Origin of the sequence: Alcanivorax sp. (genome assembly GCF_002726155.1) — a bacterium.
Lineage (GTDB): Bacteria > Pseudomonadota > Gammaproteobacteria > Pseudomonadales > Alcanivoracaceae > Alcanivorax.
Map to the genome: position 1 here is coordinate 57,672 of NZ_PBSH01000032.1, position 51,607 is coordinate 109,278.

The window sequence follows — 51,607 nt, forward strand, 5'->3', positions numbered from 1 at the left end:
TTGTTGGCTTCGCCCCAACCTTTGTCCCGATCCAGAAAAATACGGTCGCCCTGCATCACCCAGCCGTTGGAGCCAGGGGCGCAGGTGGTGTAGGTGCCGTTGGTGATGGTGGTGGTGTTCTGGTTCAGAAAGATATAATCGGCGTTGCCGCGGGCGCCGTTGTCGAACATGGAGTAACGCACGCCTTGCAGGCTGCCTTCCTTGCGCCGCGTCTGCCCGCTCATGTTGTCGGCAATAAACGTGGCTCTGTCGCTTTCCAGTCGCATGCCACTTTCCAGCTCGAACTTGCCGGTGGCTTGATCGAGCTCGGCAATGTCAGTGGTGATGCGGCGGCCGGGCTGTTCAATCAGCACATCGCCATCCAGCTTGATCAGGCCGTCCTGGGTCAGGGTGGAGTGATCCGCGGTCACCACCGTATCACTGCCATCCACGGGCATGCCGACACGGGGGTTATAGTAAATGCCGCCGCACCACTCGGGTATCGGCCGCTGTTGCACGGCAGGGAACGTGGCCATCTCTTCGCGGTCAACCCAGTTCAGGTCGTTTTCCGCAAGGCTGGTCCCTGAGGCAAGCAGCAGGGCAGGAATCAATAATCGAGGTATGGGCAGTGGCATCAGCTGCTCAGAACAGGTAAAAAGGCCGCTTTAATGGCGGGCGACTTTCCGTCCACCAAAAGCGGCAGTGTAATCGAACAAGGAAGGCAATGCAGCCTGATAAAAGTAAATCTGAAGCAAGCCCGGACCCGAGAAAGCACGCCCTTGACCAGTGGGTAAGCGCTTACCTTGGTGAGCCAGTGGTTGGTGAACCTGCGTCAGCGGACGCCAGCTTCCGCCGCTATTTCCGTTATTTCCACGGTGATACCAGCCTGGTGGCCATGGATGCCCCACCGGAACAGGAAGATTGCCGCCCCTTCGTGGATATTGCTGAGCGCCTGAAACAGGCGGGTCTGCATGTGCCTGCCATTGTGCATCAGGATTTGCGGCAGGGGTTCTTGTTGCTCAGCGACATGGGCACACAAACCTGGCTGACCGCATTGAACGAAGCCAATGCCAATGATTGGTATAGCGCCGCCATTGATGCTCTGATCACTCAGCAATTGCATACCGATACCGCGGGCTTGCCGCAGTACGACGAAGCCTTGCTGCAGCGGGAGCTGGAGCTGTTCCCTCAATGGTACTTGTTCCGTCATCGCGAAAAGGTGGTGACCGGGGAGCTGCGTCAACGGCTGGATCGCGTGTTTGATGTGCTGATTCGTTCTGCCCTGGCGCAGCCGCAGGTGTTTGTGCATCGTGATTACATGCCGCGCAACCTGATGGTGTCCGACCCGAACCCGGGGGTGATTGATTTTCAGGATGCGGTGGCCGGGCCGATCACCTATGACGTGATCAGCCTGTTCAAAGATGCGTTTCTAAGCTGGCCGGAAGAGCGGGTGCTCCGTTGGCTGCGCGAGTATTTCGACAAGGCAACGGCGGCGGGTTTGCCGCTGCCGGCGTCCTTTGAGGATTTTCTGCGCGACTGCGATTTGATGGGTGCCCAGCGCCACATCAAGGTCATCGGTATTTTTGCCCGTATCTGTCATCGCGATGGCAAGCCCAAGTATCTGGGCGATGTGCCCCGGTTCTTTGCGTACCTGCGCACGGTCATCGCCCGTCGCCCGGAGCTGGCGGACCTGCAATGGGTGCTGGACCAGATCGAGGATAACGAGTGAAGGCGATGATCTTGGCCGCCGGTTACGGCAAACGGATGCGGCCACTCACCGACCACACACCCAAACCGTTGCTGCAGGCCGGTGGTAAAGCATTAATCGAATACCACATCGAGGCCCTGCGCGATGCTGGTATCGAATCATTGGTCATCAACACCGGCTGGCTGGGCGAGACGCTGGCGGCGACCTTGGGCGATGGCGCTCGCTATGGCATTCCCATCGTTTATTCCCATGAAGGCACACCGCTGGAAACCGCCGGGGGCATCAAGCGGGCCCTGCCATTGCTGGGCGATCAGCCTTTCGCGCTGGTCAACGGCGATATCTGGACCGATTTTGACTTGTCCCGGTTGCTGGGTGATTGCCCTGACCCGGTGCATCTGGTGCTGGCGGATAATCCTACGCACCACCCGCAAGGGGATTTTCATCTGACAGAGGCCGGTCGGTTGCGCGATAATGCCGAGCCCAGGCTCACCTATGCCGGTATTGGTCGCTTTGATCCAGCCGTGTTCGTCAATCTGCCCGACGGCGAAGCCAAGCTGGCGCCGCTATTGCGGGCGGCCATGGCGGATGACGCCGCTAGCGGTGAACACCACCGTGGCCAATGGTGGGATATTGGCACCCCGGAACGCCTGGACGAACTGGATCGGTTACTCAAGAGCGCCTGATCCAGCGCCGAAAATGGTTTTGTAGGAGCGTCGGTGGCGGCGCGATTACATAGTGACGAGTTGCGAGTAACGAGTTTCGAAAGGCAAAACATTCGCCTTTGGACTTGGGTTTTCGCAACTCGAAACTCGTCACTCGCAACTGCCTTTACACTGAGGAATACTCATGCCCAAGCAGGATTACCTGATCGCCCCCTCTATCCTCGCCGCCAACTTTGCCCGTCTTGGCGAAGAGTGCGACAACGTACTGGCCGCCGGGGCGGACGTGATCCACTTCGACGTGATGGACAATCATTACGTGCCCAACCTGACCATCGGCCCCATGGTCTGCAAGGCCCTGCGCGATCACGGCATCACCGCCCCCATCGACGTGCACCTGATGGTCAGCCCGGTGGATGAACTGATCAGCATGTTCGCTGAAGCCGGCGCCAGCTACATCACCTTCCACCCGGAAGCCAGCCAGCACGTGGACCGCTCCCTGCAGTTGATCAAGAGCTACGGCTGCAAGGCCGGCCTGGTCCTCAACCCGGCCACTCGCCCGGACTGCCTGGAATACGTGATGGACAAGCTGGACATGATCCTGCTGATGAGCGTGAACCCGGGCTACGGCGGTCAGAAGTTTATCCCCTCCACCCTGGACAAGACCCGCGCCGTGCGCCAGCTGATCGACGCCAGCGGCTACGATATCCGCCTGGAAGTGGATGGCGGCGTCTCCGAGAAGAACATCCGCGAAGTCGCCGCCGCCGGCGCCGACACCTTCGTGGCCGGCTCCGCCATCTTCGGCAAAGACGACTACGCCGCCGTTATCCAGCAAATGCGCGACGAGCTGGCTAAAGCCTAACAGCGAACCCATTGTAGGAGCGCCACTTGAGGCGCGAACCTGAGCTAAAGCGAAGGATCGGTTGAATGCCCTCGCCAAGGCTCGGGTTCGCGCCTCAAGTGGCGCTCCTACATCAAGATGGTTCTTATGGAACCTTCCCGCCGCCCGGCTGCCTGACTCCTTAAGTCAGCCATCACTATCACGCCATGCCCCGCTATACCGCCATTCCTGTCCGGATTCCCTCCCTACTTCTGGTCTTAACCAGCTTGGCAGCCTGCAGCCTGGTGCCCGCCGAGCGGCAATCCCCTCAACCTGACATTACCGAAGTACCGCTGGAACTTCCGCCCCAGCAATCCCTGATCCTAGACAGCCTGCTCGCCCAGAAAGAAGACTGGCAGGGCGTGCCTTATCAATACGGCGGCCTCAGCCCCAAAGGTGTGGATTGCTCCGGCTTTGTCTACCTCACCTTCCTCTCGCAGCTGAACATGAAAGTCCCCCGTACCACCTCCGCCCTGATGCAGGAAGGCGAACCCGTGGCCCGCAACGAACTGGAAGTCGGCGACCTGGTGTTCTTCAAAACCGGACCGGGCAATCGCCACGTGGGAATTTACATGGGTGGGGATGAATTTATGCATGCATCGGTGAGTAGCGGTGTCATGCAATCGTCGCTCAACAACCCCTATTGGAGACAGCGCTACTGGAAGGCCAGGCGGCTGGTGAATCGGTAGCGCACGTTCGGTCTTACTCTTAAGAAATTTCCCGGATCCCCCGCGTCTCCCGAAATCACAGCACCAAGGCGAAACCCGCTAGAAAAGCGGGCGATCTTTGTCTCCAAGAAAACTCCAGCCCCGGCCTCTTCGTTAATCGAATCCCAGCCCGTTTTCATCTACGCGTAAGTTTGATATGTAGGATATGGCTTACATGAATTTGTAAGTGGTTGAGTTAGGGTTGGTTTTTGAGCGGGGCGGGGTTCACATTAGGGATGCAATCGGCAAGACTTGATCTAAGTCTTTCATTGTCGAGTTGTTAGTCGGGGATACGTTTTAAAAGGAAGGATTATGAAGTTGGTTATAAAAACAGTCATCACCGCGTTATCAATGTCATTTTTTTTGGGGTGCACTATCGCCACGCCGGTTGTGTCCAGCGGAAAATATGAGGGGATGGCTAATGATGACCCTGCCATGAGCAAAATCTACGTATATAGAGATCAGGCGTTTGCTGGTGGGACTAATCAATATGATGTGATGGTAAATGGTGTCCTGTCCGGGTCATTGCCTAACGGTTCATTCTTCGAAACTGAGGTTGAGCCCGGCGATACCAAAGTTGAGCCAAGAACATTGACCTCCTTTGGGTTTGGTAAAGGTGTTTCCAGCATGACCGACCCCGGAGGGATTTACTGTTTCAAGCTAACGTTGAATTTCTGTCTTCAGTGTAAAAGTGCTGACATAGATAAAATTGACACTGAACAATGCGAAAGCGAGATACAGAATCTTAAGAAAGTTGAGTTGAAGTGAATAAAAGGGTTGAGGGGCTAAATAGCTTAAGGTCTTACGTTGTGTGTCAAGGTGCACGATGCAAGACCTGACCCCAATCCTCACAATCCTCGCTCAAAGGCATATTCCTGCCGAATCCACCCTTCATACCGGTCGTGCAGGTTTGGGGTCGGGTCTTGCATCGTGCACTTGAGCTCAAGACTCAATACCTTCCTTCAGTACTTGATCCGAAAAAAAGGATATAAATAATGCGTGTCTGCATAGTGTTGGTATTTAAATGATAAAAGGTTTTCCTGTAGGGCTATTGGTGATAGCTGTTGGGATGATTTCCCAGATGGGTTTCTTGTTGAATGCCGATGTCATTGAGGGGCAGTATTTAACTCTAATTGGCATCGTTTTTGGCTTATCTGCAGGTTTGTTATTTATTGTTTATCGAAGATGGCGACTCTTTAGGAAAATACATGTTTTCCATAATTCAAATAAGTTGCCTTGGTACAAGAAACCGCCTAACCACTACATGGTATTCGCTTTATGCATATTGGGAGGAATGGTCTCAGTAACGTTAATCAACAATATGTCCGATACCGGGGATCAAAGAGTTGAGATTTATAATGTCACCGGAATAGGCGAGCAGAGGGTGCGCTATGAGGTTTTCAAGTATTTACGGCTAAGCAATGGGTTAAAGACGATCACATATCGGCCCGGGGATAACCAAAATTTCACTCTTGGTGAAGAGGTTGAGGTTACGATCGAAAAAGGGCTGCTTGGCTTTTCACAGGTTCTTGATGCTAAGCCAACAAGACGACAATGGTAAAAGTGAGGGTAAGATCGCCCATTTCCCAAAGCGTGTAACAATCAGCCCTCTGAAAGCTTCCCCAAAGCCTGACTAAGATTATCCCGCGCTGACGCTTCCAGCCGCTCGCTCAGCTCGGATGTATGATAAATTGCATCCTGCTCCAGAAAACTCCGCAACACCGCACTCCGCCCTTTCCGAAACGCTTCCTCCGGCACAAAGTTATATTCCAGCCGAATCCACTCTTCATACCGGTCGTACAATTCCGAATCCGCCCCAAGGATACTCAGGTCGATATCCTGCAGCAGTGCCATGTCGCCATCTGTCGGTGGGTGCGGGTGGATGGTGGCGAGAATGAGAGTGTGTACTCGATCGCGCTGTGCGTCAGTCAGGGAGCTGTCGGCAAACTGCTGGGTAAACCAGTCGGCGCTGCGGGCTTCATTATCGCTGGCACGGGGATCGTAGATGATATCGTGAGCCCACAGGGCCAGTTCCAGGCAGATCGGGTCTTCGACGATGTGGTGGTATTGGTCTAGCCAGTTCAGGCAGGCGGCCACGTGATCCAGGGTGTGATAGTGGCGATGGGGCTCGCTGTAGTGGGAGGCGAGTTGTTGCCAGGTGACATCTGGCTCGGGCAGAAGCGGGGCGGCAGTGGTGTGCCATCGCTGTTGCAGTACGGATACGGTGGTCATCCAGTTTTCTCAAATCGTCTGGTGAGGGGATCTACTGTATCAGGAGGGTGAGTTGTCAGCCTGCCTAGATTGGTGCCGTCTGAATCTCAGTATTCTTCTAGCGTCTCAGCATGGCGATTCCCCGTAGAGTGAGTCGAGGAACGGAATAATCTGAAGGCGTAGAGCAAAAAACCTGTCTGAGCGGAGCGAGTCTTTTTGCGTCCTTCAGATTATGAGTACCGGAGTGTGCCTGCGGAGCAGGCCGAACGGTCCGGGGCGCGGGGGAGTCCAGAGGGGTGTCGCGCAGCACCCCTTTGGGCCTGTCCGGCGAGGACACGCACTTTTATAGGAGCGATGACGTGGCAGGTTAGTCGTGAATCATCCGGGTGGATGCCACCTTCACTTCTAGCACTGCCGAAATGGATGCTGTTGTTGCCGATGGCATTTTCCTCGCTGTCGCTCGGTTCGCGGCTCAAGCGCCGCTCCTACGGGGGTAGGTCGCTACCCCGCTTGCTCCAGCGGCGTCCCCTCTTCATCCACAAAGCGCACATCCCGCACGGTGAGCACTGTCCCCTGCTGGTTTTGAACCACTACCGGTGCCAACGGCTCGCCACTCTGGCCGTCCACCAGTTGCATGGCGTCTTTTTCGCCGTTCCAGCGTTCGCTCCACTGACGCAGGGCGGTGACCACGGTAAACAGATCCCGGCCCTTGTCGGTGAGGCGGTATTCGTAGCGCTTGCCGTGCTCGCCCACGTCCACACGCACCATCACGCCGTTATCCACCAGCCGCGACAGGCGGTTGCAGAGGATGTTCTTGGCGATGCCCAGGCTGTGCTGGAAATCCACAAAGCGGCGGGTGCCCAGCATGGCCTGCTTGACCACCAGCAGGGACCACCAGTCACCGACCTCATTGAGGGCGCAGGCCACCGAGCAGCCCATGTCGTCGAAGCGTTTACGTGTCATGGCGGCAGTATAGATCAGAATGGTTGCATTAAGAAACTAAATAAGGTTTTATTACGCAACCAAATTGAATTGATCGCCCGTGAGGGCAGATGCGCTGATTCTGTTGGTTATTGAGCGAGTGCTGCTGAAAGGGCCATTGCGAGGGTGGTTGCCATTGCTGGCCCCTTTTTTGTTACCCCGAATGCTCAAGCCGAGCCTGTATCTGGCTCGGCCTGGAGAGTGAATAGATAAGACTGATTAGGAGAGCCTCATGAGTAGTTCCCTGGATAGCCTGCTGCGTCCTTTTGAACACAAATCCCTGAAAATGCGTAACCGGGTGGCCATGGCGCCCATGACCCGTACGTTTTCTCCGGGGTATGTGCCCAACGATCAGGTGGTGGGGTATTACCAGCGCCGTGCTGAGGGTGAGGTGGGCCTGATCATCACCGAAGGCACCTTTGTCGGCCACAAGGCCGCCAACGGTTACGAGCGGGTGCCGGCCATTTATGGCGATGAAGCTATGGCGGGCTGGAAGAAGGTGGTGGATGCGGTGCACGCTGCTGGCGGCCAGATCATCCCACAGTTGTGGCATGTGGGCTCGGTGCGCAAACCCGGCATTGGTCCGGACAAGGACGTGCCTGCCTATTCGCCTTCTGGCCTGTTCAAGCCCGGCAAGGAAAACGGCGAGGCCATGAGCAAAGCGGATATCCAGGATGTGGTGCGTGCTTTTGCCGAGTCCGCCAAGGCCGCTAAAGAGGTAGGTTTTGATGGCGTGGAGATTCACGGTGCCCACGGTTACCTGCTCGATCAGTTCTTCTGGGAAGGCACCAACCAGCGTGATGACGAATACGGTGGCTCCATCGAGAACCGTGCCCGCATTGGCATCGAGATCGTGAAAGCGGTGCGCGAAGCCGTGGGCGAAGACTTTGCCATCGTGCTGCGCTTCTCACAGTGGAAGCAGCAGGATTACGAGGCCAAGCTGGCCCAGAACCCGGAAGAGCTGGAACGTTTCCTGATGCCCTTCGTGGACGCGGGTGTGGATGTGTTTCATGCTTCCACCCGCCGTTTCTGGCTGCCGGAATTCGAAGGCTCTGACCTGAACCTGGCGGGCTGGACCAAGAAGATTACCGGCAAACCGGTGATTTCCGTGGGCAGCGTGGGCCTGGACGGGGACTTCCTCAACAGCCCGGACGGCATGGGCGGCACCGCCAACCCGGCAGGGCTGGATGAGCTGGAGCGCCGCATGGACAGCGACGAGTTCGACATGATCGCCGTGGGCCGTGCGCTGCTGCAGGACCCGAACTGGCTGGTGAAGATGCGCGAAGGCAAGGAAGACGAGATCGCGCCGTTTACCAAGGCGGCGTTGGGGAATCTGAGCTGACAGCTGCTAGCGACTGGCTGCGAGTAAAAGAACGCGATCCGGGGTTTGCCGGGTCGGATAGGAAAGAGGCCGCGTCCACTGGTTGGGTGCGGCCTTTTCGTTGGCGGAGGGGGCTGTGGAAGCGGTGGTTACACCGCGAAAAAACACCGCGCCACGGCTATCGCGGTCGGACGACCGCTCCCACAGTGGGAGGTGTGGTTTGGCTTTTCTACGGAGCCGCTGTAGGAGTGCCTCTCGAGGCGCGAACCGAGCGACAGCGAGGAAGGGGCCATCAAATACATCACGACTATCTATCTGTGGCACCATCATCGAATGCGGAGGTGGCTTGATCGTCCTTCGGACGATTCCGCGTTTGCACGCGGTTCGCGCCTCGAGAGGCACTCCTACAGCGGCTTTGTAGATGGCGGGGCGAACATTAAGAGGCCGCGCTCGGAATCCGGGCGCGGCCTCTTTGGTTTCAGTTGAACGACGGCGTCAGTCCGCGTTTCAACTTTGAACTTTAAACTTTCAACTCTCTTCGCCCTGATCTTCCAGCGACTGGTTGATGGCCAGCGCCAGCAGGGTGCAGATCACGCCGGACAGCAGATATACCGTGACTGACATAAGCCCGAACTTGGCGGACAGACCCAGGGCGACCAGCGGCGCGAAGGCGGCGCCGAACAGCCAGGCGAAGTCAGAGGTGAGGGCGGCGCCGGTGTAGCGGAAGCGCGGCGCGAAGTTGGCCGTCACCGTGCCGGAGGCCTGGCCATAGGACACTCCGAGCAGGGCAAAGCCGAGCAGGATGAAGGTGTCCTGCATGACCGGGCTGCCGCCCATCAGCAGAGGGGTGAGCAGGCTGAAGACGCCGATCATGGCGGCCAGGGCGCCCACGGTGGTGCGCTTGCCGATGCGGGCGGCGATCCAGCCGGAGCCGATGGTGGCCATGATGCCCACGAAGCCCCCCAGCACCTGTACGGTCAGCACTTCGGCGGTGGTCTGGCTGCCCTGGAAGGCGATCCAGGAGAGCGGGAAGATGGTCACCACATGGAACAGCGCATAGCTGGCCAGGGCGGCGAAGGAACCAATGAAAATATTGTGGCCTTCTTCGCGCACCATCTCGCTGGTGCGGATGGGTTCCAGCTCACTTTCCTGCATGGCTTCGGTGTATTCCTCACCGAGCACCAGGCGCAGGCGCGCAAACAGGGCAACCACGTTGATGGCGAACGCCACGAAGAACGGGTAACGCCAGCCCCAGCCCTGGAAGTCTGCGGCGCTCAGGCTGTTGTAGAGGTACAGGAACAGGGCGCTGGCAATCACAAAGCCCAGGGGCGCGCCCAGCTGGCCGATCATGGTGTACCAGCTGCGGCTTTCCTTGGGGGCGTTCAGGGCCAGCAATGAAGGCAGGCCATCCCAGGAGCCACCAAAGGCGATTCCCTGCATGACCCGGAACAGGGCCAGCAGAGCGATGGCGTGGCCGCCAAGTTTTTCATAGCCGGGCAGGAAGGCGATGCCTGCGGTGGCGGTGCCCAGCAGGAACAAGGCGGCGGTGAGCTTGATGCTGCGGCCCCACTGGCGCTGAATCCACATGAACAGGGCGGTGCCAAAGGGCCGCGCTACAAACGCCAGAGCAAACAGCATGAAAGAATAGAGCATGCCCTGCAGCTGGCCGGTAAAGGGGAAAAACAGCTGCGGGAAGATCAGTACGGAGGCGATGCCGTAGACAAAGAAGTCGAAATACTCGGAGGTACGCCCGATGACCACGCCTACGGCGATCTCGTTGGGGGCCACGGAAGCGTGGCTTTTTTCGTTTGGCATGGAAGCCGGATAGGTCTGAGACATGTTGTGCGCTCTTCACCAGAGTTGTTGTTTGTGCCTTGATGTCCATCAAGTATGGTTAGGACTTTAAGCCTATGGGACAAAATGTCCAATACCGGCTGCCCATGCCCTTGGATAGAGTCCCGTGTACTCAAAAGCCAACCAGAAGATTCGCCAATGCAATTATTCAAATACTTGCGTGGAGCGTCGTTGACGTTGCTTGTTGCCGCCCTGCTGTCGGGCTGTGACGCAGTCGTGATGTCCCCCTCTGGTGACGTGGCCGTGCAACAGCGGGATTTGCTCGTCTGGGCAACCGTACTCATGTTGCTGGTCATTGTGCCGGTGATCGTGCTGACGTTTTGGTTTGCCTGGCATTACCGGGAAACCAACACCGAGGCCAACTACAAGCCCGACTGGACCCATTCCACCGTGCTGGAACTGGTGATCTGGTCTGTTCCGCTGATGATTATCATCGCGCTGGGGGCCATGACCTGGGTAAGTACCCACAAGCTGGATCCATACCGTCCGCTGGACCGTATTGATGCGCAGACCCCGGTACCGGTAGGCCTGGAGCCGCTCACCGTGGAAGTGGTGGCGCTGGACTGGAAGTGGCTGTTTATCTACCCGGAGCAGGGGATCGCCACCGTCAATGAGCTGGCGGCGCCGGTGAATCACCCGATTCGCTTCAAGATCACCGCCTCTACCATGATGAATTCCTTCTTCATTCCGGCCATGGCCGGGCAGATCTATGCCATGGCGGGTATGGAAACCAAGCTGCATGGGGTGATCAACGAGCCGGGTGTCTACAAGGGCTTTTCTGCCAACTACAGTGGCGCCGGTTACTCGCAGATGAAATTCGATTTCCACGGACTTAGCGAAGAAGACTTCGCCAGCTGGGTTGAGGAAGTGAAGGCCAGCGACGGGAACCTGAGCCGTGACGAATACCTGCAACTGGCAGAGCCGAGCATTGATGACCCGGTGAGCTATTACGGCCAGGTAGACCCGACGCTTTACTACGGCATTTTCAATCGCTGCGTGGAACCGGGCCAGGTCTGTATGGAAGACATGATGTACCACGGCGGCATGGACAAGCACGCCGGTCATCACGGCGATGCCAAGGCTGAGCATGCCGATCATCAAGATCATGCCGGCCATCAGTCTCATGGAGGCCACCATGAATAATCCTCTCCTGATCGCAAACGCAGTAGGTGCCGCCCATGTTTGAGAACCTGGACCTGACCAAGCTGATCTTTGGTCGCCTTACCTGGGACGCGATTCCCTTCCATGATCCGATCATCCTCGGCACCTTTGCCGTGGTGGCGCTGGGTGGCATTGCGCTGCTTGCCGCGCTGACCCGCTACAAGCTGTGGGGCTATCTGTGGAACGAGTGGTTCACCACAATCGACCACAAGAAAATCGGCATCATGTACATCATTCTTGGCCTGGTGATGCTGCTGCGTGGCTTCGCCGATGCCATCATGATGCGCCTGCATCAGGCCATGGCCTTTGGCGACGCCACCGGCTACCTGCCGCCGCATCACTACGACCAGATCTTCACCGCCCATGGCGTGATCATGATCTTCTTCGTGGCCATGCCGCTGGTGACGGGGATCATGAACTACCTGATTCCGTTGCAGATCGGTACCCGCGATGTGGCCTTCCCGTTCCTGAACAATTTCAGTTTCTGGATGACCACCGGCGGCGCCGTGTTGATGATGGTGTCCCTGTTTATTGGTGAGTTCGCCAAGACCGGCTGGCTGGCCTACCCGCCTTTATCGGGGATATTGCAAAGTCCCGGTGTCGGGGTGGATTACTACATCTGGGCGTTGCAGATCGCCGGGGTGGGGACGCTGTTGTCGGGGGTTAACCTGTTGGTGACCATCGTCAAGATGCGCGCACCGGGCATGAGCCTGATGAAGATGCCGGTGTTCACTTGGACCTCTCTGTGCACCAACATTCTCATTGTGGCGGCATTCCCGGTACTGACGGCGGTGCTGGCCATGCTGTCCATGGACCGTTACCTGGATACGGCTTTCTTCACCAACGATCTGGGCGGTAACGCCATGATGTACGTGAACCTGATCTGGATCTGGGGCCACCCCGAGGTGTACATCCTGATCCTGCCGGTGTTCGGTATCTTCTCCGAGATCGTGGCCACCTATAGCCGCAAGCCGCTGTTTGGCTACACCTCTATGGTTTACGCCACCGTGGTGATTACCGTGTTGTCCTACCTGGTATGGCTGCACCATTTCTTCACCATGGGATCGGGGGCCAGCGTGAACTCGTTCTTCGGGATCACCACCATGATTATCTCGATCCCCACGGGGGCGAAGATCTTCAACTGGTTGTTTACCATGTTCCGGGGCCGCATCAAGTTCGATGTGCCCATGCTGTGGACCATGGGCTTCATGGTCACCTTCGTGATCGGTGGTATGACCGGTGTGTTGCTGGCGGTGCCGCCGGTGGACTTCGTGCTGCATAACAGCCTGTTCCTGATTGCGCATTTCCATAACGTGATCATCGGCGGCGTGCTGTTCGGTCTGTTCGCCGGTATTACCTACTGGTTCCCGAAGGCCACCGGTTACAAGCTGGATGAGTTCTGGGGCAAGATGTCCTTCTGGTTCTGGCTGATCGGTTTCTACTTCGCGTTCATGCCTCTGTACGTGCTGGGCCTGATGGGCGTGACCCGTCGCGTCAGCCACTTCGAGGATCAGTCCCTGCAGATCTGGTTCCAGATTGCTGCCTTTGGTGCGGTACTGATTGCGGTGGGCATTGCCGCCTTCATCATTCAGCTGGTGGTGAGCTTCATGCGCCGCGAGTCCTTGAAGGATGAAACCGGTGATCCGTGGGATGGCCGTACCCTGGAGTGGTCCACATCCTCTCCGCCGCCGCCGTACAACTTTGCCTTCACGCCACGCGTCCACGAGCTGGATGCCTGGTGGCAGATGAAGCAGCACGGTTTCCAGCGCCCTGAATCCGGCTTTATTCCGATTCACATGCCCAAGGGTACCTGGGCGGGCATCGTGCTCTCCGGTATCAGTGTGGTGATTGGTTTTGCTCTGATCTGGCACATGTGGTTGCTGGCGGGTGTGTCCTTTGTGGCGCTGATCGGCACAGCTATCTATCACACCTTCAATTACGACCGTGATTACTACATTCCGGCGGAAGAAGTAGAACGGATTGAAGCAGAACGTACACGGGTGCTTGCCAATGTCTGAAAATACCATGACTGCTGACGCGAACAGCACGCAGGACGGCCAGCTGGAGTTTCTGGTGAAGGGGGATCATCACCCCCAGAACGGGACCCTGCTGGGTTTCTGGATTTACCTGATGAGCGACTGTCTGATCTTCGCTTGTCTGTTTGCCACTTACGGGGTGCTTGGCCGCAGTTATGCGGGCGGGCCCACCGGCATGGAATTGTTCGATCTGAGCTTGATCGCCATCAACACCTCGTTGCTGTTGGTGTCGTCCATCACCTATGGCTTCGCCATGCTGCAGATGCAGGCCAACAAGGTGAAAGGGACCATGTTCTGGCTGGCCGTTACCGGCTTGCTTGGGCTGGGCTTTTTGAGCCTGGAACTGTATGAATTCCATCATTTGATTCATGTGGGCGCGGGCCCGCAGACCAGTGGCTTCTGGACGGCCTTCTTCGCTCTGGTGGGTACCCACGGTCTGCACGTGTTCTTCGGTATCGTGTGGCTGGTGACCTTGTTGTTCCAGTTGAAAAAGCACGGCCTGATCCCGGAAAACAAGCGCCGGGTATTCTGCCTTTCCATGTTCTGGCACTTCCTGGACGTGGTTTGGGTTGGCGTGTTCACTTACGTTTATCTGATGGGAGTGCTGCCATGAGCGAGCATACACACGATCATGATCATCACGATGCGGACATTCCCCACGTTTCCCTGAAGGAATACCTGACGGGGTTCGTGCTGGCGGTGATCCTGACGGTGATTCCGTTCTGGTTGGTGATGGGCGATGTATTCGAAAGCTCTACCACCACGGTGATGGTGATCCTGGGCTTTGCGCTGGTACAGATTGTGGTGCACATGGTGTTCTTCCTGCACATGAACTTCCATTCGGAAGGGGGCTGGAACATGCTGGCGCTGATTTTCACGCTGATTCTGGTATTCATCACACTCGCGGGTTCCCTGTGGGTGATGCATAACCTGAACGTGAACATGATGCCGGGGATGATGGATTAAGAAGCGCAGTACGCTTCACGCAACATGCAACACGCATAAGGAGATCGGCGTTGCCGGTCTCCTCCCTTCCTTCCTCCACGTTTGAAGAGGCATGACCATGGCTCGTCGACGTATTCTCTCTGTCCTGTTCTTGCTGTTGACTGCGGTGGCCTTTGCCGGCTTTGTGGCGTTGGGTGTCTGGCAGGTGAAGCGGCTGGCCTGGAAGGAGGATCTGATTGCTCGCGTGGACGCTCGGGTGCACGCCCAGGCGGTGGCGGCGCCGCCGCAACCTGACTGGCCCTCTGTCAGTGAAGACAGTCATGAGTACCTCCATGTCAGTGTGAGCGGCCAGTATCGGCCCGAGGCCGTTGCGCTGGTTTCAGCGGCGACGCAAGCGGGGCAGGGCTATTGGGTGATGGCGCCGTTGCAGCGTGCCGACGGCAGCTGGGTCTATGTGAACCAGGGGTTTGTGCCCCAGGAGAAACGGGGTGCGGCCCAGTCGGGCGAATATACGCCGACAGAGCCAGTCACCGTCACCGGGCTGCTGCGCCTGAGCCATCCCGGTGGCGGTGTGTTCCGGGACAATGTGCCAGCGGAAAACCGCTGGTATTCCCGTGATGTGCAAGCCATGGCTGAGCGCCAGGGGCTGTCGCCGGTGGCGCCGTATTTCGTGGATGTGCAGGCCACAGTCAGTGAACTGCCGGTGGGCGGGCTTACCGTCATCCAGTTCCGCAATAACCACCTCGTCTATGCCATCACCTGGTTCGCCCTTGCCTTTGGCATGTTGTTGGCGGCCTGGCTGGTACTGCGGGATTCACGCCGAACGCGTTAGTGTAGGTCGCCGCTGATTGTGTGACTTATGTCGAGTGCATTTTTTCACCAATCAAGGCGCTTTTCTGCAGGCATAGTGGGTCTACGTCAAAGAAAAGCAACACTGAGTGGCGGAAAAAGGCGCCGTCATAAGTTGCATTATTAGTGGCGACCTACACTAAACTGGGGTTATGGAAACCATGTCGTCGTCCTCACCCTCCAAGGGCTCCTTGTCTGGGTCGCTGTTTTCTGCGCTGCGCCGCAGCAGCGATGACCTGACTGGCCGCAAGAACCTGCAGCTACTGATTCAGCTGCGCTGGATTGCCATGTTCGGCCAGTTCGCCACCATTCTGGTGGTCAACTACGGTTTTGGTATCAAGCTGCCTGTGTCACAAATGCTGGTGGTGTTGTTTGGCCTGCTGTTGCTCAACGCAGTCAGCGTGCTGCGCCTGAGACTGCCGAAGCCGATTGGTAATACCGAGCTGTTCCTGTCCCTGCTGATCGATGTGGCCACACTCACCATGCTGTTGGCGCTCAGTGGCGGTGCCTCCAATCCGTTCGTGTTCCTGTATCTGTTGCAGGTGATTCTGGGGGCGGTGTTGCTGGAGGTCTGGTCTACCTGGGTCATTCTGATTACCACCACCCTGTGTTTTGGCTGGCTGGCCTGGTACGGCCATCCGCTACCCATGCCACTGGATCACTCCGAGGGGCTGTTCAGTCTCTACATCGAAGGGATGATGATCTGCTTTGTGCTCAATGGTGGTTTGCTGGTGATCTTTATCAATCGCATTACCCGCAACCGCCGGCAACGCGATGAGCACCTGGCGGAGTTGCGCCAGCGGGCGGCGGAAGAAGAGCACATTGTGCGCATGGGGCTGCTGGCCTCCGGCGCAGCCCATGAGCTGGGTACGCCGCTGGCGACCCTGTCGGTGATTCTGGGGGACTGGAAACACATGGAACCGTTCAAGACCGACGGGGACATGGCTCAGGAAATTGCGGAAATGCAGACACAGGTATTGCGTTGCAAGTCCATTGTCAGCGGTATTCTGTTATCGGCGGGCGAGGCTCGCGGGGAATCGTCGGAGGAAACCTCGGTACGCGAGTTCCTCGATGATCTGGTCGACGAGTGGCGTGAAACCCGGCCGGTGAAGGGCTTTGTCTATAGCAATGATTTTGGTGAGGATCTGAGCATCGTGTCGGACTCTGCACTCAGGCAGAGTATTCACAACGTATTGGATAATGCCTTGGAGGCCTCTCCCCATTGGGTGAGCCTGGAAGTGCACCGCGAAGAAGAAACCTTGTTGGTGTCCGTGACAGATCGAGGGCCGGGTTTTCCGCAGTCGATGCTCGATAATCTGGGGCGGCCTTACCAGTCCAGCAAGGGGCGGCCGGGCAGCGGTCTTGGATTGTTTCTGGTGATGAATGTACTGCGTACATTAGGTGGCAACCTGAGGGCGAGTAACTCGCCAGAGGGGGGCGCCCTGGTGACCCTGTCTCTGCCGCTGTCCGTGGTCGCGCTGGAGCAGGAAAAAGGAGGAGCCAACGGTGTCTGATGAACAGAAGTCTGAAAGGCTGCTACTGATTGTCGAAGATGATGAAGCCTTTGCCCGTACCCTGACCCGTTCGTTTGAACGGCGTGGTTATCGGGTGATTCATGCGGATAGTCTGGAATCGATGCAGGTTCTGCTGGAAAGCCATGAGCCCGGTTTTGCCGTGGTCGATCTGAAGCTCAAGGGGGATTCGTCCGGGCTGGCCTGTGTGCAGACCCTACATGAGCACGATGAAGACATGCTGATCGTGGTGCTGACCGGTTACGCCAGCATCGCCACTGCCGTGGAAGCGGTGAAGTTGGGGGCGTGTCATTACCTGGCCAAACCATCCAACACCGATGACATAGAAGATGCCTTCAACCGCGCGGAAGGTAATACTGACGTGTCTCTTACCGCCCGGGCCACCGATTTGAAAACCCTGGAGTGGGAACGCATCCACGAAACCCTGGCAGAAACCGGGTTTAATATCTCCGAAACCGCCCGGCGCCTGGGGATGCACCGCCGCACCCTGGCCCGCAAGCTGGAAAAGCAGCGGGTGAAGTAGCCCTTCCCGTAGGAGCGTCGCTGGCGGCGCGATCCCATAAGGTCGTTAGCGCGCCGCCAGCGACGCTCCTACAAGAACAGGGTGGTCTGTCGAAAAGCGGCTATGACATTCGACTAGTCAGGGAAAGCTAATTTCATTCTAAGGAGAGATGCCATGTCCAAGATTCGTCTGAACCCCTATCTGAATTTTCCGGGCACCTGCCGTGAGGCGTTCGCGTTCTACGCCGACTGCCTGGGCGCGGATATCGTATTCCAGCTGACCATGGGCGAGTCGCCCATGGCGGACGAGGTGCCAAAGGAATCCCATCACCATATCTGTCATGTTTGTCTGCAGGGTGATGGGATTGTGCTGATGGGGTCTGATTGCCCGCCAGAGTATTTTGAAAAAGCCCAGGGGACCACGCTGAGTGTGCAGGCTGATAGTGTGAAAGAGGCGGAAACCCTGTTTGCGGCGCTGGCGGAAGGGGGCGAAATTAAAATGCCCATGGAAGAAACGCCCTGGGCGGAACGCTTTGGGATGTGTAACGACCGCTTCGGCATTCCCTGGATGGTGAATTTTGATGGCAGCAAGGCCGCTTACGAAACTTGAGGCCAGGCCTTGCCTGTCAGTGCAATTCTTCCGGCGGCGGCGTGTAACGGTGGGGCGGTAATTCTACCCGTTGGGTGATGCCGCCCTGCACCACGGTGCGCCCTTCGTAACGCTCTCCACCGGTGACGGTGAATTCAAACCGGTAAATGCGGGTAATGCGGCGTTTGCCGTGGTGGTCTTTGCTCAGGGTCAGCTTTTCCAGGCCCACACTCTCATCCAGAAATTCCAGTTGTTCTCGCTCGCAAAAGCGCCGGGTAGCCACCAGCGCCCGCTCGCGAATGCCGTGGGAACGCCAGAACAGGGCGCCGATGACGATCAGCACCGTGACCAGCAAGATATCGGAAAGATCCAGATTCACCGACGGGCTCCCGGCAAGCCGCCAAACAGGGCGAGCCACTGTGCCTCTGTCAGCCCGTTGAGGGTGTCAATGTTGCGTTCGGGAATCTGCTCCGGATTCGGGTAACTGGCCAGGCCCTTGTCCAGGCTGGCTTCGCGCAGGATATGCAGAATCGGGTAGGGCGCCCGGTTGGTGTAGTTTTCCCGGTCGTCCACGGCGGTGTCGGCAAACTGGTACGCGGGATGGAAGCTGGCGATCTGGTAGGTGCCTTCCCAGCCCTGTTGCTCCAGCAGACCATCGGCCAAGTCCAGCACATCGTTGTAATCGAGGAAGTCTTCCAGTTGATCGGTAATGATCAGCAGGGTGGTGTCGATTTCGTCTGCCGGGGTGCGATCCATGCGGTCGAGTTCTTCGTGCAGGTCACCCAGCAGGGTTTCCACATTACGGCTGTCGCTGACGGTGAGCCGTACCTGGCCGGCGTTGAAGGGTTTGCGGGCAAACGGGCAAAGGTTCAGGCCGATGACCACGTCTTCGAGCCATTGGTGAGTCTGCTGGATAGGGTCCGTCATTTCCTTGTCGTTCATTCGAGCCAGGTTTCCTGGATTAAGGTTGCGCAGGGCGAGGCCGGCGTGAGCCGAATTTTGCCCTACAGGGTTTCAGTCACATGGGTGTCAATGTGATCGCCTACGCGAATTACGCCACTGGAGAGGATTTCACAGCGCAGGCCGCCCCGGCCCAGCAGGGCCTTGATGACCTGCGGCGGGGTCAGATCGCCGGCCAGCAGGAGCCCTACCACGGAGCAAGGCTCACACAGCTCTATGCCGCGCAGGCGGATGTTGCCGAGCAAAAACTCCCGGCCTTCCAGGGCGTTGAGATCGACGCCTTCGGTCAGCACGTTACGGCGCAGGGTGTGCGGCTCGACCTGCTGCTTGTGCTCGCGGTTATAGGTGGCGATGGCCTCGGATTCGATCAGGGTAATTTGTTCTTCCGGTTTGGCGTTGCGGCGGTAATGGCGGTCGCCAACGATGCCGCAGCCGGCGCGCAGCTGCACGGCTGGTTGGCTTTCCACCGGGCCGCGAGACTGGCTGGCGGTGTAGAGGGCGAGGATTTTCATGGAGCTCCCGGATGGATGCCTAATGCCTGGGGCCAAAGTGCGAGTACATCAAAGAGGCCAGTCTAGCAGTTTCCTCCGGGTTTTCAGCGTCTGGCGTCTGGCGTTTTCATTAGCTAGAATTACCGCAACGACGATGATTGAGAAAGGACGTCCCTTGGACTGTGCCCTGATCGACAATCCGCTTTTCCTCCCCGCACCCGCCAGCTGGCGATGGTGATGCTCCCCCTGTGTCTGCACTGACACGTCTTTTTGTTCGTTTTCCTCTACAATTATTGCTCTTGATCGCGGTCCGCCCGAGAGTCGGGCCGTAGCGAAATGCTAAGGACAATCATGTCACCACAAGAATTGGATCAATTTGCCCGGCAGGGCTATACCCGTGTGCCGGTGGTTCGCGAGGTGCTGGCGGATCTGGATACCCCGTTGTCGGCCTATCGCAAACTGGCGTCAGGCCCTTACACCTACCTGTTTGAATCGGTGCAGGGTGGCGAGCGCTGGGGGCGTTATTCGATTATCGGCCTGCCAGCCACGGAGGTGGTGCGGATTACCGGGCAGCATGTGCAGGTGGATGGCCCCGACGGGCGTCAGCAGCAGGACGTGGCTGACCCCATTGCCTGGGTCGAGACGTATCGGCAAGCCTATCGCAGCCCGGACCTGCCCAATTTGCCCCGTTTCAACGGTGGCCTGGTGGGGTACTTCGGTTATGACAGCGTGCGTTTTTTCGAGCCACGCCTGGGCCCGGCGCCCGGGGAGGACGTGCTGGGTGTGCCCGATATCCTGCTGATGCGGTCCGAGGAAGTGGTGGTCTTCGATAACCTGCGCGGTGCGCTTTTCCTGGTGGTGCATGTGGACCCGAAGGAAGAGGGGGTGTTGATGCGTGCCGAGCAGCGCCTCGATGCGTTGGAGGCCCAGCTGCGTTCCCCGCTGCCGGAGCCGGAGCACACGGTGTACGGCGAACCGGTGGACGAGAACGATTTCCACAATGAATTTCCGGAAGCGGCGTTCAAGGCCGGTGTGGAAACCATTCGCGAGTACATTCTGGCGGGCGACGTGATGCAGGTTGTGCCCTCCCAGCGCATGAGCTGCCCGTTCCAGGCGCCGGCGCTGGATCTGTACCGCGCCCTGCGTTACCTGAATCCGTCCCCTTATATGTTTTATCTGGATCTGGACGATTTCCATATTGCCGGGTCGTCGCCGGAAATTCTGGCCCGCGCTGAGCAAGGGCGCATCACCGTGCGGCCCTTGGCCGGCACGCGCAAACGCGGTGCCAATGAGGCAGAAGACCAGGCACTGGAGAAAGACTTGTTGGCGGACCCCAAGGAAATCGCCGAGCACCTGATGCTGATCGATCTGGGGCGCAACGACATCGGTCGGGTCTCCAAGGCGGGCAAGGTGGACGTTTCCGACAAAATGGTAGTGGAGCGCTACTCCCACGTGATGCATATCGTATCCAACGTGGAAGGCGAGCTGCGTGAAGAGCTGGGGCCGCTGGATGTGCTGCGGGCGACCTTCCCGGCTGGCACCCTGAGCGGAGCCTCCAAGATTCGCGCCATGGAAATCATTGACGAGCTGGAGCCTACCAAGCGCGGCGTCTATGGTGGCGCGGTTGGCTATATTGGCTTCAACGGTGACATGGATACGGCGATCGCCATCCGTACCGCCGTGATCAAGGACCAGCGTCTGTACGTGCAGGCCGGGGCCGGCATCGTTGCCGATTCTGTGCCGCAATCCGAATGGGACGAGACCATGAACAAGGCCCGGGCCGTGTTCCGGGCGGTGAACATGGCATTGGGTGGTCTCAACCTGGCAGACGGAGGGCAGCGATAATGCGCGTGCTGATGATCGATAATTACGACAGCTTTACCTACAACCTGGTGCAGTATCTGCAGGAGCTGGGGGCCGAGGTGCTGGTGCATCGCAACGACCAGATTGGCCTGGAAGAGATTGAAGCCTTGAACCCGGATCGCCTGATGATCTCTCCCGGCCCTTGTACGCCCAATGAGGCGGGTATCTCCATCGCTGCTATCAAGCACTTTGCCGGCAAACTGCCAATTCTGGGCGTGTGTCTGGGGCACCAGAGCATTGGCCAAGCGTTTGGTGGCCAGGTGGTGCGGGCCCGGCAGGTGATGCACGGTAAAACCTCGCCGATATACCACAGCGGCAAAGGCGTGTTTCGGCATTTGCCATCGCCCTATACCGCCACCCGCTACCACTCGCTGGTCGTCGAAAAAGACAGTTTGCCGGACTGCCTGGAAATGACCGCGTGGACCTTGAAAGACGATGGCAGTGTGGATGAGGTTATGGGGATGCGTCACAAGACCCTGCCCATTGAAGGGGTTCAGTATCATCCTGAATCCATACTGAGTGAGCACGGTCATGCCCTGCTTGAGAATTTTTTGAAGCACGATGAGCAGGGGGATGCGGCATGAATATTCAGGAAGCGCTGGCCAAGGTGGTCGATCAGATTGACCTGAGCATTGAGGAAATGCGCGATGTGATGAGCCAGGTGATGACCGGTGGTGCCACGGATGCACAAATAGGTGCGCTGATGATGGGTCTGCGGATGAAAAGTGAATCCCTGGACGAAATCACCGGCGCGGCCATGGTGATGCGTGAGCTGGTCACCGGGGTGAGTGTGGAAAACCGCCAGTATCTGGTCGATATCGTTGGTACCGGTGGTGATGGCGCGAACTTGTTTAATGTCTCCACGGCCAGCAGTTTTGTGGCCGCTGCCGCCGGTGCGCACGTGGCCAAACATGGCGGGCGCTCGGTCAGCTCCCAGAGTGGCTCGGCGGACCTGTTGGAAGCGGCAGGTATTGCACTGGACCTGAACCCGGCGCAGATTGGCAAGTGTGTCGATAGCGTAGGCGTGGGGTTCATGTTTGCGCCGAATCACCATAAGGCCATGAAATACGCCGTAGGGCCGCGCAAGGAGCTGGGTATGCGCACCCTGTTCAATATTCTTGGCCCGATGACCAACCCGGCCGGCGTGCAGCGCCTGGTCATGGGGGTGTTCTCGGAAAAGCTTTGTCGCCCCCTGGCGGAAGTGATGGGGCGCCTGGGTGGAGAGCACATCATGGTGGTGCACAGCAAGGATGGTCTGGATGAGATCAGCCTGGCGGCGCGCACCCATGTGGCGGAATTCAAGGACGGTGAAGTCCAGGAGTACGACCTGACACCGGAAGATCTGGGGCTGGAATCCGATTCTCTGGTGGGCCTGGATGTGACCGACCCGGCGGCGTCCCTGGCGCTGATCAAGGACGCGTTCAGCAAGCGCACCACGGAAGCGGCCAACAAGGCGGCGGACATGATCGCCCTTAACGCTGGCGCAGCCATTTATGTCAGCGGTGTTACCCGGACTCACAAAGAGGGGGTACGCATGGCCGAAGACCTGATCCACAATGGAGAGGCGGCAGAGCGTATGCGCGAGCTGGCTCAGTTCAGCACCGCCCTCAAGGTTGGCGACGAATCAGCATAAGGAGCGAGGTTATGAGCACAGGCACTATTCTCGACAAGATTATCGCCCGCAAGCAGGAAGAGATTGCCATCGGCAAGAACAATTACACCTTGGGCGATTTGCAATCCATGGCAGAAAACCAGCGCAAGGCGCGGGGGTTTATTGCCAGCCTGTTCGACCGGGTGAGAGATCACCAGCCGGCGGTAATTGCCGAAATCAAGAAGGCGTCACCCAGTAAAGGTGTGATCCGCGATGATTTCGACCCGGTGTCGATTGCCCGTAGTTACGAAGCTAACGGCGCAGCCTGCCTGTCGGTGCTCACCGACAAGGATTTTTTCCAGGGCGATGAGCATTATTTGCGTGCTGCCCGCAACGCGGTGGATCTGCCGGTGTTACGCAAGGATTTCATGATCGATCCGTGGCAAGTTTTCGAGTCCCGGGCCATGGGGGCGGATGCGGTGCTGCTGATCGCTGCGGCGCTGTCTGATGCCCAGATGAATGAGCTGTATCATGCTGCCCAGCGGGCCGGCTGTGATGTGCTGGTGGAGGTTCATACCGAAGAAGAGCTGCACCGGGCGGTAGCCTTGAACGCCGAGCTGATCGGTATCAATAACCGTAACCTGCACACGTTTGAAACCAGCCTGGACACCACGCTGACGCTGGCACAACAAGTGCCGGGTGATCGCATGGTGGTGACTGAAAGTGGTATCCACAGCAGCGCTGACGTGCAATTGATGCGCAAGAGCGGCATCCACAGTTTTCTGGTCGGCGAAGCCTTCATGCGCGCTGAAGACCCGGGTGCTGAACTCAAGAAGTTGTTCTTCTGAGCGCAAAGGTTGCGTGCTTTTGTCGGTCGGCTTAGCCGCGCAGCGGCGTAAGCCGGCAAGTCGCTTTGGGTGAGAGGATTGGGTTGTCGGATTACGCCTTTCAGGCTCTCTGTGCCCTTGGGTGAATTCGACCTACATCCGACCCTGAAATACAAAGAGGCCGCGCCCAATCGATTGGGCGCGGCCTCTTTGCTTTAATGAACCAGTGATCTCGTCCGTGACGCTGTCAATTGTCCACTATCAACTGTCAATTTTTACCGCGTCCCGTACACCACCATGGTCTTGCCTTTTACGGAGACCAGACCCTGTTCCTCCAGGTTCTTGAGTACCCGGCCCACCATTTCCCGGGAGCAGCCGACAATGCGGCCGATTTCCTGGCGGGTGACCTTGATCTGCATGCCGTCCGGGTGCGTCATGGCATCGGGCTGCTTGCACAGGTCCAGCAGGGTGCCTGCAACACGGCCAGTCACATCCAGGAATGCCAGGTCCCCCACCTTGCGGGTGGTGGCACGCAGGCGGCCAGCGATCTGGGCGGACACCGTGAACAGGATGTCGGCGTCTTCGCGGGCCAGCTGCCGGAATTTGGCATAGCTCACCTCCGCGACTTCGCATTCGCTCTTGGCTTTCACCCAGGCGGAACGCGAGGGGTCGTTTTCAAACAGCCCCATTTCACCGAAGAAATCCCCTTCATTGAGATACGCCATGATCATTTCGCGACCATCGTCGTCCTCGATCATGACCGTCACAGAGCCTTTCAGGATGTAATACAGCGCATCCGATTCATCGCCGGCATAGATAATGGTGCTTTTCGCCGGGTATTTACGGCGGTGGCAATGGGCCAGGAAGTGGTCCAGATTTGGAATAATTTTGTTGCCGTCAGTCATGGGCGCTCAGTCTTGAAGCCAGAAAAATGTCTTAGCCAATAAGCGTATGGATATTGCCTGTTTTTATGAGTTATGCCAAGGGAACTGGCTCTCACTCTCGATTTTCACAGGGCAGGCGGTAGCTAAACCCGGATTAAGTAACGGGTTTTCGGCCAGATACGCCGATTTTCCGGGTTGGTGATATATCGGTAAATTATTCCCATCGACCTACCCTGAAAGGGGTGGCGCAGCCCCCGTGCTATGGTACTCTGCGCCCCCTTCCGGGGTGGGCGCAATCAGGCGTTCGGCCTGCGTTTGAGATGGGGTGACAGACCAGGAGATCACCATGAAAGCAGTGGTTAAGTGGCAGGGCGAAGCCTGCTATGAAGCGGAAACCGAAAGCGGCCACAAGGTGCTGATGGATGGCCCGCCGGATCACGGTGGCCAGAACCGTGGGCCGCGCCCCATGGAAACCCTGCTACTGGGCGTGGGCGGCTGTTCCTCCTTTGATGTGATCCATATTCTCAAGAAATCCCGACAGGACGTGACTGATTGCCGCTGCGAGCTGACTGCCGAGCGGGCCGATGAAGTGCCGGCGGTGTTCAGCAAGATCCACCTGCACTTTATTGTCAGCGGCAACAGCCTCAAGGAAGCCCATGTGAAACGGGCGGTTGAGTTGTCGGCAGAGAAATACTGCTCTGCCAGCATTATGCTGACACGCGGTGGTGTCGAGATCACCCATAGTTATACCATTGAAGGCTGAGGTGCCCGGTGGGTGCCTCAGTAACGCAATATGCCGGCCTGGCCGGTGATTCGCGGCGTCCTTCGGGATGTTGCAAACAAGGTAGCCGCACGGGGTGCGGTGGTGTGTTTGTCTTAACGTGGCGATGAAACGCCCATGGGGTACGGCTGTGGTGAAAGATCCCAATCCCAAGATTACGGTTCATGGTTTCAACAACCTGACCAAATCCTTGAGCTTCAATATTTTCGATATTGCTTACGCGAAGACCGAGCAGCATCGTCAGGAATATATCGAATATATTGACGAGCTGTATAACGCGGAGCGTCTCACTGAGATTCTCACCAACGTGACCAAAATCATTGGTGCCAACATTTTGAATGTGGCCCGCCAGGATTACGATCCGCAGGGTGCCAGTGTGACCATGCTGATCGCCGAGCATGAAACCCCGCCGGATGGGTCTGACTGGGACGAAGAAGCGCCGGGCCCGTTGCCGGAGACGGTGGTGGCTCACCTGGACAAGAGTCATGTGACGGTGCATACCTATCCGGAATCCCATCCAGATAACGGTATTTCCACGTTTCGAGTGGATGTGGATGTCTCCACCTGTGGTGTGATTTCCCCGCTACGTGCGTTGAATTACCTGATCCACAGTTTCGATTCCGATATCGTTACCGTGGACTATCGGGTGCGTGGCATGACCCGGGATCTGGATGGCACCAAGCACTTTATTGATCACGACATCAATTCCATCCAGAACTTCCTGACCGAAGATACCCAGAACGCCTATCAGATGATCGACGTGAATGTGTATCAGGAAAATATCTTCCACACCAAGATGCTGCTGAAGGACTTCGATATCGATAACTATCTGTTTGGTGCGGGTAGTGATGAGTTCGAGCAGGAAGAACTGGATCAGATCGAAGAGCGTTTGCGCACAGAGATGCTGGAGATTTTCTACAGCCGCAACCTAGGTTAAACCCGCAGCACGCTTCACGCTGCATGCGACACGCAAAACAAAAAGGCCGCACCTTGGGTGCGGCCTTTTTGTTGTTGGCTGCGAAGCCGCTGTAGGAGCACCACTCGAGGTGCGAACCGAGCGACAGCGAGGCAACAACCCTTTCAGGATTCGACAGATTTTTCTATCTGGAATGCCTGATCGTCCTTCGGCCGATTTCACGCTACGCGTGGTTCGCACCTCAAGATGTGCTCCTACAGGTGAAATTCTTGAAGCGTTGGTTAGATCCGGTAGGTGGTAAAGGTCATCACCTTGCTCATCAGCGTCATGGCGTGGCGTACGGGCAGAGGCAGGTCGGCGCCGCCGGCGTCTTTGGCGGTGACGGCGTGTTTGAGCTCGTCGGTTTTCATTTGCTCGAGAATGGCCCGGGTGCGCAGGTCGCTTTCCGGTACCTGATAGAGATGGGATTCCAGGTGTTTGACCACCTGATTTTCCGTTTCTGTCACGAAGCCCAGGCTCCAGCGATCACCAATCAACCCGGCGGTAGCGCCTACCGCATAGCTCATGGCATAGAACAGCGGATTGAGTTTGCTGGGCCCGCCGCCCAGTTCCTGAATGCGCTCTTCACACCAGGCCAGGTGGTCTTCCTCTTCCCGAGCGGATTCTTCCATGGCATGGCGGATATGCGGCAGGCTGGCGGTGCTGGCCTGACCCTGATAAAGCGCCTGGGCACACACCTCGCCGGTATGGTTAATGCGCATCAATCCAAGCACATGGCGGCGCTGGTCGCCGGGCAGTGTGCCCGGCTGTATGTCGCTGCCGGGACCGGTAGGCGAGGACGTGGGGCTGCGTTCGGCCTGTACGGTGCCGGGCGTGAGGGTGCGCAGGGCATTGTCGGCACGGGCCAGCAGGCGATCCAGAGGTGACAGTCGGCGTTCAGTCATAGTTATCAGCGCTGCATGCAAACACACAACATGCTTGCATGCTGAAAGAAATGGGAGATCTAGTGTAGCCTAAGAGCCCTCAAAACAAGAAGGGCGTTGCATGCCAGCGTGAAGCGTGAGGCGTGCAGGCATAAAACAATGAGTGATCTGAACGACCTGAAAATGCTGCTTGAGTCCCGCTATCCCATCGTGGTGATTGAAACCTGGGAGGAGCTGCGGGCGCTGGATTTGATTCGCCGCCTGGGGATGCGAGAGGGGCGACCGGTGTTTGGCTGGAATGCGGTGGATGGCCTGCGCCGACTGGAACTGGAAGACAGTCCCAGCCAGAAACACACCATTGAACCGGATGCCATGCTGGGACAGATTCGCGGTACCAATGAGCCGGGGATCTATGCGCTGTGTGATCTGCACCCTTATCTGGACGGTGAGCCAAAGCACGTCCGGTTGCTCAAGGAAATCGCCCTGCACCATGAGCGCCTGCATCACACTCTGGTGCTGATCAGCCATGAATTGACCATTCCCGCGGAACTGCGCCGTTATTGCACTCGCTTCAGCCTGTCCATGCCCGATGAAAAGCAGTTGGAGCACATCGTTCAGGACGAAGCGCGCCGTTTCAAGAAAGAGCGGGGCGAACGGGTGCGCGCGGACCGGGCCTCGCTGGACCGGCTGGTGCGCAACCTGCGTGGCTTGAGCGTGGAAGATGCCCGTAAGCTGGCCCGTGGGGCGATTATCCACGATGGCGCCATCACCGAGGCGGACCTGCCGGAGGTGAACAAAGCCAAGTTTGCATTGATGGAAATGGACGGCGTACTGAGCTACGAATACGACACTGACAGCTTTGCTAATGTGGGCGGGTTGCAGGGTCTGAAAGACTGGCTGGGCAAGCGTGAAAGTGCCTTCCATGGCAATCAGGGTGAAGGTATCGACTCGCCCCGTGGGGTAATGCTGGTGGGCGTGCAGGGCGGCGGTAAAAGCCTGGCGGCCAAATCGGTGGCCGGGCTTTGGGGGCTGCCGTTGCTGCGCCTGGATATGGGGGCTATCTACAACAAATTCTTCGGGGAATCCGAGCGTAATGTGCGCGAGGCGTTGGCCATGGCGGAAACCATGTCGCCCTGTGTGTTGTGGATCGATGAAATTGAGAAAGGGATTGCGGTTGGCGATAACGATGGTGGTACCTCCCGCCGGGTGCTTGGCACGTTGCTTACCTGGATGGCGGAAAACCGCAGTCAGGTGTTTATGGTCGCCACCGCCAACGATATTGAGCGATTGCCGCCGGAATTGATCCGCAAGGGGCGTCTGGACGAGATCTTCTTTGTGGATTTGCCATCCACTGAGGTGCGGGAAGTGATCTTCCGGATCCATCTGGAAAAGCGTGGACAAGCAGCGTCAGCGTTCGATCTGGCTCGGCTGGCGGAGCACAGCGATGGCTTTACTGGCGCTGAGATCGAGCAGGCGGTGGTGGCCGGATTGTATAGCGCGGGAGCCGGGGATCAGCCACTGGATCAGGCCTTGCTGGAAGCCGAGCTGGCCGCGACCGTACCGCTGTCGGTGACCATGGCGGAATCACTGGCGCGGCTACGGCAATGGTGCCAGGGGCGAGCGGTCAGTGCCGGTGCTTGATCCCCGGTTGGCGGGGTCGGAGCAGAGCCTGCTTGCTGCTTATGTGGCGGCGGTTTTGCCTGCGCTGCTGCGGGTTGCTGAGTTCAGCTCGTTCAGTCGCGCTTTTCGTCGTTGGCGATCCATGAGTCCGAATCGGTGGCGTCGGGGCGGGTAAAGCGCACCAGCGTTTCGCGCAGCACATTTAATTCCACCGGCTTGGGCAGGTGGGCGTTCATGCCCGCTGCCAGGCTGCGGTCCTTGTGCTCACGCAGGATATGGGCCGTCAGGGCCACAATGGGGACGGCAGGAAGCGCCTGTTTCTGCTCCTGTGCCCGGATCATCCGGGTGGCCTCAAAGCCATCCATTTCCGGCATTTCGCAATCCATCAGGATCAGGTCGTAGCGCGTGCTGCTGGCCAGCTCTAGCGCTTCCTTGCCGTTGGAGGCGATATCCGCCTTCAGGCCCAATTTGCCCAGCATGCCGCGAATCACCTTCTGGCTCAGGTAATGGTCTTCTGCCACCAGCAGTTTCAGCCCCGGGTCCGGCTGGTGTTGTGGTCTGCTGTGTTCTGGCATCGACGGATGCCCCAAGCCTAATTCTTCTGCCAGTGCCTGGCGCAGTCGCGGCGCGGAGACGGGCTTGGACAGCACACGGTGAATGCCCACGTTGCGGGCCTGGGTGGCGGTGGGCGCATTGTTGATGCCGGTGAGCATGACGAGCACGGTGGGGTGCACAATGACCGGGTCTTCATGGATGCGGGCAGCCAGCTGCATGCCGTCCATGCCAGGCATGTGGTGATCGAGGACAACGATATCGTAAGGCTCGTTGATATTGGCCTGGGTGCGCAGGGATGCGAGGGCCTCGCGTGGGTCGTGGCAGGCGGTGACGCGCATGCCCCACGAGAGGGCGTGGTGGCGCAATACCCGGGTTACGGTGCTGGAGTCGTCCACTACCAACAGGCTACGCCCGGAGAGCGCGGTTGTGTCCACGTTGGAGCTTGGTGTGGGGGCATCTTCGGCCGGTAGTGGCACCACGAACCAGTAATGCACCTCCTTATGATCCTGCAGGGTGCCCATGCGCCCACCCAGGGCTTCCACTAATTGTTCGGCAATGGCCAGGCTCAGGTGGCTGCTCTCGTTTTGCTTCTGGTTGTCCCGCAAGCGTTTGAAGGTTTCCTCGTTCATGGCGCTGCCGGTGAAACCAAAACGAACGCGGTCGGCCTGTCCGGTGGGTTCCATGGAAACGTCCACCACCATTTCCCCGGGGTGGCCATGGCGAATCAAGGCCCCCGTCAGGTTGGTGAGAATCTGGCGCAAGCGGCCGGCATCGCCAACCACCCGGCCCGGCACATTGGTGTGCACATGGGTGATCAGTTCTATCTGCTTTTCTTCCGCCCGTTCCTTGAATAGATCAACGGCTTCCATGACCAGGTCATGAATATCCAGTGCGCTGTGGTTGATGTCGGTGCCGCGGGTGGAGAGCTGCGAGTGCTCCAGGACATCGTTGATGATGCGCAGCAGGTTGTCACCGGCGTTTTGAATAGCGCCGACGCACTCGCGTTGGTTGGGGGTCAGCGGGGTGTCGGCAAGGATCTCCGCCATGCCGAGGATGCCGCTGAGCGGGGTGCGCACATCATGGCCAATCCGGGACAGGGTTTCCCGGCGTGTGGCATCCACGGTTTCCGCGACGGCCTGTGAGCGCTGTTGTTCGATGTTTAGAAGTGCTTGATGGCGATGGCTGACCCGCAAGCCGATGCCAAGGGTGACGGCTTCCAGCACGGTGGTTGCCAGCAGCCATTGAGGCAGTTCTGCGCTAGTTTGCAAGATGCCCAGATAGGCCAGGCAAACCAGCAGGGCAGGGCCGCTGACCAGGACAGTGGTCAGGAAAAATAACCCGCCACCATTCAGTTCCCGATGCCAGCTGGTGTAGCCCAGAACCAGCAGAATAAATGCGGCCAGGCTGACGGTGGCAAAGCTGAGGCTGGCGGCCAGGGCAATGGGGAGTGCGAGCGTCAGGGGAATGATGGCGAGCGCGCCCCACTTGAGCATTAGCGTGATGCGGTGCAGAAGCGGGGCCTTGATGGAAAGATCGAAAAAGGAGCGCGCCACCCCGGTGGCGGAAAACAGCGCGACCATCATCATCACGAACAGGGTACGGGGCTGGACGGTGCTGTTCTCGGTGAGCGACAGGGGAAGATAACCGGCCAGCACCAGGCTGATGGTCAGGATGGAGAGAATAAAGCCGCAATGGTAGAAGTAGGTGCTCCCGCCCCGCATGGCGCCGGCGATCAGGTTGTAGATGGCGAGAATCAGCAGGGCGCCGGCGAGCAGCATGTACACGGTGTTGGTGTGGCTCTGTTGTGCCACCTGGGCGTTGATGCCGTTCAGGGTGAGGCCGTAAGTGAGATAGCCCTGGGGCTGGAGCTGCAGGTAAATCAGCTGTGGTTCACCGGCGGGCAGGTGTAGCCGGTAGCTGGCCTCCCGGCCGGGTATGCGTTGCTCCTGGCTTGCCTGGATGTAATGACCATCGGCGCCGGGCAGGAATACGCGGGCATTGGGGTTGCCTTTGAGGATCAGTGCGTAGTCCTGTTTATTGCTCAGTTCGTTTTGCAGGGCGACGCGCACCCACCAGGCGCCGGCGCGAATCCCCAGCCGTTCGATATAGCGTGTGGCGGGTTGGAAATGCCCGGTAACAGGGGGTTGGCTGATGGTGCCAATATCCGCGTTGCCGGAGGCATCACGGTAATATTCGGAATAGATGGTGATGCGTGCCTGGTCGGGCTGGCTATGGACGACGAAGGGCGGCGGGATGTCTGCGAAGACCGCATTGGCGCTGGCGCACAGGGCCAGCACCAGAAGAAAGAATAGAGAGTCAGGCCTGTTCAGCCTCAGCATGGGATTCTTCTTTTGCATCCGTCGGTTTTCCCCGGTCAAGCACATAGGCGTTCAAGCCTGCTTCGGAGAGGATATAGGCTCCAAGCTCACTACGTCGACCGTCACCGCATACCACGTAGAAAAAATCCTTCTCGAGGTTCTGGACTTCACGGCGTAATTCATTGAGCGGCAGGTTGCGAGCACCGGGGGTGCGGTCATGGCGGAATTCCATGGGCAGGCGCACATCCACCAGGATGCAGGCAGTGTCGGCTTCCAGCACCATGGTGTCCAGCTCATCTTCGGTGACGTGGCGAATGACCGAGTCCTGCAGAATAGCCTGAAAGTCATTTTTACCCAGGCACATCAGCACACCATCGCTGGTCATGGTGATCGTGGCGTTGCGGGGGCTGTCGCTGATCAGGGCGTCTTCGCCGAAAAAACGGCCGGCAGAAAGGGCAGCCAGGGTTTCCTGCTTGGCGCCCTTGACGCGGGTGACCATGGCTTTGCCTTGTTTAATCACGAACAGGGTGTCGCCGTCTTCGCCTTCGGTGACAATGGTTTCACCCAGCTGGACTTCGCGTTCCTCGAATTTCACGAACAGGCTGTGAATCATGGCCGGGGGCACTGCGGAGAACAGTTCCGAGGAAAGCAGTGCGTCCATCCAGTCCCGCTCATTTTCATCGTCGTCTTCGTCAAGCATGGACTCGGCGGCCTGGGTCCAGGTCATCAGCAGGTCCAGCTTGTTGCGGTCGATGGCGTAGAGCGTGGTCGTTTCGGCGGTAATGGCGTTGATGGTGTGTTCGGCGTAGTTGTCGATGGCCAGGTAGTTTTCATCGTCGTCGGCGGTGAAATGGCGCACCTGAAAACTGGCGTCGGTGAGATCCAGTGCGCCTTCGACTAGAAAGTAGGCCTTGTCGCTGCTTTGGCCGCGCTTGAACAGGAGTCGACCGGGACCAATCTTGATGACCTCAATTTGGCCCTGGATTTCATTGCGGTGGGATTCGCTGAGGCAGTCAAAAGGAATGAAATCCTCAAGACGTGACATATCCGCCGTTTGATTCGACATGGCAACCCCCGAAGGTGTGTTGGTGGGTGAGCCGGGTCCGGCTCACCTTTAATTCTTAGTTGCCTGTACTTTATGCTTTTTCGCGGGCCACTGCACGGTAGCCGATGTCGGAACGGTATTGGGCGTCGCGCCATGTGATCTGCTTCACACCCTCATAGGCGTTGGCTTGAGCTTCGCCCACGGTGTCGCCGACGCCGGTGACACACAGGACCCGGCCACCACTGGTGACCACCTGGCCATCTTTCTCGGCGGTGCCTGCGTGGAACACTTTCACCGTGTCGGAGTCGGCCTGGTCCAGCCCTTCGATCACGTCACCCTTGTTGTAGCTGTCCGGGTAACCGCCGGCGGCCATGACCACACCGAGGGTGGGGCGCGGGTCCCACTGGATGTCGGTCTGGTCCAGTTTGCCGTCCAGTGCGGCCAGGCACAGCTCGGCCAAGTCGGATTGCAGACGCATCAGGATCGGCTGGGTTTCCGGGTCGCCGAAGCGGCAGTTGTACTCGATCACCTTGGGGGCGCCCTGGGGGCTGATCATCAGGCCCGCGTACAGGAAGCCGGTGTAGGGCATGCCTTCAGCGGCCATGCCTTCCACGGTGGGGGTGATGACCTCGTCCATGATGCGCTGGTAGACCGTATCGGTGACCACCGGGGCCGGGGAGTAAGCGCCCATACCGCCGGTGTTGGGGCCGGTGTCGCCGTCGCCAACGCGTTTGTGATCCTGGCTGGTGGCCATGGGCAATACATTCTTGCCGTCTACCATGACGATAAAGCTGGCTTCTTCGCCTTCCAGAAACTCTTCCACCACCACCCGGTGGCCAGCATCGCCAAACTTGTTGCCGTCCAGCATGTCGCGGACCGCGTCTTCGGCTTCCTGTAGAGTCATGGCGACGATCACGCCCTTGCCGGCGGCCAGGCCGTCGGCCTTGATGACGATGGGGGCACCCTGCTCACGGACGTAGGCCAGCGCTTCGTCCATGTCCGTGAAGTTGCCGTAGGCACCGGTGGGAATGTTCTGGCGGGCCAGAAAATCCTTGGTGAAGGCTTTGGAGCCCTCCAGCTGCGCGGCCGCCTTGCTGGGGCCAAAGCACTTCAGGCCGTTTTCCTGAAAGGCATCCACCAGGCCTTCCACCAGTGGCGCTTCCGGGCCGACGATGGTCAGGTCGATGCCGTTGTCCCTGGCGAAGGCCAGCAGGGCCGGCTGGTCCAGTACATCGATGGCCACGTTTTCCAGCTTGGCTTCACGGGCGGTACCGGCGTTGCCGGGAGCCACGAAAACCGTCTCAACCTGTTCTGCCTGCGCCACTTTCCAGGCCAGCGCATGCTCGCGGCCACCGCCGCCGATGATGAGTACCTTCATGATTTCTCTCACTCCGTTCGAGTGCATGCACGCACCACGCTTCACGCTGGCACGCAAAAAGCGTGGTGCGTGTAGCGTGCCGGCGTGTAAGCGTTAATGCCTGAAATGACGCATGCCGGTGAAGACCATGGCCATGCCGGCTTCGTCGGCGGCTTTGATGACTTCTTCGTCGCGGATTGAGCCGCCGGGCTGAATCACGCAGCTGATGCCCACCTTGGCGGCGTTGTCGATGCCGTCGCGGAAGGGGAAGAAAGCATCGGATGCCATCACCGAGCCTTCCACCTGCAGACCGGCGTGCTCGGCCTTGATGGCGGCGATGCGCGCGGAGTTCACCCGGCTCATCTGGCCGGCGCCCACGCCTACCGTCTGACGATTTTTGGCGTAGACGATGGCATTGGATTTGACGAACTTGGCCACTTTCCAGGCGAAGATCAGATCGTGCATTTCCGCTTCGGTGGGGGCACGCTTGGTGACCACTTTCAGCTCACCTTCGGTGATCATGCCAAGGTCACGGTCCTGCACCAGCAGGCCGCCGTTGACACGTTTGTAGTCCAGTCCGGAAGCCTCTGCGCCCTCCATTTCACCACACACCAGTACCCGCACATTCTTTTTGGCGGCGGTGATGGCCAGCGCTTCTTCTGTGGCGCTGGGGGCGATGATCACTTCCACAAACTGGCGATCGACGATGGCCTGGGCGGTGGCGGCATCCAGTTCGCGGTTGAAGGCAATGATGCCGCCGAAGGCGGATTCGGTATCGGTGGCGAAGGCCAGATCATAGGCGGTGGTAATGCCGTCCAGACTGACCGCCACGCCGCAGGGATTGGCGTGCTTGACGATCACGCAGGCCGGCTTGGTGAAGCCTTTTACGCATTCCAGTGCGGCGTCGGTATCCGCAATGTTGTTGTAGCTCAGTTCCTTGCCCTGCAGCTGTTTCGCGGTGGCGATGGATGCCGGGGCCGGGTTGCGCTCGGTGTAGAAAGCCGCTTTTTGGTGAGGGTTCTCGCCATAGCGCATGTTCTGGGTTTTTTCGAAGTTCAGGTTAATGGTGCGCGGGAAGTCCTGATTGTTCTCACCGACTTTTTTGCCAAAGTAGTTGGCAATGGCGCTGTCATAGGCGGCGGTGTGCTCGAACGCCTTGATGGCCAGGTCGAAGCGCAGCGTGTCGGACAGGGCGCCGTTGTTGGCGGCCATGTCGTCGAGTACGCGCTGGTAGTCGCTGGCATTGGTGACGATGCCCACGCTGGCATTATTCTTGGCTGCTGAACGCACCATGGTCGGGCCACCGATATCGATGTTCTCGATGGCGTCTTCCAGGGAGCAATCCGGGTTGGCAACGGTGGCTTCGAACGGGTACAGGTTAACCACCACCAGATCGATGCGGCTGATATCGTTGTCGGCCATGACCTGTTCATCCTGGCCGCGACGGCCAAGGATGCCGCCGTGCACTTTCGGATGCAGGGTTTTTACCCGGCCGGCCATCATTTCCGGGAAACCGGTGTAGTCGGAGACTTCGCGTACCGCGATGCCTTCGTCCTGCAGTTTCTTGTAGGTACCGCCAGTGGAAAGAATTTCCACGCCCTGCCCGGCCAGGGCCTTGGCAAATTCGACGATGCCCGTTTTGTCGGAAACACTGATCAGTGCACGTTCAACCGCGTTGCTCATAAGTCACCTTTGGTGATGCTTGCACGCTGCCACGTATCAGGCTGGCACGCGCTGGCGTGCGAACAGGATTGGCGTGGGGCGTGAAGCGTGTTTGCGTAAATCGAGTTGACCAAAAACAAAAAAAGGGCAGTAGTGTCTACTGCCCCGGTTCTTCCTGGCCCGCTGTTACAGCAGGCCGTACTGCTTGAGTTTCTTGCGCAAGGTGCCGCGGTTCAGGCCCAGCAGCTCGGCGGCTTTGGTCTGGTTACCACGGGTGTACTCGAGTACTTTCTCAAGCAGGGGGATTTCCATCTCAGCCAGTACCATCGGGTAGAGCTCGCTCACGGCTTCGCCGTCCAGCTGGTTGAAATAATCGTTTAACGAACGTCGCACACAATTGCGCAAGGTATCGTGGGTTTCACTGCGCGCAATAGTGAGATGCGGCTGCTTTCGTGCTTCAGCGGTGTTCATTTCAGTAAGTGTCCGTGCAGCGGCTGTGTTAACTGAAGAAAGGGTCATGCGGCCAGGGCTCCGTTTTTCTTCCGGGCAGACACCTCGCCATAACGACCGAAACGAACCCGGTCGGTAGTGGCGCTGATCTGTTGGAAAAACTGCTCGATTGCCACGCATTGGTCGGTGGCATTTTCCAGTGTGTTAAACCCGCGCCGGAAGTCTTCCCCATCGGGCAGGTTCTGTGTGTACCAGCCCAAGTGCTTGCGTGCGATACGCACCCCCATGAACTCACCATAAAAATGATGCAGTTCGGACAGGTGCTGCTGCACGCAGTCATGGACTTCCGTTACTAACGGCGCTGCGGGCAGCGAGCCGTGCTCGAGGTAATACAGGGTGTCCCGGAAGATCCACGGGTTACCCTGAGCAGCGCGGCCGATCATGATACCACCGGCGCCGGTGGATTCCAGTACCCGTTTAGCTTTTTCCGGGCTATCCACGTCTCCGTTAGCCATTACCGGAATATTCACCGCGTCCACCACCTGCTTGATGGTGGTGTATTCGGCGTCTCCGTTGAACTTGTCGGCGCGGGTGCGCCCGTGAATGGCGAGGGCCTGGATACCGGCGGCTTCGGCGATGCGGGCAATGGTCAGGGCATTGCGCTGATCGCGGTCGGGGCCGGTACGGATTTTCAGGGTGACGGGGACATCCACCGCATTGACCACCGCATCCAGGATGCGGGTGACCAGATCCGGGTCGGCCAGCAGGGCGGACCCTGCGGCGCGCTTGCACACTTTTTTCGCCGGGCAGCCCATATTGATATCAATGATCTGGGCGCCGTGGTCCACGTTGGCGCGGGCCGCTTCTGCCAGCATGGTCGGCTCGCCGCCGGCAATCTGCACAGAAATGGGGCCCGGTTCGCCGCTGTGATCCAGCCGTTGGCGAGACTTTCGAGAGTTCCACAGACGGGTGTCCGAGGTCACCATTTCCGACACCAGCAGGCCGGCCCCCAGGTCCCTGCACAAACGCCGGAAAGGGCGATCCGTGACGCCGGCCATGGGGGCCAGAATCAGGGAATTGGGCAGGTTATAGGGTCCGATCTGCATGCGCCGGTTTGGGGTGTCTAAAAGGGGGGACAATGATAGAGATCGACGGCCCGGGATGAAAGGGCAGCCTGCCATGAGCTGACGGGCTGCCGATCGATTTCTATTGAATGAGGCGTGCGAGGCGCGTTTAGCGCTGACTGACCTGGTCGCGGGGCTGTGGTGCCGGCAACAGGCGCAGGTTGTAGTTCACTGCCTTGTCGCCCGGGTCCACAATTTCCAGCGAGATATGCAGCGGGGTGCGTGTGGGCATGGTCTCCATGCCGAGCAGATCCCCTTGCAGGTATTCCTGTGGGGTGAAGCGTCGGCTGGCTACGGGGCCGCCATTGAGGGCGCTGAAGCTCAGTTCCAGTTCCGGGAAGGGCTGGGGGTACTTGGCTTCATTGAACAGGATAGCGTCCACAATCAGGGCGTTGGCGTAATTCGGGTGGCTGCGTACCACCAGATTGGCGCCACGTAGCTGGGTGATGTCTGAGCGGCTGGGCAGGTGGCAGCCGAGCACATCACAGGCCTGCTGATACAGGGGGCGCCATTGCGGGCTACGGGCCAGGTCATTGAAATTGAAGAAGGCGTATTGGCCGACCAGCACGACCAGGGCAATAACCGAAAGGGAGGTCCACTTGAGCATGCCGCCCCAGTCCCGGCGCTGGCGGAAATGGTTGTCACGTTCACGCACTGGCTTGCCGATGGGGACGGGCTCTTCATAGAGGTCATCGCCAAACAGGTCCAATCCACCGAACAGGCTGTCATCGTCGTCCTCGGGCTCTGCCGGTCGGGATTGTTTTGGCGCTGGAGTGTCTGTTGTTTTGCGCACTGCCGGCTGCTCAGGGGCTGAGTGGCTGGCGGGAGCGGGCGTGGTTGTTTCGCCGGGGGTGGGCTCGGCGGGGTCGTCGTCTTCCAGCTCCTGCAGCAGGGCTTCGGCCCAGGATTCGTCGGCATTTTCATGGTGGCTGGCCCGGCCGGCGCCATGCATGTCGGCGAAGTCTTCGCCCAGCCCACCAGCGGGGTCATCTGCATCCAGGTTCATGAACGAGTCGCTTAACTCCATGCCCTGAATGCTCAGGCCATCGGCGTCAGCGCCGTCATCGTCGCCAAATTTCTGCTCGTCCCCGGAAGAGGCTGCGTCACTGTGGGTGCCGTCCAGCGCGCCGGCCCAGCGATCCTGCGGGGCGGCTTGTTGCGGTGCCGGGGGGTCAACCAGGTAATCATTGGCCTGGAATATCTGCAGGCAAGAGCCACACCGTACTGCACCGCGTGCCTGTTTCAGGTGTTCATCGGTAATCTTGAACTGGGCTGCACAGTGGGGGCAGCGCGTCTTGTATTGGGTGGCCATGGCTTTCGCCTGAATTGTTATTGGACGAGATGCAACATGCTGCACGCGACAGGCTTTCACACAACCCCGGAATCCCTACAGTGCGTGCAGATGGGTCAGGTATGTTTTACAGAAAAACCGGGACAGGCCGCAAGGACCTGTCACTCAGTTTTCCCTGAATCTGTGGATTCAGGTGACGCGGCGCACCCCGTCAATGCGTACCCAGTCACCCTGTTGGGTGGTGGGGGTCAGATCAAACCAGGGGGAATAGGCGGTGCGGACCGATTCTGCCTGTTCCGCCAAAATGCCGGACAGAGCAAGAGTGCCTCCGGGTCGACAGTAGCGGGCCAGCAGCCCGGACAATTCCACCAGCGGGCCGGCCAGGATGTTGGCGACCAGTACGTCGCACTGGTAATCCGCGGGCATCTGCTCCGGCAGGTGCAGGGTGAGCGAGTCTGCCACGCCATTATTACGGGCATTGTCTTCACTGGCGATCAGTGCCTGGGGATCGATATCCGTGCCGGTGGTATCGCCGGCGCCGAGTAGCAGCGCGGCGATGGCCAGCACCCCGGAGCCGCAGCCGAAATCGAGCACGGTTTTGCCGTGCAGGTCAGCGCCGTCCAGCCATTGCAGGCACAGCGAGGTGGTCTCGTGGGTGCCGGTGCCGAAGGCAAGGCCCGGGTCCAGCTTCAGGTTTACGGCTTGCGGGTCTGGCGCCTCGCTCCAGCTGGGAATGATCCACAGGCGCTCACCAAATTGCATGGGCGAGAAGTCGTCCATCCAGGCCCGCTCCCAGGTCTGGTCTTCCAGGGTTTCGTGGTGGCTGGCTTCTGCATTCAGTCCCTGGGCGGTGAGGGCGGCGAGTATCAGCTCGGGAGTCTGGTCCTGCTCAAACAGGGCGCTGACCACGGTGTTCTGCCACAACGGCCGGGTGCCGGGCGGTGGTTCGAACACCGGCTGGTCGGCACCGTCAGTCAGTGTCACGGCCACGGCGCCGAGGTTTTCCAGTGCAGCCTGAAAGGCATCGGCGTGTTGTTCGGTGGTGGCAAGGTGGAGCTGAAGCCAGGCCATGGATACTCCTGCAAGACGTTGTGATGTACGGGTGGTGTGATGTACGGGCGTAAAGTGGCGGCAGTCTAGCGGATTCTGCGGCCCTGTGCTGCCTGTCGTTATGCTGGGCGGTTCGCTGGTGCGGTAATGTTTTTGCCGTTGCCGGGCCAGAAAAGCAAAGGCCGCGCCGGGTTAGCGGGCGCGGCCTTTATTGTGGCGCAGAGGAAAAAGCCGGCGCTTACTGATCGCCCAGCTTTTTCTCCAGGTGGTGAATATCCACTCCGCCTTCAATGAACGCCTTGTCCTTGAAGATTTTGTCGCGGTGCAGAGCGATATTGGTCTTGATGCCTTCTACCACGATTTCGTCCAGCGCGTTTTTCATGCGCGCAAAGGCGATGTCACGGCTTTCCCCCCAGGTGATCAGCTTGCCTATCAGGGAATCGTAGTAGGGGGGGACGGTGTAGCCACTGTAAATGTGGGAGTCCACCCGGACGCCGTTGCCGCCAGGCGCATGGAAGTAGGAAATTTTCCCAGGGCAAGGAGTGAAACGCACCGGATCTTCCGCGTTCACGCGTACTTCGATGGCGTGGCCCTGGAACTGCACGTCGGCCTGTTGCAGCGCCAGCCCTTCACCGCCGGCGATTCGCAGTTGCTCTTTGACGATATCCACCCCGGTGACCATTTCGGTAACCGGGTGCTCTACCTGAACCCGGGTGTTCATCTCGATGAAGTAGAAACGCTCGTCTTCATAGAGGAATTCGAACGTGCCGGCGCCCCGGTAGTTGATGGTCTTGCAGGCATCCACGCAGCGCTGGGCGACTTCGTCTTTCAGGTGCTGTGGGATGTCGGGGGCCGGGGCTTCCTCCACCACTTTCTGATGGCGGCGTTGCAGTGAGCAATCGCGGTCACCCAGATGGATCGCATGGCCAGCACCGTCAGCCAGTACCTGCACTTCCACATGTCGCGGTTTCTGCAGGAATTTTTCCATGTAGACGGTGGCATCGCCGAAGGCGTTTTTGGCTTCCGAGCGGGTCAGGGTGATGGCGTTGAGCAGGTGTTTGGCTTCATCCACGACGCGCATGCCGCGGCCACCACCACCGGCGGCGGCCTTGATGATGACCGGGTAACCAATCTGTTTGGCCATGGCCAGTGAGGCATCATCATCGTCCCCGATGGGACCATCAGAGCCGGGCACGGTGGGGACGCCGGCTTTTTTCATGGCCTCGATGGCCGCAACCTTGTTGCCCATCAGGCGGATGGTGTCTGCTTTCGGGCCGATAAAGGTGAAACCGGAGCGTTCCACGCTTTCGGCAAAGTCCGCGTTTTCCGCCAAGAAGCCGTAGCCGGGGTGAATGCCGTCGGCATCGGTGACTTCCGCTGCGCTGATCAGGGCAGGGATGTTCAGGTACGAATCGGTGGATGACGCGGGGCCGATACACACGGCTTCGTCGGCCAGGCGTACGTGCATCAGGTCCCGGTCGGGCTTGGAGTAAACGGCCACGGTGCGGATGCCCAGCTCCTTGCAGGCGCGAAGGATACGCAGAGCAATCTCGCCACGGTTGGCAATGACGACCTTTTCCAGCATGAGATGCCTCCGTTAAACGATGGAGAACAGAGGCTGGTCGAATTCAACCGGCTCGCCGTCTTCTACCAGAATGGCATCCAGCGTGCCGGACTTGTCGGCCTCGATCTGGTTCATCATCTTCATGGCTTCCACGATGCACAGCACATCGCCTGCCTGGACCTTCTGGCCCACTTCGGCAAAGGACGCCGCACCCGGCGACGGGGAGCGATAGAAGGTGCCGACCATGGGGGAGCGCACCAGATGGCCGCTGGGCGTGTTGTCTACCGGCGCAGGGGCTTCGGTGGCAGAGGGAGCCGGAGCAGGTGCCGGCGCTGGTGCCTGTGGCGCGGCGTAATAGTGCGCCGGCGCTGCGGGTTGGCGTGAGCCGCGGCTGATGCGGACGGACTCTTCCCCTTCACAGATCTCCAGCTCTTCAATGCCGGACTCTTCGAGCAGCTCAATCAGTTTCTTGATTTTGCGAATATCCATGTTCAGTCATCCAGTTGTTCGAGAGCAGCGGTGAGTGCCAGCGCATAGCCGGTGGCACCGAGACCGCAGATAACGCCCTTGGCAATATCGGAAAAATAAGAGTGGTGGCGGAAGGCTTCCCGGGCATGCACGTTGGACAGATGCACTTCGATAAAGGGAATGTTCACCGCCAGCAGGGCATCGCGCAGAGCCACACTGGTGTGAGTGAACGCCGCCGGGTTGATGATGATGAAGTCGATTCCCTCGGTGCGGGCATCGTGAACGCGTTCGACCAGCTCGTATTCCGCGTTGCTTTGCAGATGCTGCAGGTGATGGCCGGCCGTGCTGGCCTGTTCCTGCAGTTGCTGGTTGATATCCGCCAGGGTGGTGTGGCCGTACTTGTCCGGCTCGCGGGTACCGAGCAGATTCAGGTTTGGGCCATGTAAGACCAGAATGGAAGCCAAAACGGGTCCCCTTGCGAATTTGTCGTTATTTGCAGTGATCGTGCTGGAAAAATCCAGATTAGCCCGGGCTTTCTCGCACAAATGCAATATTAGGGGCAAACCATGACAGAAAAAAGGGCTTTACAACATTCGTTACAAGTTACCGGAAGATTGCGTGATATCGGTACCATTTCATGGGGGTTGTATAGCGGGCTGGTTTGGGCTGTGAAACCGCTGCGCTCCGTTCCCCTTGCAGGCTGGCAGGGGAACGGTCGCCAGGGAAGGCGAGCGTTACAGCGTCGGCATCACTCGCTTGTCCAGATGTTCAATGAAGCGTTCCGGGCCCATCTCACCCAACACGCGAGAATCGGGGATTTCGGTGCCGGCGGGGGTAAAAAACACCAGTGCCGGCAGGCCGAGAATATTGTACTGCTCCATGATGGCCTGGCTGTCGGCGTTGATCTCGGTGATGTCCACGCGGTACAGGTCGAAGCCGTTCATGGCGTTGAGTACATCCGGGTGGCTAAGGGTGGTTTCTTCCAGCACCTTGCAGGCCACACACCATTCGGCGAAGAAATCCACCAGCACCGGTTTGCCGGCCTGGCGGGATGCGGACAGCGCCTGCTCCAGTGAGGCTTTGCCCACGATGGTCTGCCAGGGGCCGTGGTCGTTCGCGGTTGGGGCATTGCTGGGGGGCGCACTGCCAGCCACCGGGGTTGCTGGCTGGGTCATGTGTGCCAGCGGTTGCAGGGGATCTTTGCCGCCACTTAACGCGCCGACAATCATTACCGCGCCATACAGGGCCAGCACCAGGGCCAAGCCGCGCTTGAGGCGGGCCATACCTTCACCGGCAGGTTCCAGTGCGCCGAGCTGTACGCCATAGACGGCAAGCAACAGGCCGTAGAGGCCCAAGGTAATGGTGTCACCGATAATGCGATCCAGCAGCCAGATGGCCACGCCCAGCATGACCACGCCGAAGAACCGTTTGATCTCTTCCATCCACATGCCGGCACGGGGGAGCAGGCTGCCGCCGCCGGTGCCGAAGATGATCAGGGGCAGGCCCATGCCGATGGACAGGGCAAACAGGGAGGCGGCGCCGGTGGCCGCATCGCCGCTGGCGGCCACATAAATCAGGGCGCCGGCCAGGATCGGGGTGACGCAAGGGGAAACCACCAGGGCTGAGATTGTCCCCATGATGGCGGCGCCGATCAGGCTGCCGCGGGCTTCCTGCCCCGGTTGATGGAGCTTGTTGCGCAGCGCCGCCGGCAGCTGGAGCTCATACAACCCGAACATGGACAGGGCCAGTACGATAAAGACCACCACGGAAGTGATGATGGCCGCGGGTTGCTGCAGCAAGAATTGCAGGTTCAAGCCGGCGCCGAAAAGTGCCACCAGCAGGCCGGCCAAGGTATAAGGCACCGCCATGCCCAGAACATAGCTGACACTCAGTGTGAAGCCGCGGGCTGCACTGGGTTCTTTCTCTCCGGCAATGATGCCGGACAGAATTGGCACCATGGGGAAGACGCACGGGGTAAAGGCCAGTAGCAGGCCGCCCACAAAAAACAGGCCGATGATCAGGCCAAGGGGCTGGTCCTTCATCCACTGATTGAAGGCGTTGGCATCTTCGGACTGCAGTGTGTCGAGAAAGCCTGGACCAGCGCTGGAGTCAGATGCCGCTGCTGGCGGAGCGGCCACCGGCTTTTTTGTCGGTTGGGGATTGGCGAATTCGATGATTTTTTTGGTTGGCGGATAGCACAAGGTGTCTTCAATGCAGCCCTGGTAGCGCACTTCCAGTTCCGTATCTACCAGCGGCACGCTATGCAAGGGAAGAGCCAGATCCAGGCGATCGAAATACACCTGGACGTCGCCGAAGATTTCGTCGGTTTTGGCTTTGCCGGCGGGCAGGGTCAGCTCGGCAAAATCGTTAATCACATTGCCGTTGGTGTCGCGCAGTGTGAATCCAAAACGGTGCTGGTAAAGATACACCTCGTCGATCAGTTCGAAATTCAGCAGCAGTTGCTGGTTATCCCAGTCCGCATCGGCCACCAGCTGGATGGCTTCATCCACGGTGGGCAGGCGCTCTTCCTCGCCGAACAAATTGTTGGCGCTTGCCCAGGACAGTGGGGCCAAGACCAGAGCGGCGACCAGAAAACGCTGCCAGTACTGCTTCATCAAATTCTCCTTACCCTTGCCCGATGCGCCGGATTGGTGTGGCGCTTTGATGCTGGAACAGGGCGTTAGTTTCATTCGCTGGGTTTAAGGGTTCGTTAAGGCCGGGAATGCAGAGTGGCCCGCTGCCCTGCAGCTGCCGCAGTTTAGCGAAAAATCCCGAGTCTGTAGACCGGCGAGGCCATGGATGTAACGCGTTTGTGGCACAAGGCCAAGCCGTCGTGGCACCAGTGGTGTGATAGGCGGCGTCGGTGGTGAACCTGATTGCGGTTTTCCCTGTAGGCGATGTGCGATACAAATAGGCAAGATAAACATCACTACCTGATGTGAGCAGTGACCTAACCATGCGACTCTTACTTGTTGAGGATGATCCCATGTTGGCTGCGGGGTTGCTGCGGGCCTTACAGTCCGAAGGCTATACCGTTGATCATGTGGACCGGGGAGAGCTGGTGCTGGGGGCTGTTCGCCAGGGCGGTTTCGACTTGTTGATGCTGGATCTGGGGTTGCCGGGAATGGATGGCCTGGAGGTGCTAGGTGCATTGCGCCAGATCAATCGGCAGCTGCCGGTCATAATTATCAGCGCCCGTGATCAGCTGGATGACCGTTTGCGGGGCCTGGATGGCGGTGCCGATGACTATTTGATCAAGCCGTTTGCGGCCTCGGAGCTGGTCGCCCGGATCCGGGCCCGATTGCGTCGTCGCACCGAACAGGCGTCCCCCGTGCTGCATTTTGCGGATCTGGGCATCGATCCGGAGCGTTTTACCGTCACGAAAGCCGGGCAGACGGTTCCGTTATCACGCCGTGAAATGGGCGTGCTGTTCCAGCTGGTACGGAGCCCGGGCAGGGTTTTCACCCGGGAGCAGCTGGAGCAGGGGTTATATGGCTGGAGTGAGGGTATCGAAAGTAATGCGCTGGAGGTGCATGTGCACCATTTGCGTAAAAAACTGGGCAATACGGTGATTCGCACCGTGCGAGGAGTGGGATACAGCTTTGTTGGCGGAGATGAAAGCTAGTGTTTTCCATTCGCCGCTTTCTGCTGGCCTCGCTGCTGGTGCTCATTGTGGGTGGCGGTGTGCTGCTTGGCACCATGACCTACCTGACGCTGTACCACGAACTGGATGAGCAGTTTGATGCCGAGCTTGTTCAGAGCGCCCATCTGCTCGCCCGGTTTTTGCCGGCGCATCGTGATGCCTCCCTGTCCACGCCGCTGACGCAGGCTGAGCATCGTTATCAACGCTACTTTGTCTATCAGGTGTGGCAAGGTGACACGCTGGTTTCCGCCAGTGAAGGCACACCGACAACACCACTGGTTGCTTTGCAGGATGAGCCGCATCTTGGTGAGCGTGATGGCTGGCACAGCTATGCGCTGCCGTTGCCGGGGAATCGCTGGCTGGTGCTGGCGGAAAGCGATGCTGCCCGCCGTTCTATCGTGGATAACATGACGGCGACGGTGCTTGCGCCCTATGTGCTCAGCCTCCCTGTGATCCTTCTGCTGGTGTGGTTGGCGATTCGTCGGGGGCTGGCCCCGCTGGCCGCTCTGACGGCATCGGTCAGTCGCCGTACCCCGGAAAACCTGTCGCCGCTGGTTCGCGCTCGCCCTGTGCGGGAATTGGAACCGCTCCATGACGCCCTGAATGCCCTGCTGACACGGCTGGAAGACGGCATTGCCCGTGAAAAACGGTTTACCGCCGATGCGGCCCACGAGCTGCGTACATTGCTGATGGTGTTGCGCCTGCATGCCGATAACGCCGTCAGTGGCTCGCAAACGCCATTATCTGATGACTCATTGCTGCAAATGCAGCAGGCCATTACCCGGGCTGAACGAATGCTGGAGCAGTTATTGGTGCTCGCCCGGCTGGATCCCCTGCACGCCCGCATGCCGGAGATTAACCGGGCAGAGGTGGTGTCGGTGGCGAGAGACACCCTGGCCAGCCTGGTGCCGTTGGCTGACCAATATCAGCAACAACTTCAGTTGCTGGTGGAGCAGCCCGTCTGGGTTTCGTTACCACCAGAGGCCCTGCATCTGTTGTTACGCAATCTGGTGGACAACGCTTGCAGGTATGCCCCGGCCGGAGATATTGCGATTAGCGCAGCGGTGACTGATGACACAGTGATACTGGTAATCAGCGATGCCGGCGACGGCCTGAGCGAGGCACAGCAGAAACGGTTTAGTGAACGCTTCAGTCGTGGCTCCGGTGTGGCCGGTGGGGCGGGTTTGGGATTGTCGATTGTAGATGGTGTTTTGTCTCTCTATGGTGGAACCTTGCGTTATCGACAGCGTGAGGGTGACACGACCGCCGCAGCCATACTGTCTTTGCCTGCAGCTTCAGCGGGCAGCGAGCGATAAGTGAGCTATAGTAAGGGTTTGAGTTGCGGTGAGACGGATCTTGGGAGTGAGCATGAGTAACGATAAATTCAGTGAGAAAATGGGGGATGCCATGCTGGACCCTCGCAATAATCGAATCTGGAAGGGTTTGTTCTGGTTGCTTGGTTTGCTGTTGTTGATCGACGTGCTGCTGGGCTGGTACTGGAGCCAGGAGCCTGAGTTGCGTGAGGTGACGGCGAAAGCGGATGCCGTGCGAGGCGAGACTACCGCGCGGGAGCTGATTTTTGTTGCTGATACCCTGCTGTCCAAGCCTGGTGGTTACCTCAGTAATGATGTGCTTCCGCACCGTCTGTGGCTGGATAACATGCCGGCCTGGGAATATGGCGTACTGGTGCAGGCGCGCGATTTCAGCCGGGTATTACGCCGGGACATGAGCCGTTCACAATCCCAGAGCCAGGAAGATAAAGACCTGGCTATTGCCGAGCCGCAGTTCAATTTCGATGCCCAAAGCTGGGCCATGCCGGCCACGGAAAGCGAGTATCGCCGGGGCATCAAGGCGTTGCAGCGTTATGTGGATCGGCTGACGGATGCCAATGAGAACGACGGCAAGTTCTACGCCCGGGCCGATAACCTGAACTATTGGTTGAACGAGGTGCAGAACCGGTTGGGATCCCTGAGTCTGAAACTGAGCCAGAGTGTCGGGCGCAGCCAGCTGAATGTGGACAAGGACGGCACCATTGTGGCGGCGAAGCCGGAGAGCGATGAAGATTTTGTCAAAACACCGTGGCTGAAAATTGATGACGCTTTCTATGAAGCCCGTGGTGCAACTTGGGCGCTTGCCCAGCTAATGCGCGCAGCGGAAGTGGATTTTGCGGACGTGCTGCGCAAAAAGAACGCCACTATCAGTTTCCGGCAAATGGTTCGCGAACTGGAGGCGACCCAGGAAACGGTGTGGAGTCCTATGATTCTCAATGGTGATGGTTTTGGCATGCTTGCCAATCACTCGCTGGTCATGGCTAATTATGTCTCCCGTGCTAACGCTGCCCTGATTGACCTGCGCAAGCTGCTTCAGGAAGGGTGAGAAAAGCCGTTGAAGGTTGATAGTGGAGAGTTAACAGCTGCGCGTTAATCGCTAGTGCTATCTCGGAAACGAAGAGGCCGCGCTCAAGTGCTGGGTGCGGCCTCTTGTATTTCTACTCTCAATAATGGCGTCTGCGCAGTCAATCATTTGCCACGCTTGAGCTCAATAGCTTCCTTCTTGCGCTACCTTGTTTTGTCTCATTAAGTCTTTCTTAAGTTAACGTCACTAGCCTTTCTTGTGCGCCTGTTGATTGGGCCGAGGAGGTAACGTGACCGTTTCTTATATCGCACCGCAGTGGCAGTCCCGTCTTGACCGCAATGGCATGGCCGGATTCGATCTCATGTGGGCACTACCCACCGAGTGGGTTGAAACACCAAATTATCGTCGCGGCGGATGGAGCGGTGTGACCCGGCATCAGCTGGATGATGGTCAGTGGATTTACGTCAAACGCCAGCAGAATCAATTCCGACGCATGGCTTGTAAACCCTGGCAAATGCGGCCCACTTACTTTCATGAATTTAGGGCGTTGCAGCGCCTTCAGTCCGCCGCCATTCCGGTGGTGGAATGGCTTTATTACGGCGAGCGCGACGGTGCAGCAATACTGGTGACGCTGGCGCCGCCAGGCTATGTGGACCTGGCTTGCTTTGCCAAGACCCAGGACGATGCGCAATTACGGATAGTGATGATGCGCCTGTTGCGTGTGCTGCACAGTTTGCACCGCAACCGCTGGCAGCATGGCGCCTGCTATCCAGCTCATGTGCTGGTGCATCCGGTGTCACTGGATATCGTGCTGCTGGATCTCGAACGCTTTCGCCAGCGTTTCAGTGTGGCTGCCGCCGCCCGTTCCGATTTTTCCCAATTGCTGCGTCGCAGCCATTTCCTGTCGCCGGCTATTCGCGCTCATCTGCATGCATTGCATGAGAGGGCCGGTCGCCGTGACGCCTCCGCACTCCCCTTACACAGAGATCCCCGTCATGCTTGATGATGTTGTTGCGCTGTCCCGAGACCGGGTCAAGATGGATGAGAAAACAGTATTGCGTTATGCCAACCGGAAGCCGGCCAAACACGCTGCGGAAATGGCGCTGGTTGAGCGTTCCATGCCAGACCTGCCTGCCGGTGCCCGCGTGCTGGACGCTCCCTGTGGTGCTGGTCGCCTTAGCCTGTGGATGGCTCAGCAAGGCTGGGACGTATCCGCCATGGATCTGGGTAGTGCTGCTGCGGACTTTACCCGGAAATTACTGACCGATAATGCATTGTCGGGTGAGGTAGACGTTGGCGATGTTTTTGCCATGCCCTGGGAGCGTCGGGAATTTAAATTGGTGGTGTGTTTTCGTTTGATTCACCATTTTCCGGATGCGCAAATCCGTGAAAAATTATTGACCGAATTGGCCCGGGTAGCGGATCAGCACTTGCTGGTGTCGTACCTTTCTCCCTGGTCTTATACTGGCCTGAAACGCTGGTTGAGATATCGACTCACGGGGCGTCGTAGCCGGCAGAACCATACATCGTTGACTGAATTGCAATCTGTGCTTGAGCCACTGGGGTTTATTCTGGCAAGGGATGTTGCGCAGCGGCGTTACTTCCATGCGCTGCACATGGCGTACTTTATTCGTGTGAGTAACCGGTGAAGCGGAGCGCTTGATCGCCTTTGTACACCCTCCGGTGTGATAACCGCAACAGCCCGCGCCGGTAATCCGGGCGCGGGCTCTTTTTTTACCTGCTTGTTAGTAGTGCACCAATACTCGGTGTGTTCGGCAGCGGTATTCAAGCTGCCCGGATATTTTTCTTTGGCTCGGGCAGGCTCTTACGCCATTCTTCAATCAGCGCACTGTTGTCGTCGTCCCAGGGGTGGAAGCCGGGTTTCAGGTAGCTGAACCAGGCGGGGATTATGCTGCTGATCACGCCTCTGTAGCCAAACCCTTTCCACAGCCCTTTGGCTAGGGTGAGAGGTTTACGGTGGACATTGTCTCGCTTGAGCATCTGCCAGGTGAAGTAGCTGGAGAAGCCGATCAGGTAGGCAGTGCTGGAGAGGAACAGGCGCTGGCGTTCCAGGTAGTTACCGTTCACGTCCGTGTACAGGTCGTAGGCCACGGCCTTGTGTTCGGTTTCTTCAATGGCGTGCCAAACCCACAGGTCGCGTACCGCCGGGTCCATCTTTTTCATCAGGTCCGGGCGGCGCAGGATGGCGTCGGCCAGAATGGCAGTAAAGTGCTCCAGGCCGGCGGTGGCCGCCAGCTGCTGGCGTTTGCTCATGTATTTGCGGGCACCGGCCAGCAGCTTGTTGGTGACACCCAGAGCATGGGCAACGATGTCGTCATATTTGCCATCGGCAATCAGGTCATTGAAGGCCTGATGTTCCAGGGAGTGCATGGCTTCCTGGCCAATAAAGCCGGAAATATCCTTCTGGCGATCCTTGTCCTCTACCTGGTCGCGCAGGGCACGCACAGAATCCACGAAGAAACGTTCACCGTCGGGAAAGGTCAGCGACAGGATATTCAGCAGATGGGTCAGCACCGGGTCGTTATCAAACCAGTAATCATCGTGCTGTATGCCATCGAAGGAAAACCCCATACGGCGGGGTACGATGGGCACAACCGGTGCCTCATGTTTTTTTGTCAGCGGCAATTTCATGTTGGCTCCTGGCGCAAATGCCATTGGTGACATTGCTCAATGACAACTACTATGCAGGCAGGGATAACCAAGTTCTTGTCGTGGAGGGCCAACAAATGGTGAGTTCGGGCCGCACCTGGGGAAATGCCGGGGTGCCGGGCATCTATGTGGTGCTGTTGTACGACCTGTTGGTGGCCCTGAAGCTGGATGCGCCGGCCCTGCTGGTGGGGTTGGGGGTGAGTCGGGATGAGCTGCTGGCGGTGGATCGCCGGGTCTCCATGTCCCTGGCCCAGACAGTGGCCGAGCGCGGGGTTGAAATGGTGGGGGACCGTGGCCTGGGGTTTCGCTATGCCCGCGCCATGAGCATTACCCTGCATGGCCCGGTGGGGCTGTTGGCCCTGTCCAGCGCCAGCGCTCAGGATGCCCTTGATGCGGCTTGCCGGTTTCTCGGCCTGCGCGCCCCGTTTCTGGAAATTCATCAGGCCCGCCATGCAGACCGGGCCCATCTTCAATTACGCAGCACCCGCCCGTTAGGGGTGGCCCATGATTTTATTATCGAAGCCATGCTGGTGGGGCTGGCGTTCATGATCGAGCAGCTGTTGGAGAGCCTGCCGGAGGGGCTGGAGATTCACCGTCGCGGGCCCGCGCCGGCCTGGCTGGCGGCGCTGCGGGACGATGTAGGGGTGCCGGTGCGGTTTGATCAGTCGGAAGACGCGCTGGTGTTCCCCTTGTCTGCGCTGGAGGCGCGGCCGCGGCTGGCGGACCCGCAGGTGGCAGCGATTGCCCGGGAGCAGTGCGAGATGGAGTTTCGTCAGTGGCGCACGGAAGAAGATGGCGTGATGGCGGAGCGTATCCGCGCAGCGTTGCAGGACCATGCGGCGCCGTTGCCGTCGCTTGAATGCATGGCGAATCGGCTGGCGGTGTCTGCCCGCACTCTGAAGCGTCACTTGCAGCAGGTCGGGTTGAGCTATCGCCAGTTGCAGGACGAAGAGCGCTATCGGCAGGCTTGCCGCTTGTTGGGGAAGGCGGAGCAGAGTATCAGCGAGGTGGCTTATCATCTTGGTTACAATGATGTGGCGAACTTTTCCAAGGCGTTCAAGCGCTGGAGTGGACTGACTCCGAAGGGCTATCGGGAGCAACACTCGTGGGTGTGAGGCGCGAGTAACGAGTTTCGCGTTGCGAAGATCAAAACCTTTACAGGCCAGGCGCTTCGGTTTTTGCTTTTCGAAACTCGAAACTCGAAACTCGAAACTCGAAACTCGAAACTCGAAACTCGAAACTCGAAACTCGAAACTCGAAACTCGAAACTCGTAGGTCTTGCCCCC

50 protein-coding genes (1 of these 50 running past the window's edge) are annotated in these 51,607 nt (G+C 58.6%); 28 read left to right on the forward strand and 22 right to left on the reverse strand.

All coding sequences use genetic code 11. The features are described from left to right. On the reverse strand, positions 1–614 hold the 5' end (the start) of the coding sequence (locus CL546_RS10095) for an LPS-assembly protein LptD (protein WP_290494640.1). 1,666 nt of this gene lie to the left of the window's left edge; 614 of the gene's 2,280 nt are visible here — the first part of the coding sequence; it begins with the start codon at positions 612–614; the stop codon falls past the left edge of the window. An 89-nt stretch (positions 615–703) separates the two neighbouring features. On the opposite strand from CL546_RS10095, the gene CL546_RS10100 reads away from it, so the two are divergent. The 6 genes from CL546_RS10100 (at position 704) to CL546_RS10125 (ending at position 5,494) form a co-directional block, all read left to right on the forward strand. Then, a complete protein-coding gene (locus CL546_RS10100; protein ID WP_290494642.1) occupies positions 704–1,708 on the forward strand; it encodes an aminoglycoside phosphotransferase family protein in 1,005 nt (334 codons plus the stop codon). Continuing rightward, a complete protein-coding gene (murU, locus tag CL546_RS10105; protein WP_290494644.1) occupies positions 1,705–2,370 on the forward strand; it encodes an N-acetylmuramate alpha-1-phosphate uridylyltransferase MurU in 666 nt (221 codons plus the stop codon). The genes CL546_RS10100 and murU overlap by 4 nt, the downstream gene beginning before the upstream one ends. A gap of 163 nt (positions 2,371–2,533) precedes the next feature. Beyond that, the gene (gene rpe / locus CL546_RS10110) at positions 2,534–3,208 is read left to right on the forward strand and encodes a ribulose-phosphate 3-epimerase (protein ID WP_290494646.1); all 675 of its coding nucleotides are present in this window, start codon (positions 2,534–2,536) and stop codon (positions 3,206–3,208) included. Between the two features lie 245 nt (positions 3,209–3,453). After that, a complete protein-coding gene (locus tag CL546_RS10115; protein WP_290494648.1) occupies positions 3,454–3,915 on the forward strand; it encodes an NlpC/P60 family protein in 462 nt (153 codons plus the stop codon). Between the two features lie 330 nt (positions 3,916–4,245). Further along, positions 4,246–4,701 carry a DUF2846 domain-containing protein gene (locus tag CL546_RS10120; protein ID WP_290494649.1) on the forward strand — a complete coding sequence of 152 codons (456 nt, stop codon included), beginning with the start codon at positions 4,246–4,248 and terminating at the stop codon, positions 4,699–4,701. A gap of 256 nt (positions 4,702–4,957) precedes the next feature. Continuing rightward, positions 4,958–5,494: a hypothetical protein gene (locus CL546_RS10125; protein WP_290494651.1), complete on the forward strand. Its 537-nt coding sequence runs from the start codon at positions 4,958–4,960 to the stop codon at positions 5,492–5,494. Between the two features lie 41 nt (positions 5,495–5,535). Here the strand turns inward: CL546_RS10125 and CL546_RS10130 are convergent, their stop codons facing one another. Both CL546_RS10130 and CL546_RS10135 read right to left on the reverse strand, forming a co-directional pair. After that, entirely contained in the window at positions 5,536–6,165 is a 630-nt protein-coding gene (locus tag CL546_RS10130; protein WP_290494653.1) for an HD domain-containing protein, read from the reverse strand. Between the two features lie 480 nt (positions 6,166–6,645). After that, on the reverse strand, positions 6,646–7,107 hold the full coding sequence (locus CL546_RS10135; RefSeq protein ID WP_290494655.1) for a winged helix-turn-helix transcriptional regulator: 462 nt from the start codon (positions 7,105–7,107) through the stop codon (positions 6,646–6,648). Between the two features lie 250 nt (positions 7,108–7,357). Between CL546_RS10135 and CL546_RS10140 the strand changes: the two genes are divergently transcribed. Next, complete coding sequence (locus tag CL546_RS10140) at positions 7,358–8,467, forward strand: NADH:flavin oxidoreductase (RefSeq protein WP_290494657.1); 1,110 nt, start codon at positions 7,358–7,360, stop codon at positions 8,465–8,467. 507 nt (positions 8,468–8,974) lie between these two features. On the opposite strand, the gene CL546_RS10145 is transcribed toward CL546_RS10140, so the two are convergent. Further along, positions 8,975–10,285, reverse strand: coding sequence for an MFS transporter (locus CL546_RS10145; RefSeq protein ID WP_290494659.1), 1,311 nt, complete (start codon positions 10,283–10,285; stop codon positions 8,975–8,977). A gap of 153 nt (positions 10,286–10,438) precedes the next feature. On the opposite strand from CL546_RS10145, the gene cyoA reads away from it, so the two are divergent. The 8 genes from cyoA to CL546_RS10185 all read left to right on the forward strand — a co-directional run bounded on the left by cyoA (position 10,439) and on the right by CL546_RS10185 (position 17,934). Continuing rightward, a complete protein-coding gene (gene cyoA / locus CL546_RS10150; protein WP_290494661.1) occupies positions 10,439–11,443 on the forward strand; it encodes a ubiquinol oxidase subunit II in 1,005 nt (334 codons plus the stop codon). Between the two features lie 35 nt (positions 11,444–11,478). Continuing rightward, on the forward strand, positions 11,479–13,479 hold the full coding sequence (cyoB, locus tag CL546_RS10155; RefSeq protein WP_290494663.1) for a cytochrome o ubiquinol oxidase subunit I: 2,001 nt from the start codon (positions 11,479–11,481) through the stop codon (positions 13,477–13,479). A 7-nt stretch (positions 13,480–13,486) separates the two neighbouring features. Next, complete coding sequence (gene cyoC / locus CL546_RS10160; protein WP_290494665.1) at positions 13,487–14,110, forward strand: cytochrome o ubiquinol oxidase subunit III; 624 nt, start codon at positions 13,487–13,489, stop codon at positions 14,108–14,110. Next, positions 14,107–14,463: a cytochrome o ubiquinol oxidase subunit IV gene (gene cyoD, locus CL546_RS10165; RefSeq protein WP_290494667.1), complete on the forward strand. Its 357-nt coding sequence runs from the start codon at positions 14,107–14,109 to the stop codon at positions 14,461–14,463. Before cyoC ends, cyoD begins: the two co-directional genes overlap by 4 nt. 97 nt (positions 14,464–14,560) lie before the next feature. Next, on the forward strand, positions 14,561–15,274 hold the full coding sequence (locus CL546_RS10170) for an SURF1 family protein (RefSeq protein ID WP_290494669.1): 714 nt from the start codon (positions 14,561–14,563) through the stop codon (positions 15,272–15,274). Positions 15,275–15,452: 178 nt separating this feature from the next. Further along, positions 15,453–16,805: an ATP-binding protein gene (locus CL546_RS10175; protein WP_290494671.1), complete on the forward strand. Its 1,353-nt coding sequence runs from the start codon at positions 15,453–15,455 to the stop codon at positions 16,803–16,805. Further along, on the forward strand, positions 16,798–17,346 hold the full coding sequence (locus tag CL546_RS10180) for a response regulator transcription factor (RefSeq protein WP_290494672.1): 549 nt from the start codon (positions 16,798–16,800) through the stop codon (positions 17,344–17,346). Before CL546_RS10175 ends, CL546_RS10180 begins: the two co-directional genes overlap by 8 nt. A gap of 153 nt (positions 17,347–17,499) precedes the next feature. After that, positions 17,500–17,934, forward strand: a complete 435-nt coding sequence (locus CL546_RS10185) for a VOC family protein (RefSeq protein WP_063519874.1) — start codon at positions 17,500–17,502, stop codon at positions 17,932–17,934. 16 nt (positions 17,935–17,950) lie between these two features. On the opposite strand, the gene CL546_RS10190 is transcribed toward CL546_RS10185, so the two are convergent. From CL546_RS10190 to CL546_RS10200, 3 genes are all read right to left on the reverse strand, one after another. Continuing rightward, positions 17,951–18,292, reverse strand: a complete 342-nt coding sequence (locus CL546_RS10190; RefSeq protein ID WP_063519132.1) for a DUF3301 domain-containing protein — start codon at positions 18,290–18,292, stop codon at positions 17,951–17,953. Next, positions 18,289–18,855 carry a DUF1415 domain-containing protein gene (locus CL546_RS10195; RefSeq protein WP_290494676.1) on the reverse strand — a complete coding sequence of 189 codons (567 nt, stop codon included), beginning with the start codon at positions 18,853–18,855 and terminating at the stop codon, positions 18,289–18,291. The genes CL546_RS10190 and CL546_RS10195 overlap by 4 nt, the downstream gene beginning before the upstream one ends. 62 nt (positions 18,856–18,917) lie before the next feature. Further along, a complete protein-coding gene (locus CL546_RS10200) occupies positions 18,918–19,385 on the reverse strand; it encodes an MOSC domain-containing protein (protein ID WP_290494678.1) in 468 nt (155 codons plus the stop codon). 330 nt (positions 19,386–19,715) lie between these two features. Here CL546_RS10200 and trpE point away from each other — a divergent pair, with 330 nt between their 5' ends. The 4 genes from trpE to trpC are packed head-to-tail and all read left to right on the forward strand — an operon-like array spanning position 19,716 to position 23,666. Next, on the forward strand, positions 19,716–21,209 hold the full coding sequence (trpE, locus tag CL546_RS10205; RefSeq protein WP_290494680.1) for an anthranilate synthase component I: 1,494 nt from the start codon (positions 19,716–19,718) through the stop codon (positions 21,207–21,209). Further along, positions 21,209–21,811, forward strand: coding sequence for an anthranilate synthase component II (locus CL546_RS10210; protein WP_063519136.1), 603 nt, complete (start codon positions 21,209–21,211; stop codon positions 21,809–21,811). Before trpE ends, CL546_RS10210 begins: the two co-directional genes overlap by 1 nt. After that, entirely contained in the window at positions 21,808–22,860 is a 1,053-nt protein-coding gene (trpD, locus tag CL546_RS10215) for an anthranilate phosphoribosyltransferase (protein ID WP_063538916.1), read from the forward strand. Before CL546_RS10210 ends, trpD begins: the two co-directional genes overlap by 4 nt. An 11-nt stretch (positions 22,861–22,871) precedes the next feature. Further along, the gene (gene trpC / locus CL546_RS10220) at positions 22,872–23,666 is read left to right on the forward strand and encodes an indole-3-glycerol phosphate synthase TrpC (RefSeq protein WP_063521419.1); all 795 of its coding nucleotides are present in this window, start codon (positions 22,872–22,874) and stop codon (positions 23,664–23,666) included. A 254-nt stretch (positions 23,667–23,920) separates the two neighbouring features. Here the strand turns inward: trpC and crp are convergent, their stop codons facing one another. Further along, positions 23,921–24,550, reverse strand: a complete 630-nt coding sequence (gene crp / locus CL546_RS10225) for a cAMP-activated global transcriptional regulator CRP (RefSeq protein ID WP_007151459.1) — start codon at positions 24,548–24,550, stop codon at positions 23,921–23,923. A 325-nt stretch (positions 24,551–24,875) separates the two neighbouring features. Here crp and CL546_RS10230 point away from each other — a divergent pair, with 325 nt between their 5' ends. Then, positions 24,876–25,292 (forward strand): OsmC family protein, encoded by a 417-nt coding sequence (locus tag CL546_RS10230; RefSeq protein WP_011589301.1) that lies wholly within the window; start codon positions 24,876–24,878, stop codon positions 25,290–25,292. Between the two features lie 124 nt (positions 25,293–25,416). Next, positions 25,417–26,247: an adenosylmethionine decarboxylase gene (gene speD, locus CL546_RS10235; RefSeq protein WP_007149942.1), complete on the forward strand. Its 831-nt coding sequence runs from the start codon at positions 25,417–25,419 to the stop codon at positions 26,245–26,247. A 260-nt stretch (positions 26,248–26,507) separates the two neighbouring features. Here the strand turns inward: speD and coq7 are convergent, their stop codons facing one another. Next, entirely contained in the window at positions 26,508–27,170 is a 663-nt protein-coding gene (coq7, locus tag CL546_RS10240; RefSeq protein ID WP_290494687.1) for a 2-polyprenyl-3-methyl-6-methoxy-1,4-benzoquinone monooxygenase, read from the reverse strand. 138 nt (positions 27,171–27,308) lie between these two features. Here coq7 and CL546_RS10245 point away from each other — a divergent pair, with 138 nt between their 5' ends. After that, complete coding sequence (locus CL546_RS10245) at positions 27,309–28,790, forward strand: AAA family ATPase (protein WP_290494689.1); 1,482 nt, start codon at positions 27,309–27,311, stop codon at positions 28,788–28,790. A 92-nt stretch (positions 28,791–28,882) separates the two neighbouring features. On the opposite strand, the gene CL546_RS10250 is transcribed toward CL546_RS10245, so the two are convergent. From CL546_RS10250 to dsbD, 12 genes are all read right to left on the reverse strand, one after another. Further along, positions 28,883–31,663 (reverse strand): hybrid sensor histidine kinase/response regulator, encoded by a 2,781-nt coding sequence (locus tag CL546_RS10250; RefSeq protein WP_290494691.1) that lies wholly within the window; start codon positions 31,661–31,663, stop codon positions 28,883–28,885. Beyond that, positions 31,641–32,708 (reverse strand): cyclic nucleotide-binding domain-containing protein, encoded by a 1,068-nt coding sequence (locus tag CL546_RS10255; RefSeq protein WP_290494692.1) that lies wholly within the window; start codon positions 32,706–32,708, stop codon positions 31,641–31,643. The genes CL546_RS10250 and CL546_RS10255 overlap by 23 nt, the downstream gene beginning before the upstream one ends. Before the next feature lie 70 nt (positions 32,709–32,778). Continuing rightward, complete coding sequence (gene purD / locus CL546_RS10260) at positions 32,779–34,065, reverse strand: phosphoribosylamine--glycine ligase (RefSeq protein WP_290494693.1); 1,287 nt, start codon at positions 34,063–34,065, stop codon at positions 32,779–32,781. A 93-nt stretch (positions 34,066–34,158) separates the two neighbouring features. Next, positions 34,159–35,727 carry a bifunctional phosphoribosylaminoimidazolecarboxamide formyltransferase/IMP cyclohydrolase gene (purH, locus tag CL546_RS10265; RefSeq protein ID WP_290494694.1) on the reverse strand — a complete coding sequence of 523 codons (1,569 nt, stop codon included), beginning with the start codon at positions 35,725–35,727 and terminating at the stop codon, positions 34,159–34,161. A gap of 165 nt (positions 35,728–35,892) precedes the next feature. Beyond that, entirely contained in the window at positions 35,893–36,177 is a 285-nt protein-coding gene (gene fis, locus CL546_RS10270; RefSeq protein ID WP_007148571.1) for a DNA-binding transcriptional regulator Fis, read from the reverse strand. 44 nt (positions 36,178–36,221) lie between these two features. Continuing rightward, the gene (dusB, locus tag CL546_RS10275) at positions 36,222–37,262 is read right to left on the reverse strand and encodes a tRNA dihydrouridine synthase DusB (protein ID WP_290494697.1); all 1,041 of its coding nucleotides are present in this window, start codon (positions 37,260–37,262) and stop codon (positions 36,222–36,224) included. Between the two features lie 127 nt (positions 37,263–37,389). Further along, positions 37,390–38,592 carry a zinc-ribbon and DUF3426 domain-containing protein gene (locus tag CL546_RS10280; protein ID WP_290494699.1) on the reverse strand — a complete coding sequence of 401 codons (1,203 nt, stop codon included), beginning with the start codon at positions 38,590–38,592 and terminating at the stop codon, positions 37,390–37,392. A 168-nt stretch (positions 38,593–38,760) separates the two neighbouring features. After that, the gene (gene prmA / locus CL546_RS10285; protein ID WP_290494701.1) at positions 38,761–39,642 is read right to left on the reverse strand and encodes a 50S ribosomal protein L11 methyltransferase; all 882 of its coding nucleotides are present in this window, start codon (positions 39,640–39,642) and stop codon (positions 38,761–38,763) included. 217 nt (positions 39,643–39,859) lie between these two features. After that, positions 39,860–41,206: an acetyl-CoA carboxylase biotin carboxylase subunit gene (gene accC, locus CL546_RS10290; protein WP_290494703.1), complete on the reverse strand. Its 1,347-nt coding sequence runs from the start codon at positions 41,204–41,206 to the stop codon at positions 39,860–39,862. Between the two features lie 12 nt (positions 41,207–41,218). Further along, positions 41,219–41,674 carry an acetyl-CoA carboxylase biotin carboxyl carrier protein gene (accB, locus tag CL546_RS10295; protein WP_290494705.1) on the reverse strand — a complete coding sequence of 152 codons (456 nt, stop codon included), beginning with the start codon at positions 41,672–41,674 and terminating at the stop codon, positions 41,219–41,221. A gap of 2 nt (positions 41,675–41,676) precedes the next feature. After that, a complete protein-coding gene (aroQ, locus tag CL546_RS10300) occupies positions 41,677–42,117 on the reverse strand; it encodes a type II 3-dehydroquinate dehydratase (protein ID WP_155132676.1) in 441 nt (146 codons plus the stop codon). A 270-nt stretch (positions 42,118–42,387) separates the two neighbouring features. Next, the gene (dsbD, locus tag CL546_RS10305; protein WP_290494708.1) at positions 42,388–44,268 is read right to left on the reverse strand and encodes a protein-disulfide reductase DsbD; all 1,881 of its coding nucleotides are present in this window, start codon (positions 44,266–44,268) and stop codon (positions 42,388–42,390) included. Positions 44,269–44,609: 341 nt separating this feature from the next. On the opposite strand from dsbD, the gene CL546_RS10310 reads away from it, so the two are divergent. The 5 genes from CL546_RS10310 to CL546_RS10330 all read left to right on the forward strand — a co-directional run bounded on the left by CL546_RS10310 (position 44,610) and on the right by CL546_RS10330 (position 49,300). Continuing rightward, positions 44,610–45,278: a response regulator transcription factor gene (locus tag CL546_RS10310; protein ID WP_290494710.1), complete on the forward strand. Its 669-nt coding sequence runs from the start codon at positions 44,610–44,612 to the stop codon at positions 45,276–45,278. Further along, the gene (locus tag CL546_RS10315; RefSeq protein ID WP_290494712.1) at positions 45,278–46,612 is read left to right on the forward strand and encodes an ATP-binding protein; all 1,335 of its coding nucleotides are present in this window, start codon (positions 45,278–45,280) and stop codon (positions 46,610–46,612) included. Before CL546_RS10310 ends, CL546_RS10315 begins: the two co-directional genes overlap by 1 nt. A gap of 52 nt (positions 46,613–46,664) precedes the next feature. After that, positions 46,665–47,672 carry a DUF2333 family protein gene (locus tag CL546_RS10320; protein ID WP_290494714.1) on the forward strand — a complete coding sequence of 336 codons (1,008 nt, stop codon included), beginning with the start codon at positions 46,665–46,667 and terminating at the stop codon, positions 47,670–47,672. A 268-nt stretch (positions 47,673–47,940) separates the two neighbouring features. Then, the gene (locus tag CL546_RS10325) at positions 47,941–48,654 is read left to right on the forward strand and encodes a lipopolysaccharide kinase InaA family protein (RefSeq protein WP_290494715.1); all 714 of its coding nucleotides are present in this window, start codon (positions 47,941–47,943) and stop codon (positions 48,652–48,654) included. Next, on the forward strand, positions 48,647–49,300 hold the full coding sequence (locus tag CL546_RS10330) for a class I SAM-dependent methyltransferase (protein ID WP_290494717.1): 654 nt from the start codon (positions 48,647–48,649) through the stop codon (positions 49,298–49,300). The genes CL546_RS10325 and CL546_RS10330 overlap by 8 nt, the downstream gene beginning before the upstream one ends. Positions 49,301–49,436: 136 nt before the next feature. Here CL546_RS10330 and CL546_RS10335 read toward each other — a convergent pair whose 3' ends face one another. After that, on the reverse strand, positions 49,437–50,303 hold the full coding sequence (locus CL546_RS10335) for a metal-dependent hydrolase (protein ID WP_290494718.1): 867 nt from the start codon (positions 50,301–50,303) through the stop codon (positions 49,437–49,439). A gap of 95 nt (positions 50,304–50,398) precedes the next feature. Between CL546_RS10335 and CL546_RS10340 the strand changes: the two genes are divergently transcribed. Further along, on the forward strand, positions 50,399–51,436 hold the full coding sequence (locus CL546_RS10340; protein WP_290494719.1) for an AraC family transcriptional regulator: 1,038 nt from the start codon (positions 50,399–50,401) through the stop codon (positions 51,434–51,436). The last annotated feature ends 171 nt before the right edge of the window (positions 51,437–51,607 follow it).

Coding starts and splice junctions, on each gene's coding strand:
- CL546_RS10100 (WP_290494642.1), top strand. CDS start 704: ATGCAGCCTGATAAAAGTAAATCTGAAGCAAGCCCGGACCCGAGAAAG.
- rpe (WP_290494646.1), top strand. CDS start 2,534: ATGCCCAAGCAGGATTACCTGATCGCCCCCTCTATCCTCGCCGCCAAC.
- CL546_RS10120 (WP_290494649.1), top strand. CDS start 4,246: ATGAAGTTGGTTATAAAAACAGTCATCACCGCGTTATCAATGTCATTT.
- CL546_RS10125 (WP_290494651.1), top strand. CDS start 4,958: ATGATAAAAGGTTTTCCTGTAGGGCTATTGGTGATAGCTGTTGGGATG.
- CL546_RS10130 (WP_290494653.1), bottom strand. CDS start 6,165: ATGACCACCGTATCCGTACTGCAACAGCGATGGCACACCACTGCCGCC.
- CL546_RS10135 (WP_290494655.1), bottom strand. CDS start 7,107: ATGACACGTAAACGCTTCGACGACATGGGCTGCTCGGTGGCCTGCGCC.
- CL546_RS10140 (WP_290494657.1), top strand. CDS start 7,358: ATGAGTAGTTCCCTGGATAGCCTGCTGCGTCCTTTTGAACACAAATCC.
- CL546_RS10145 (WP_290494659.1), bottom strand. CDS start 10,285: ATGTCTCAGACCTATCCGGCTTCCATGCCAAACGAAAAAAGCCACGCT.
- cyoA (WP_290494661.1), top strand. CDS start 10,439: ATGCAATTATTCAAATACTTGCGTGGAGCGTCGTTGACGTTGCTTGTT.
- cyoB (WP_290494663.1), top strand. CDS start 11,479: ATGTTTGAGAACCTGGACCTGACCAAGCTGATCTTTGGTCGCCTTACC.
- cyoC (WP_290494665.1), top strand. CDS start 13,487: ATGACTGCTGACGCGAACAGCACGCAGGACGGCCAGCTGGAGTTTCTG.
- cyoD (WP_290494667.1), top strand. CDS start 14,107: ATGAGCGAGCATACACACGATCATGATCATCACGATGCGGACATTCCC.
- CL546_RS10170 (WP_290494669.1), top strand. CDS start 14,561: ATGGCTCGTCGACGTATTCTCTCTGTCCTGTTCTTGCTGTTGACTGCG.
- CL546_RS10175 (WP_290494671.1), top strand. CDS start 15,453: ATGTCGTCGTCCTCACCCTCCAAGGGCTCCTTGTCTGGGTCGCTGTTT.
- CL546_RS10185 (WP_063519874.1), top strand. CDS start 17,500: ATGTCCAAGATTCGTCTGAACCCCTATCTGAATTTTCCGGGCACCTGC.
- CL546_RS10195 (WP_290494676.1), bottom strand. CDS start 18,855: ATGAACGACAAGGAAATGACGGACCCTATCCAGCAGACTCACCAATGG.
- CL546_RS10200 (WP_290494678.1), bottom strand. CDS start 19,385: ATGAAAATCCTCGCCCTCTACACCGCCAGCCAGTCTCGCGGCCCGGTG.
- trpE (WP_290494680.1), top strand. CDS start 19,716: ATGTCACCACAAGAATTGGATCAATTTGCCCGGCAGGGCTATACCCGT.
- CL546_RS10210 (WP_063519136.1), top strand. CDS start 21,209: ATGCGCGTGCTGATGATCGATAATTACGACAGCTTTACCTACAACCTG.
- trpD (WP_063538916.1), top strand. CDS start 21,808: ATGAATATTCAGGAAGCGCTGGCCAAGGTGGTCGATCAGATTGACCTG.
- trpC (WP_063521419.1), top strand. CDS start 22,872: ATGAGCACAGGCACTATTCTCGACAAGATTATCGCCCGCAAGCAGGAA.
- crp (WP_007151459.1), bottom strand. CDS start 24,550: ATGACTGACGGCAACAAAATTATTCCAAATCTGGACCACTTCCTGGCC.
- CL546_RS10230 (WP_011589301.1), top strand. CDS start 24,876: ATGAAAGCAGTGGTTAAGTGGCAGGGCGAAGCCTGCTATGAAGCGGAA.
- speD (WP_007149942.1), top strand. CDS start 25,417: ATGAAACGCCCATGGGGTACGGCTGTGGTGAAAGATCCCAATCCCAAG.
- coq7 (WP_290494687.1), bottom strand. CDS start 27,170: ATGACTGAACGCCGACTGTCACCTCTGGATCGCCTGCTGGCCCGTGCC.
- CL546_RS10245 (WP_290494689.1), top strand. CDS start 27,309: ATGAGTGATCTGAACGACCTGAAAATGCTGCTTGAGTCCCGCTATCCC.
- CL546_RS10250 (WP_290494691.1), bottom strand. CDS start 31,663: ATGCTGAGGCTGAACAGGCCTGACTCTCTATTCTTTCTTCTGGTGCTG.
- CL546_RS10255 (WP_290494692.1), bottom strand. CDS start 32,708: ATGTCGAATCAAACGGCGGATATGTCACGTCTTGAGGATTTCATTCCT.
- purD (WP_290494693.1), bottom strand. CDS start 34,065: ATGAAGGTACTCATCATCGGCGGCGGTGGCCGCGAGCATGCGCTGGCC.
- purH (WP_290494694.1), bottom strand. CDS start 35,727: ATGAGCAACGCGGTTGAACGTGCACTGATCAGTGTTTCCGACAAAACG.
- fis (WP_007148571.1), bottom strand. CDS start 36,177: ATGAACACCGCTGAAGCACGAAAGCAGCCGCATCTCACTATTGCGCGC.
- dusB (WP_290494697.1), bottom strand. CDS start 37,262: ATGCAGATCGGACCCTATAACCTGCCCAATTCCCTGATTCTGGCCCCC.
- CL546_RS10280 (WP_290494699.1), bottom strand. CDS start 38,592: ATGGCCACCCAATACAAGACGCGCTGCCCCCACTGTGCAGCCCAGTTC.
- prmA (WP_290494701.1), bottom strand. CDS start 39,642: ATGGCCTGGCTTCAGCTCCACCTTGCCACCACCGAACAACACGCCGAT.
- accC (WP_290494703.1), bottom strand. CDS start 41,206: ATGCTGGAAAAGGTCGTCATTGCCAACCGTGGCGAGATTGCTCTGCGT.
- accB (WP_290494705.1), bottom strand. CDS start 41,674: ATGGATATTCGCAAAATCAAGAAACTGATTGAGCTGCTCGAAGAGTCC.
- dsbD (WP_290494708.1), bottom strand. CDS start 44,268: ATGAAGCAGTACTGGCAGCGTTTTCTGGTCGCCGCTCTGGTCTTGGCC.
- CL546_RS10310 (WP_290494710.1), top strand. CDS start 44,610: ATGCGACTCTTACTTGTTGAGGATGATCCCATGTTGGCTGCGGGGTTG.
- CL546_RS10320 (WP_290494714.1), top strand. CDS start 46,665: ATGAGTAACGATAAATTCAGTGAGAAAATGGGGGATGCCATGCTGGAC.
- CL546_RS10330 (WP_290494717.1), top strand. CDS start 48,647: ATGCTTGATGATGTTGTTGCGCTGTCCCGAGACCGGGTCAAGATGGAT.
- CL546_RS10335 (WP_290494718.1), bottom strand. CDS start 50,303: ATGAAATTGCCGCTGACAAAAAAACATGAGGCACCGGTTGTGCCCATC.
- CL546_RS10340 (WP_290494719.1), top strand. CDS start 50,399: ATGGTGAGTTCGGGCCGCACCTGGGGAAATGCCGGGGTGCCGGGCATC.